General features: G+C 65.2%; 48 protein-coding genes and 1 other RNA gene (1 of these 49 running past the window's edge). 9 read left to right on the forward strand and 40 right to left on the reverse strand.

Annotated elements, in window-relative coordinates; translation table 11 throughout:
• From HMPREF1137_RS02155 to HMPREF1137_RS02165, 3 genes are all read right to left on the reverse strand, one after another.
• Positions 1 to 6,195 (reverse strand): leucine-rich repeat protein (locus HMPREF1137_RS02155; protein ID WP_007588417.1); only part of this gene is annotated, 6,195 nt, incomplete at its 3' end.
• 305 nt (positions 6,196 to 6,500) lie between these two features.
• On the reverse strand, positions 6,501 to 6,818 hold the full coding sequence (locus tag HMPREF1137_RS02160) for a heavy metal-binding domain-containing protein (protein WP_007588499.1): 318 nt from the start codon (positions 6,816 to 6,818) through the stop codon (positions 6,501 to 6,503).
• 162 nt (positions 6,819 to 6,980) lie between these two features.
• Positions 6,981 to 7,202: a hypothetical protein gene (locus HMPREF1137_RS02165; RefSeq protein WP_007588500.1), complete on the reverse strand. Its 222-nt coding sequence runs from the start codon at positions 7,200 to 7,202 to the stop codon at positions 6,981 to 6,983.
• Between the two features lie 371 nt (positions 7,203 to 7,573).
• On the opposite strand from HMPREF1137_RS02165, the gene HMPREF1137_RS02170 reads away from it, so the two are divergent.
• Positions 7,574 to 8,359 carry an alpha/beta fold hydrolase gene (locus HMPREF1137_RS02170; RefSeq protein WP_007588473.1) on the forward strand — a complete coding sequence of 262 codons (786 nt, stop codon included), beginning with the start codon at positions 7,574 to 7,576 and terminating at the stop codon, positions 8,357 to 8,359.
• Here the strand turns inward: HMPREF1137_RS02170 and HMPREF1137_RS02175 are convergent.
• The 22 genes from HMPREF1137_RS02175 to HMPREF1137_RS02275 all read right to left on the reverse strand — a co-directional run bounded on the left by HMPREF1137_RS02175 (position 8,343) and on the right by HMPREF1137_RS02275 (position 32,647).
• A complete protein-coding gene (locus HMPREF1137_RS02175) occupies positions 8,343 to 8,945 on the reverse strand; it encodes a class I SAM-dependent methyltransferase (protein WP_007588477.1) in 603 nt (200 codons plus the stop codon). The genes HMPREF1137_RS02170 and HMPREF1137_RS02175 overlap by 17 nt on opposite strands.
• 229 nt (positions 8,946 to 9,174) lie before the next feature.
• Positions 9,175 to 9,816 carry a DarT1-associated NADAR antitoxin family protein gene (locus HMPREF1137_RS02180; protein WP_034496389.1) on the reverse strand — a complete coding sequence of 214 codons (642 nt, stop codon included), beginning with the start codon at positions 9,814 to 9,816 and terminating at the stop codon, positions 9,175 to 9,177.
• Positions 9,817 to 10,517: 701 nt separating this feature from the next.
• A complete protein-coding gene (locus tag HMPREF1137_RS02185; protein ID WP_007588511.1) occupies positions 10,518 to 10,883 on the reverse strand; it encodes a hypothetical protein in 366 nt (121 codons plus the stop codon).
• Between the two features lie 123 nt (positions 10,884 to 11,006).
• Entirely contained in the window at positions 11,007 to 11,186 is a 180-nt protein-coding gene (locus HMPREF1137_RS02190) for a DUF8730 family Cys-rich protein (protein WP_007588418.1), read from the reverse strand.
• 216 nt (positions 11,187 to 11,402) lie between these two features.
• Positions 11,403 to 13,079 (reverse strand): FAD-dependent oxidoreductase, encoded by a 1,677-nt coding sequence (locus tag HMPREF1137_RS02195; protein ID WP_034496390.1) that lies wholly within the window; start codon positions 13,077 to 13,079, stop codon positions 11,403 to 11,405.
• Between the two features lie 335 nt (positions 13,080 to 13,414).
• On the reverse strand, positions 13,415 to 16,189 hold the full coding sequence (locus HMPREF1137_RS02200; protein ID WP_007588407.1) for a DNA methyltransferase: 2,775 nt from the start codon (positions 16,187 to 16,189) through the stop codon (positions 13,415 to 13,417).
• Between the two features lie 334 nt (positions 16,190 to 16,523).
• Positions 16,524 to 16,901, reverse strand: a transfer-messenger RNA (tmRNA) gene (ssrA, locus tag HMPREF1137_RS09900).
• 100 nt (positions 16,902 to 17,001) lie between these two features.
• Positions 17,002 to 19,206 carry a YhgE/Pip domain-containing protein gene (locus HMPREF1137_RS02205; protein WP_007588508.1) on the reverse strand — a complete coding sequence of 735 codons (2,205 nt, stop codon included), beginning with the start codon at positions 19,204 to 19,206 and terminating at the stop codon, positions 17,002 to 17,004.
• Positions 19,203 to 21,893 carry a YhgE/Pip domain-containing protein gene (locus HMPREF1137_RS02210; RefSeq protein ID WP_034496393.1) on the reverse strand — a complete coding sequence of 897 codons (2,691 nt, stop codon included), beginning with the start codon at positions 21,891 to 21,893 and terminating at the stop codon, positions 19,203 to 19,205. Before HMPREF1137_RS02210 ends, HMPREF1137_RS02205 begins: the two co-directional genes overlap by 4 nt.
• Before the next feature lie 18 nt (positions 21,894 to 21,911).
• Positions 21,912 to 22,439 carry an SsrA-binding protein SmpB gene (gene smpB, locus HMPREF1137_RS02215; protein ID WP_003790105.1) on the reverse strand — a complete coding sequence of 176 codons (528 nt, stop codon included), beginning with the start codon at positions 22,437 to 22,439 and terminating at the stop codon, positions 21,912 to 21,914.
• A gap of 85 nt (positions 22,440 to 22,524) precedes the next feature.
• A complete protein-coding gene (locus HMPREF1137_RS02220; protein WP_007588409.1) occupies positions 22,525 to 23,799 on the reverse strand; it encodes a peptidoglycan DD-metalloendopeptidase family protein in 1,275 nt (424 codons plus the stop codon).
• A 5-nt stretch (positions 23,800 to 23,804) separates the two neighbouring features.
• Complete coding sequence (ftsX, locus tag HMPREF1137_RS02225) at positions 23,805 to 24,719, reverse strand: permease-like cell division protein FtsX (RefSeq protein ID WP_007588502.1); 915 nt, start codon at positions 24,717 to 24,719, stop codon at positions 23,805 to 23,807.
• A gap of 5 nt (positions 24,720 to 24,724) precedes the next feature.
• The gene (ftsE, locus tag HMPREF1137_RS02230) at positions 24,725 to 25,414 is read right to left on the reverse strand and encodes a cell division ATP-binding protein FtsE (protein ID WP_007588428.1); all 690 of its coding nucleotides are present in this window, start codon (positions 25,412 to 25,414) and stop codon (positions 24,725 to 24,727) included.
• 191 nt (positions 25,415 to 25,605) lie between these two features.
• The gene (prfB, locus tag HMPREF1137_RS02235; RefSeq protein WP_003794356.1) at positions 25,606 to 26,727 is read right to left on the reverse strand and encodes a peptide chain release factor 2; all 1,122 of its coding nucleotides are present in this window, start codon (positions 26,725 to 26,727) and stop codon (positions 25,606 to 25,608) included.
• A gap of 136 nt (positions 26,728 to 26,863) precedes the next feature.
• Positions 26,864 to 28,225, reverse strand: coding sequence for an NADP-specific glutamate dehydrogenase (gdhA, locus tag HMPREF1137_RS02240; protein ID WP_007588471.1), 1,362 nt, complete (start codon positions 28,223 to 28,225; stop codon positions 26,864 to 26,866).
• A gap of 73 nt (positions 28,226 to 28,298) precedes the next feature.
• Positions 28,299 to 28,739, reverse strand: a complete 441-nt coding sequence (locus tag HMPREF1137_RS02245) for a hypothetical protein (protein ID WP_007588462.1) — start codon at positions 28,737 to 28,739, stop codon at positions 28,299 to 28,301.
• Positions 28,732 to 29,130, reverse strand: coding sequence for a hypothetical protein (locus HMPREF1137_RS02250; protein WP_007588514.1), 399 nt, complete (start codon positions 29,128 to 29,130; stop codon positions 28,732 to 28,734). The genes HMPREF1137_RS02245 and HMPREF1137_RS02250 overlap by 8 nt, the downstream gene beginning before the upstream one ends.
• Positions 29,127 to 29,516: a hypothetical protein gene (locus tag HMPREF1137_RS02255; RefSeq protein ID WP_034496397.1), complete on the reverse strand. Its 390-nt coding sequence runs from the start codon at positions 29,514 to 29,516 to the stop codon at positions 29,127 to 29,129. Before HMPREF1137_RS02255 ends, HMPREF1137_RS02250 begins: the two co-directional genes overlap by 4 nt.
• Entirely contained in the window at positions 29,488 to 29,658 is a 171-nt protein-coding gene (locus HMPREF1137_RS10360) for a hypothetical protein (protein WP_007588420.1), read from the reverse strand. The genes HMPREF1137_RS02255 and HMPREF1137_RS10360 overlap by 29 nt, the downstream gene beginning before the upstream one ends.
• An 18-nt stretch (positions 29,659 to 29,676) precedes the next feature.
• Positions 29,677 to 30,573 carry a type II secretion system F family protein gene (locus tag HMPREF1137_RS02265; protein ID WP_007588408.1) on the reverse strand — a complete coding sequence of 299 codons (897 nt, stop codon included), beginning with the start codon at positions 30,571 to 30,573 and terminating at the stop codon, positions 29,677 to 29,679.
• Positions 30,570 to 31,436: a type II secretion system F family protein gene (locus tag HMPREF1137_RS02270; RefSeq protein WP_007588406.1), complete on the reverse strand. Its 867-nt coding sequence runs from the start codon at positions 31,434 to 31,436 to the stop codon at positions 30,570 to 30,572. Before HMPREF1137_RS02270 ends, HMPREF1137_RS02265 begins: the two co-directional genes overlap by 4 nt.
• Positions 31,433 to 32,647, reverse strand: a complete 1,215-nt coding sequence (locus HMPREF1137_RS02275) for a TadA family conjugal transfer-associated ATPase (protein ID WP_007588503.1) — start codon at positions 32,645 to 32,647, stop codon at positions 31,433 to 31,435. The genes HMPREF1137_RS02270 and HMPREF1137_RS02275 overlap by 4 nt, the downstream gene beginning before the upstream one ends.
• Positions 32,648 to 32,790: 143 nt before the next feature.
• Between HMPREF1137_RS02275 and HMPREF1137_RS02280 the strand changes: the two genes are divergently transcribed.
• Entirely contained in the window at positions 32,791 to 33,972 is a 1,182-nt protein-coding gene (locus HMPREF1137_RS02280; protein WP_007588498.1) for a phosphotransferase, read from the forward strand.
• 124 nt (positions 33,973 to 34,096) lie between these two features.
• Here HMPREF1137_RS02280 and HMPREF1137_RS02285 read toward each other — a convergent pair whose 3' ends face one another.
• The 3 genes from HMPREF1137_RS02285 to rfbA are packed head-to-tail and all read right to left on the reverse strand — an operon-like array spanning position 34,097 to position 36,114.
• A complete protein-coding gene (locus tag HMPREF1137_RS02285; protein WP_007588521.1) occupies positions 34,097 to 34,489 on the reverse strand; it encodes a DUF2304 domain-containing protein in 393 nt (130 codons plus the stop codon).
• Positions 34,486 to 35,241: a glycosyltransferase family 2 protein gene (locus HMPREF1137_RS02290; RefSeq protein WP_007588447.1), complete on the reverse strand. Its 756-nt coding sequence runs from the start codon at positions 35,239 to 35,241 to the stop codon at positions 34,486 to 34,488. The genes HMPREF1137_RS02285 and HMPREF1137_RS02290 overlap by 4 nt, the downstream gene beginning before the upstream one ends.
• Entirely contained in the window at positions 35,242 to 36,114 is an 873-nt protein-coding gene (rfbA, locus tag HMPREF1137_RS02295; RefSeq protein ID WP_007588405.1) for a glucose-1-phosphate thymidylyltransferase RfbA, read from the reverse strand.
• Between the two features lie 195 nt (positions 36,115 to 36,309).
• On the opposite strand from rfbA, the gene HMPREF1137_RS02300 reads away from it, so the two are divergent.
• Positions 36,310 to 37,737, forward strand: a complete 1,428-nt coding sequence (locus tag HMPREF1137_RS02300; protein ID WP_007588411.1) for a sugar nucleotide-binding protein — start codon at positions 36,310 to 36,312, stop codon at positions 37,735 to 37,737.
• A gap of 561 nt (positions 37,738 to 38,298) precedes the next feature.
• Here the strand turns inward: HMPREF1137_RS02300 and HMPREF1137_RS02305 are convergent.
• The 6 genes from HMPREF1137_RS02305 to HMPREF1137_RS02330 all read right to left on the reverse strand — a co-directional run bounded on the left by HMPREF1137_RS02305 (position 38,299) and on the right by HMPREF1137_RS02330 (position 45,965).
• Positions 38,299 to 38,787: an HD domain-containing protein gene (locus HMPREF1137_RS02305; protein ID WP_231284000.1), complete on the reverse strand. Its 489-nt coding sequence runs from the start codon at positions 38,785 to 38,787 to the stop codon at positions 38,299 to 38,301.
• Positions 38,787 to 39,680: an NUDIX domain-containing protein gene (locus HMPREF1137_RS09740; RefSeq protein ID WP_007588439.1), complete on the reverse strand. Its 894-nt coding sequence runs from the start codon at positions 39,678 to 39,680 to the stop codon at positions 38,787 to 38,789. Before HMPREF1137_RS09740 ends, HMPREF1137_RS02305 begins: the two co-directional genes overlap by 1 nt.
• Complete coding sequence (locus HMPREF1137_RS02315; protein WP_034496400.1) at positions 39,677 to 40,957, reverse strand: CorA family divalent cation transporter; 1,281 nt, start codon at positions 40,955 to 40,957, stop codon at positions 39,677 to 39,679. Before HMPREF1137_RS02315 ends, HMPREF1137_RS09740 begins: the two co-directional genes overlap by 4 nt.
• A gap of 218 nt (positions 40,958 to 41,175) precedes the next feature.
• The gene (locus tag HMPREF1137_RS02320; protein ID WP_007588483.1) at positions 41,176 to 43,236 is read right to left on the reverse strand and encodes an N-acetylmuramoyl-L-alanine amidase; all 2,061 of its coding nucleotides are present in this window, start codon (positions 43,234 to 43,236) and stop codon (positions 41,176 to 41,178) included.
• Positions 43,237 to 43,485: 249 nt separating this feature from the next.
• The gene (locus HMPREF1137_RS02325; protein ID WP_007588504.1) at positions 43,486 to 44,667 is read right to left on the reverse strand and encodes a glycosyltransferase; all 1,182 of its coding nucleotides are present in this window, start codon (positions 44,665 to 44,667) and stop codon (positions 43,486 to 43,488) included.
• Complete coding sequence (locus HMPREF1137_RS02330) at positions 44,661 to 45,965, reverse strand: nucleotide sugar dehydrogenase (protein ID WP_007588438.1); 1,305 nt, start codon at positions 45,963 to 45,965, stop codon at positions 44,661 to 44,663. The genes HMPREF1137_RS02325 and HMPREF1137_RS02330 overlap by 7 nt, the downstream gene beginning before the upstream one ends.
• On the opposite strand from HMPREF1137_RS02330, the gene HMPREF1137_RS02335 reads away from it, so the two are divergent.
• The gene (locus tag HMPREF1137_RS02335; protein WP_034496416.1) at positions 45,958 to 47,154 is read left to right on the forward strand and encodes a glycosyltransferase; all 1,197 of its coding nucleotides are present in this window, start codon (positions 45,958 to 45,960) and stop codon (positions 47,152 to 47,154) included. The genes HMPREF1137_RS02330 and HMPREF1137_RS02335 overlap by 8 nt on opposite strands.
• Positions 47,155 to 47,175: 21 nt before the next feature.
• Here the strand turns inward: HMPREF1137_RS02335 and HMPREF1137_RS02340 are convergent, their stop codons facing one another.
• On the reverse strand, positions 47,176 to 48,459 hold the full coding sequence (locus HMPREF1137_RS02340) for a lipopolysaccharide biosynthesis protein (RefSeq protein WP_007588421.1): 1,284 nt from the start codon (positions 48,457 to 48,459) through the stop codon (positions 47,176 to 47,178).
• A 90-nt stretch (positions 48,460 to 48,549) separates the two neighbouring features.
• Between HMPREF1137_RS02340 and HMPREF1137_RS02345 the strand changes: the two genes are divergently transcribed.
• The gene (locus HMPREF1137_RS02345) at positions 48,550 to 49,653 is read left to right on the forward strand and encodes a glycosyltransferase family 4 protein (RefSeq protein ID WP_007588468.1); all 1,104 of its coding nucleotides are present in this window, start codon (positions 48,550 to 48,552) and stop codon (positions 49,651 to 49,653) included.
• 9 nt (positions 49,654 to 49,662) lie between these two features.
• Here the strand turns inward: HMPREF1137_RS02345 and HMPREF1137_RS02350 are convergent, their stop codons facing one another.
• The 3 genes from HMPREF1137_RS02350 to HMPREF1137_RS02360 are packed head-to-tail and all read right to left on the reverse strand — an operon-like array spanning position 49,663 to position 52,410.
• A complete protein-coding gene (locus HMPREF1137_RS02350; protein WP_007588512.1) occupies positions 49,663 to 50,646 on the reverse strand; it encodes a Gfo/Idh/MocA family protein in 984 nt (327 codons plus the stop codon).
• Between the two features lies 1 nt (position 50,647).
• Positions 50,648 to 51,748: a DegT/DnrJ/EryC1/StrS family aminotransferase gene (locus tag HMPREF1137_RS02355; RefSeq protein ID WP_007588484.1), complete on the reverse strand. Its 1,101-nt coding sequence runs from the start codon at positions 51,746 to 51,748 to the stop codon at positions 50,648 to 50,650.
• A complete protein-coding gene (locus HMPREF1137_RS02360) occupies positions 51,745 to 52,410 on the reverse strand; it encodes an acyltransferase (RefSeq protein WP_007588441.1) in 666 nt (221 codons plus the stop codon). The genes HMPREF1137_RS02355 and HMPREF1137_RS02360 overlap by 4 nt, the downstream gene beginning before the upstream one ends.
• A 115-nt stretch (positions 52,411 to 52,525) precedes the next feature.
• Between HMPREF1137_RS02360 and HMPREF1137_RS02365 the strand changes: the two genes are divergently transcribed.
• From HMPREF1137_RS02365 to HMPREF1137_RS02380, 4 genes are read left to right on the forward strand one after another with little or no spacing between them, the layout of a single operon-like run.
• On the forward strand, positions 52,526 to 53,206 hold the full coding sequence (locus tag HMPREF1137_RS02365; RefSeq protein WP_007588505.1) for a glycosyltransferase family 2 protein: 681 nt from the start codon (positions 52,526 to 52,528) through the stop codon (positions 53,204 to 53,206).
• Entirely contained in the window at positions 53,203 to 53,673 is a 471-nt protein-coding gene (locus HMPREF1137_RS02370; protein WP_007588453.1) for a DUF2304 domain-containing protein, read from the forward strand. The genes HMPREF1137_RS02365 and HMPREF1137_RS02370 overlap by 4 nt, the downstream gene beginning before the upstream one ends.
• Positions 53,663 to 54,985: an LCP family protein gene (locus HMPREF1137_RS02375; protein ID WP_034496407.1), complete on the forward strand. Its 1,323-nt coding sequence runs from the start codon at positions 53,663 to 53,665 to the stop codon at positions 54,983 to 54,985. Before HMPREF1137_RS02370 ends, HMPREF1137_RS02375 begins: the two co-directional genes overlap by 11 nt.
• A complete protein-coding gene (locus HMPREF1137_RS02380; protein WP_007588426.1) occupies positions 54,982 to 56,376 on the forward strand; it encodes an LCP family protein in 1,395 nt (464 codons plus the stop codon). The genes HMPREF1137_RS02375 and HMPREF1137_RS02380 overlap by 4 nt, the downstream gene beginning before the upstream one ends.
• A 97-nt stretch (positions 56,377 to 56,473) precedes the next feature.
• Here HMPREF1137_RS02380 and galE read toward each other — a convergent pair whose 3' ends face one another.
• Together galE and purE are read right to left on the reverse strand one after the other, a co-directional pair.
• Positions 56,474 to 57,469, reverse strand: coding sequence for a UDP-glucose 4-epimerase GalE (gene galE, locus HMPREF1137_RS02385; RefSeq protein WP_007588482.1), 996 nt, complete (start codon positions 57,467 to 57,469; stop codon positions 56,474 to 56,476).
• 63 nt (positions 57,470 to 57,532) lie between these two features.
• Positions 57,533 to 57,671, reverse strand: partial view of a 5-(carboxyamino)imidazole ribonucleotide mutase gene (purE, locus tag HMPREF1137_RS02390; RefSeq protein ID WP_007588455.1) — the final stretch only. 416 nt of this gene lie beyond the right edge of the window; 139 of the gene's 555 nt are visible here — the last part of the coding sequence; its start codon lies beyond the right edge, outside the window — the gene reads right to left on this strand; the stop codon is at positions 57,533 to 57,535.

A 57,671-nucleotide genomic window follows, 5' to 3' on the forward strand; every position in this document is an offset into this window, starting at 1 on the left:
AGTACGCATGTACCCATCCACACCGAACCGGTAGATCGAGTTACCGATCTGCACCGTCTGGCCAGCCGGATAGGTGCCATCCGCATAGCGGTACCACCAGCCGATAGAGTCGCTGACCCACTGGCCGTCCTGCGGGGCGGGAGCCGGATCGGGCTCAGGTGCCGGAGTGGGGTCCGGAGAAGGCTCCGGCGCGGGCGTCGGGTCCGGAGAAGGCTCGGGCGCAGGCGTCGGATCCGGGGTGGGCTCGGGCGCAGGCGTCGGGTCCGGAGCCGGAGTCGGATCCGGGGTACCCGGGAGCTTGATCATGAGGGTGCTCGTCAGGTACGAGGCGTCACGCACCTGGACGCGCAGGCTCACGTCCGCGGAGGACGGGGTCCACGGGAAAGTCACGGAGGAGGCCGCAGCACGGTCCCCACCATCCGTCACCGTCGTCCAGTCACGCACGAGCGTCTCGGTGCCATCCGCTCCGATCTGCACGGCACGCACCTGCTGCGTCCCAGCGATGCCACCGGCGACCGTTGCGGTCACGTCGACCGATGCGCCGACCTCGCCCGTGTACGTGTACGCTCCCCCAGCCTCGGCAATGCCAGCCCCCGACAGGGTCATCGACGCAGCCGTGAACGTGTGCAGGTGTGAGGCGTCGATGCCGGCCGCCTCGAGGGCGTCCTTGGCGACGTTCCACGCCGACTCGCCTTCGGCCGCGGCAACGTACACGTGGGTGTCTTCCTTCTTCTCGTCGCTCAGCTCCGGCTCGAGGTCGAGTCGGGTGAGCGTGGAGGGCAGGACGAGGACGCGCGGAACGTCCACGCCGAAGGACACGCGAGTCATGCCCTCGCCGAAGTAGGCGCTCTGGCGGCGTCCGTTCGTCGGGCGACCGTCGTACACGAAGGAGCCGTCCACACCGCCACGCACGACGATGCGACGAGGCATGGGAACCCAGCTGCCTTCCATACGGATCGAGGTCACCTTGGAGCCGTACTCGACGAGTTCCAGGGAGTTTCCGGTGACGCCGCTCGAGCGCTCGACCGACTCGGGGATCACCAGTTCGGTCAGGGCCGTGGTGCCCGCGAAGGCGTCGTCGCCGATGACCTTGAGGCCGTCGGGCAGGACGACGCGGGTGAGCGTCTTGTTGTTGGCGAATGCCGTCGCGCCGATCTCGACCGTGCCCGCGCGCACCGTGTAGTCGGTGAGCGTGTTGGCGGCCGGGGACAGCATCAGGTGCAGGCCATCATCCGCCTTGCGGTACAGGACGTTATGCTCGGCCGAGTACACCGGGTTATCAGCGGAAACGGTCAGCGTCGCGATCTTGCGGTCGTTGTACAGGGCGGTCTCGGCGAAGGAGGTGACGCCCGCTCCGATGTGGAACGAGGTCAGGGCCGTGCTCTCCGAGAATGCCTGCTCGCCGACCGTGGTCACCGAGTCCGGCAGGGTCACAGACGACTGCGCCGTGCGGCTGAACGCGAAGTCGCCGATCGTCGTGAGACGGCCGAGCTCGGGCCGGAAGCTGACCCCTTCCTTGGCGCTCGTGGACTCGAAGGCACTGCCGCCCAGGGAGATCGTGCCGCCCAGGTCGATGCGCGCGAGCTTGTCGGCGGAGCAGAAGGCGCAGGTGCCGACCGTCTCGAACTTCTCGGGCAGGGCAACGGCGGTGAGCGCGGAGAGGCGGAAGGCCTCGTCCCCAATCAAGCGCAGGCTGTCGGGCAGGGTCACGGAGGTGATGCCCGCCTTCTGGAATGCCTTGGGCGCGATCGTCGCGACTCCGTCCAGGACCGCGTACGCGCCTCCCGTGTTCTTGGCAGCCGGGTACAGGATCAGGCGCGAGTGGTCCTTGGAGTACAGGACACCGTCAACACTCTCGAAGTTCGGGTTCGCAGGATCGACCTCAACGCTGGTCAGCGCGGCGGTCTCGGCATAGCCCGAGGTCACCGAGTCGGCGGCGACGTTGGGGCCCAGCTTGATCGTCGTGAGCGCCGAGTTGTAGTCGAAGACCTCCGCGCCGATCGTCACCACGGAACGCGGCAGCTCGATGGCCTCCAGGCTCGTGTTCGCGAACGCGCGGTCGGCGATCGTGGTCAGCTGGGCCGGGTGGGCCTCGTCGTCGACGAAGGTGATCTTCTTCAGCGAGCTGTAAATGAAAGCCTCCAGGCCGATCGAGCGCACCGAAGCAGGGATCGTCACGTGCTCCACGGTGGAGCTCGCGAAGGCGCGCTCGCCGATGGAGGTCACGGTGTCGGGCAGGGTGACCTCGGTGGCCGACCCCTTGTACTTCGCGAGGACGCCGTCCTCGTTGATCTCAAAGTCGTCGGCGTCGGCGGCGCGCACCTTGACGGGGATGGACGCGGTCTTAGCCGTACCCCCCTCGGTCGTGACGGTCGCGGTCAGCGTGCCCGAACCCGCGTGATCGCCTGCGGTCAGGGTCCCCTTGCGCGTGTCCGTGTCGGCGGCAGCCGTGGCCAGGTCGGCCGGCTCCACGCTCCACGTCACCGCGCGGTCCTTCAGCGAAGGCGCCAGGTAGGCCTTCACGGGGGCGGTCTCGCCCACCTTGAGCGTCACCTGGGTGTCGGCGAGTTCGATGCCCGCCTCCTCGGAGATCGTGCGCACGCGGATCTGGGCGCTGGCCGACAGACTCGGCTGGGATGCGTCGGTCGCGGTGATCGTCGCCTCGCCGGCGGCCAGGGCGCGGACCTCGCCGTTGTCGTTCACGGTGGCCACGGCCTCGTTCGAGGACGTCCACACGAGGTCGGTGACGTTCGCGTTCGCCGGCTCGTAAGAGGGACTCAGCGCGACCGTCTCACCCGCGACGACCTCGGAGTCCTGCGGGGTCAGCGACAGGGAGGTCATCGGGATCGTGCTGAAACGGATCACCTGGCGGGCCTGGTTCTTCCCCCAGTCCCACGCGAAGAGGTAGGCGGTCGCCGGATCCGAGGAGTCCGCGCGGTCGATAAGGTCGGCCCACTTGATCTCGTAGTGCTTGGCATAGGTGCCGTCGGCCTGGCGGTTCGCGCCCACGGCCTCCTTCTCGTCGTAGTAGCGACGCGAGGTCGGGGACTCGGAGAAGGCGACGCCGGCCAGCGGCGAGTTGTCGGTGACGTCGAAGGATACGACGCGCTCGTCGCCCTCGCCGGTCACCGTCAGGTTGGAGATGACGGGCGCCTGGGTGTCCAGGGTGAAGTCCCAGGTCAGCTGCGAGTTAACGCTCGAGGGTGCGACCGAGGCCGCGTCGATCGTCAGCTTGTAGCGGCCTGCGGGCAGCTCCTTGCCGTCCTTGTCGAAGCCGTCGAAGACCGGGTTGTTGCCTTCCTGGCTTTCGATGGGCTCAACCTTGCTGGCGTGGTAGTTGAACAGGGACTTGCGGGCGCGCTCGAAGGTGTATTCGCGCACGACCTCGCCGGCCTCGTTCGTGTAGGTGTAGGTCACCTTTGGCGAGTTACGCAGCAGGCAGGTGCGTGGCAGGATGCGCGAGGGGGCCTCGGGCAGCGCGGAGCGCGACATGATGAAGTACGCGGGGTCGACCGCGCGCACGTCATCGATTTCCTGTCCGACGAGGGGATTCAGGGCACCCAGGGGCACCTCGGTCGAGGGGTTCATGAGGGTCGAGGAGCAGGCGTGAGCGGTGCTCGTCGTGCCGTCGTACCACTTGCCATCGAAGACGGCAGGCGCGCCCCAGGAGCCGTAGAAGCCCATGTAGGGGACGGTCAGGTCGGGCTGACCGTCGGCGCTCGTGAAGGTCACGGCGCCGTCAATGAACGTGCCCTTGGGAGCGTTCTCATTCGCGTACGAGGCGAAGGCATCCTGCGGGGTCACGGTAACGGTCACGGTCGCGGTGCCCTTGGCAGGCACGGTCACCGAGTCAGCGGAGTAGGTCAGGTCGATGCCCTGCCCCGCCCAGTTCTTGGAGTGCTCGGTGAAGAGGCCACCCTCGACGATCTCGGAGAGTGCCTGACCACCCAGGGTGTAGGTGCGTGCCGTGTCAGAGACGTTCGTCAGGGTCACCTGGAAGGTCCAGCCGGTCGTTCCCTCACCCAGGTCGGCCTTGGGCCGCCACGGGTTGTCCGCGCCCGCGACGCTCGGGTACACGGTCGTGGTCGTGGCGGCGAGCGCGTCCACCTGGCCCGCACCCACGCGGCGCGGCGAGTAGTAGGTGCCGTCGTTCTGGTCGATGTCGAGCAGCGGGTGGGCGGTGCCCATCATGAGGGTGGTGACGATCGCGGCCTTGTCCGCCTCCGACAGGCCGGCGAATGCCGGGTCGTCGTTCACGCGCTGGCGCACGAGCGTAGCAATGCCCGCGACCTGCGGGGTCGCCATGGACGTGCCCGACATGGACCGGTACGTGTTGCCCAGGACAGCCGCGACGATATTGCCGCCGGGGGCCGCGATCTCAGGCTTGAGCTTGAGGTCGGGAGTGACGCCCCACGACGTGAAGTCGGAGATCGAGGGGTTGGTCGAGGCGAGCTTGAGGCCCGCGTGCGGGTTGGAGATCGCGATGGAGCCGGACTCGCTGGCCTCGATGGCCTCGATAAGCGAGTCCTTCTCCTTCTTTGTGATGGTCACGGTCGGCATCGTGTGGGTGGCCTCGATGGTCGCCACGTACGGGTTTTCGACCGCCTCGGAGTCACCGATGATAAGGGCGGCGGGCTTAGAGGTCAGCTGGGTCAGGCCCTTGACCTTGGCCTCGTGGGTCATGTCCGCGCCCGTCGCACTGTCGGAGCCGCCGCGGTCTTCTAGGACGATGACCTTGGAGAGGTCGCCGGGGTGCTCGGCGACGAGCTTCTCGAGTGCGGCCGCGTCACCGATGCCCGCGTAGACGAGGGTGTAGGTGGCCTCGGGGATGTCGAGGAGGCTCGGCACGACAGCGTCCTTGAGGCCGCGCGACTTGCGGTAGACGACCTGGCGGTCCCCCACCGTCAGGTAGGGCAGGGCGTCCTGATTGTTGACCGAAGCGACGGCCAGGGTCGAGCTGTAGGACCCGGGCTCGGAGACCGTGCCGGCGTCGGGATCGGTCGCGTAGGGCTTGTTCTTGCCGCTGTAGTTGGAATACGCGCTGGAGTAGGAGTTACCCGCGGCGGCGTTGACCGTCACGCCGGCGGCGGCGAGGTTCTTGTAAACCTCCGCGTACATGGTTCCGGCCTCGGTGCCCATACCCGCGTCCTCGCCGAGGGAGAGGTTGATCGAGTCGGGCTTGATGACGACCGCGTCGTCGAGGGCCGCCAGGACAGTGTTGTCGGGGATCGATCCATCCTTGTCGGAGGCGACCTTGGCGACGATGATCTGCGCGTGGGGCGCGGTGCCCTGCAGGTCGGCCGCGTTGGCGGCGGCGATCGCGGCGACGTGGGTGCCGTGCGACAGGTCCTTGGTGGACTTGGGCAGTACGTCCGCGTCATTGTCCGCGTAGTCGAAGACGAAGGGGATCTTCTTATTGAGGTATGCGCCGGTCGTTCCGTGCGGTAGCTTGCCGACGAGGGCCTCGACATCGGACTGGCTCAGGCGCACGTCGACGCCGTCCATGGAGCCGGAGAACGCCTGGTGGGTAGCCTCGATGCCCGTGTCAATGACCTCGACGACCTGACGATCACCCTTCTGGGCAGTCTGGTTGGCGCGAGTCATCTCCAGGGAGGAGGCGTTTTGCAGGGCGGGATCCACGGCCTCGGCGCCCAGCGCACCTGCGTCGCCCTCGACGACCATCGGCTTGTGGTGGCGCTCGATGAACGCGGCCTTGACGCCCTCGGTCGCCCTGATGGCATCCAGGGACGAGGCCGGGGCCTGGATCGCGAAGCCGTCCAGCGCGTGCGTGTAGTCGCGCACGTCGGTGATGTCCGCACCGGGGACCACCGCCTCGACCGAGGTTTCGATGCGGTCCTTGACCGTCTCATGCTTGGTCGAGGACGACAGGCCAAAGATCCGCTGGTACCACGGAATGCCGACCGAGCCGTCTTCAAGCTGGACGATGATCGTCGTCGGGGTGTCGTCTGCGGGGAAGCTCTCGGGGGTGGTGGTCGGGTTCGGGGCCCCGGCCTCGTCGTCTGTCCCCGACTGCGGGGCGCCGGACTGGGCGTCGATTGACGAGGCGGGGGCGGGGGTGCCCGACTGGCTTTCCTCATGCGGGTTAGCTGCGAAAGCCGCCGGGGCGGTCACGGTGGTCATGGCGAGGGCGCCCGCGGTTAGCAGCACCAGCGCCGGGGTTGTGCGATGGGACATCTATGGCTCACTTGGTTGACAACTGGGTCACGGGCAGGCCGTAACTACGGCATTACCCAGCGTCTAGGGTAGGGTTACCTATCCTTACTGCAAAGCCCATCCAGCTTTCTTCTCGCTATGCGTCAGGGGCTTTACCCGATCACTCTTTCGGCGTAAACTTGCCTCTCTTAGTACAGCCTTAGTAACGATAGCTACACTTTATTTTCTTCGGAGGGTGCCAGCATCGACAAACCCGCCAGTGAGGCCTCGAACGGGCCTCTCCTGGCGGGGTTTTCTGTGCGTGCCGAGCGGCGCGCGGGCGACTGTCAGAGGATGACAGCTGTGCCCGTCGCGATGGCGGCAAGCATGCCATTGTCGGTTCCGGCGGTGAAGTAGTCAACCTTCACGCCGACGACCGCATTCGCACCCATGGCCTGCGCGCGTGCGCACATTTCGTTGACGGCGGTCGCGGAGGCGTTGCCGATCTCTTCCTCGTACTGGGAGGCGCGGCCGCCGAACATGTTGGACAGGCTCGCACCGAAGTCCTTAAAAAAGTTCACGCCGGCGAAGGTCTCGCCCGACACCATGCCGATGTATCGCTTGATCGGCGCACCTTCAACGGTCGGGGTCGTCACAACAAGCATCATTCACTCCTTCATAGGGGGCTAACGTGGCAACACTACCCGCGATCCCGCGCGAAGGCTAGTAGGCACTCAACAGCTGATTGGCTCAGTTGGTCCCCTCGCCCACTCCTACCCCTCCATACTCCACACAGGTTAGAACGGATGCCAGGCACCCTCTTCTTCCTAGAGATATTCTCGAAGCCAGTCAGGCATGGACGGATCATCAACAGACCACGACTCAACCTCCGTTTCGCTTTCTTCCCAATTACTCTCATCACCATCAAAGAACTTATGCCTGTTGCACTTGTATTTCGTCACCGTCCCTCCCTCCAGGCGATACTCATTCCAGAAGTAGTTCTGCTTGCCATGACCTTTCCACTCACTCGTCGTGTAGATCGTCGACATATTTTGCTTCCTTCCAAGTAGCCACACCTGCCAATATCCTTGCTATGTCAAGCAATATGGACAGACATGTATTTAGAACACTGAAAAGCAGCCTTGAATAGAATCCCAACCACAGGACCGACATGGAAAACTAGGCAACTACCTAATCAATCACTCTATTTGGGCCACATTGCACCAGAGGGCTGCACAGGTCAACAATGCCACAGAAAGATAAGTTACGCAACAACTCTCGCCGAGTCATGCAGCCAGCAGGAGGGCACTAGCTAGTAGATAGCCCCCGGGCATTTCTGAATGAACGGATGCTAACATCCGAGGGTCAGCTAGGTTCAGGGGCGCAGCGACGCGCCCGGCGACTTCTGTGGGGCGATGCCATGAAGATGCACGTCTACGAGCCCGGCGGGGAAAACTCCCCCACCGTCCTCATCATTCACCCGATGCTGTCCTCGGCCTCGAGCATGACAGCCACGCTCTGCGACCACATGGGTCCCAGCCTGCGGCTTCTCGTGCCAGACCTGTCTGCCCACGGGGACGAGGCCTCGGCCCCCTACGTATCAGCGGCTGACGAGGCGGCGGCGATCCACGAGTGGCTGGCCTCCCACGGTATACGTCGCCTGTCTCTTGGATTTGGCGCGTCGCTCGGCGGGGTCGTCCTGTTCGAGCTGCTGCGATTCTCGGACCTTGCGTTCGATCAGCTCTTTATTGAGGGGGTGAGCTTCTACTCCGGCGGTCCCGTAGCCCGAGTCGGCGGGGCCGTTCTCAGCCGGGTAATGGTCGCGAAACACCGGAAGGCCGTGCGCGACCCCGAGGCCGGAGCACTCAAGCTCGCGCGCCTCTACGGCGAGCAGGCCGCGCGCTCGATGGTCGCCAGTTTTGCCGCGATGAGCGAGGAGAGCATCCGCGCGATCGTGCGAGACTGCTCGCGCGTCAGCTTGCCGCCCCTCTCCCCTGACATTCAGCGGCGCTGCACCTTCGCCTATGGGGAGAAGGACTCCGACCTGCGGCTCGCGCGCCGCGTGATCCCGCGACTCTATCCGGAGGCCGAGCTGCGCATCTGGCCGGGCTCGGGGCACTGCGAGCACATGAGCCGCGACGCGCAAGCCTACGGGGCGATGCTGCGGAACGTCGCCCTGGGCTCGGCATCTACTGATCGTTCGTGAAGGAGGCGATCACGCAGGGAATTCGACCTCGCACGACGCGGTAGGTGACACCCGTGCAGCCCATACGCTCAAAGAACGCCCGGTAGGACACCGGGTCGAAGTGCTCCTGGAAGTGCACGCCAAATCGGGAGATCACACTCAGGAACATGGTGTGCGCCCGCTTCTTGGGAATCACGTAGGTGGGCACGATGATCGTGCCACCCGGGCGCACGACCCGCTTGAGCTCCTTGAGCGCGTCGCGCGGTTCAGGCAGCAAGTGGATGACGTTGCCCGCCACGACGGCGTCGAACGAGTCGTCCGCGTAGCGCAAGTCGGTGATATCCGCCTGCGCGACGGTGACGTTCGAGTGTTTCGCAAGCTTCTTGCGTGCCTGCTTGAGCATCCCCTCGGAATAGTCGGTCGCGACCACACGCGCGCATGCGGGGGCGATGGCAGCGCTAATCGCGCCCGTTCCGCACGCACATTCGAGCACGGTGTCACCGGGGCGAATCAACCTGGCAACGGCACCGCCCGTCCCGTCGTACACCCTCCTGTTGAGCGCGTTGACGGCGAGGTCGTAGAGCGGGGCAACTCGATCCCAGAACAATGCTGAACACCTCCGTATTCCCATGCATCGCACGACGCCGACGCTGCTTCGCGCTGCTGGACATGATACGCCTGCGTGGGAGATGCCGGGGCGGAAAGGGGTTCTGTGCACAGGAACAGAACCCTATCCGCATGTTCGTAACCTATCCGCGTAGGCGATTGCGGCACCCCGATCCCAGATGAGATTATTCTTCCACCGTCGAACAAAGTGACAGGGCAACAAAAACCTATTAATACCCGAGTTCCAGAAACGCTTGAGGCGATTGCAAGGCATCTGTCAGCAGCCCCGCCCGAGCAAGACCCACCACTTTGGCCACAGACCTTGCCTGACAGTTGATCGCCCGCTCCGGATTATGCTCAATATCGGTGAATGCATCGAACGTCATAACCTGCTCAACGATTTTTTCATCACGACAGAGCGCAGACACATACAACCAGTCGTAAAAGTACGTCTTCGGCTCTAACGGGAATTCATCTGCAAAATACTTGAATCCAACAAGCTCTCCACTATTCCTCAATCGCCGATCTGTTTTTGCCGCACGACTCGAGGCGTTGAGAAGATCAACAAACGGACCCCCATGCCGAAAGACTTTTGAAGCCTGGAAAGCACATTCAACACTGTAACTTCCACGCTCCGGACTCTCAATCATCAAATTAAACGCGCTTAACTGAACTCCAATGTCCCTTTTACTCCTGGACGACACCTCCAGAACGCGCGACGAAGGAAACCTATCCACATACGCCGCATGCAAACTTGCAACCGAACGCTGCTTCTGCTGAATAGAAGATCCGGGAAAATACTCAAAATCCAGAGATAGTTCCGAAACATACGGTTTGTCAGACTCAGGTACAAAGACAGGCCTACGAGCCATAACGAGACCCTTTCTCGCTCAACACAGCATCCCAACGATCAAGGAAAGCAAAAAGACTCAAACTCGTTAGAATTTTCACTTCCATTAACCACAAATACTTTCACACTTATTCAGACTGCGCAAGCTTGCACACTCATGTTGCAAATGTATCCCTCACAAACGAGTCGCTTCGTTCCTCTGTGAGCTCATCCTGCTATCAGTCCCTCTTATTGTTCTCTCGCGCGTTCGCGATAGGTCGGCGCTCTGAGTCCGAGGTGCGCGCAGACCGGAGCAATGGCGGCGCTGATCGCGCCGGTGACGCACGCACATTCGAAGACGCGGTCGTCAGGGCGGATGATGCGCGCGACCGCCTCACCCACACCGTCGTAGGCGGCTCAGTTGAACGTGTTGTCGAAGAAGTCGTAGAGCGGTGCGCCCCGATCCCAGAACATGTCAGCACGTCCGTGCGTCGGTACGTTGCGCGAGCCTTGTGCCGCCGCGAGAACGGGAATGCTACGCCCGAAAAGGCGGCACCGGGGTGACACGGGGTTCTGCGCACGGGGACAGATCCGCGCGGGCACATGCGGATAGGTTATGCGGATACGGATAGGTTATTCGCTTGCGGATAGGTTAATAAGCTATCCGCATCGTCATAACCTATCCGCATGTTCGTAACCTATCCGCATAGTCGCGTCCAACTCACGAATCGGCCTGTTGCGCACCTACATCCGCCGCGAGGAACGCGCATGGATGAAGGCACCGACGCAATGGGCCCCGAATCCAAGGATGCTGTAGCCCACCCCGTAGATGAGGGCACTGTCGTTGAGGAACAGGTACATCGGCGCCAGGAAACACACGAAGGGCGCGAGCAACCACAGGAGGCTGAAGCCATCCTTCACGCCGTCCCACGCGCCGAAGGCCATCGCGAGGATCGGCAGGATCGCGAGCAGGATCAGGAACACGAGGCTCTTCACGATCTCCATCGAGTCCGAGACGCGCGAGAGACTAAACCACGCCGCCGGCACCAGCAGGTAGATGCCGAACAGCACGGCGATACGAATCCACGTTGATTTTGTCGTCCACCTCATGACTCAATAATACCCGCGTCACATGAAGAAAAAAGCTCCTTGACACATCATCTGTGTGGGCCTCAAAAGGGGTGCGAACAACCCGGCGTCGCAGTGCTCGCGACGCCGGCAGCGGGGTATAGGCTACCTGCAGAAGCTGCCGAAGAAGCCGCTCTTCTTCTCAGCGTTGGCATACTCCTCGTCAGTATGGTCCTTATCGCACCACTGATCCGGGGGCACCTGTTCTTTCACCGAGTCAATGTGCTTGCCGCAGCCCTTCCAGGTGGTCTTTCCGCATACCTCGCAGGTGGTGGGTCGACACATGATTGCCTCCTTTGTTGTTGCGCCGCGAATTCGTCAGCGGATCCGCGTCATGGTGTTGCGAGCTTCCGCCCTCCTCAGGCCGGTTGCGCCGTCGCATGAGGCCAATCGGAGGAACGAACGCTCAGAATTGTTGATCGCCATGTTCTCGGTATTGACAAGAAATTCTACTGCTTCGAACTGTGACGCGGGATCGTTTCGGGACCGAAATCCTCCGGTTTATCCCTCCTCCTTCACCAGCACAGAATCGGCCTTCTCTCCGAGCCACGCCCGTAGCGTCTGAATGCCGCCCGACAGCATGGTCACGTTGAAGCCCGCGTGGCGCACGATGCGGTAGCCGATCCAGGAGCGCACGCCCGCGGCGCACATGACGACGAAGGGCTGGTCGCCGACGCTCTCGTCGACCCAAGCCTGAACCTCATCGAGGCGGTCGCGCAGCTGGGTGTGGGGAATGTTGAGGGAGTTCGGTATGTGCCCGGCCGCGTACTCCCCCACGGTGCGCACGTCGAGGACCGGCATGTCCTCGGTGAGGGCCTCGGGGCCGGTGAGGACGAGCTCGCCGGTCAGCACATTGTGGGCGACCATGCCGGTCTGGTTGACGGGGTCCTTGGCCTGGCCATAGGGCGGCGCGTAGGCGAGGTCCAGATCGATGAGGTCCGTCGCCTTCAGGCCGGCCCGCATGGCGGTGGCAATGACGTCGATGCGGCGGTCCACGCCGTCGGCACCCACGGCTTGCGCGCCCAGAATCTGCCCGCTGATACCCACGTGCATGAGGATGTGCACGGGCTGGGCGCCGGGGAAATAGCCGGCGTGCTGGTTGGCGTGCGTGTGCACCGTGAAGTACTCCGCGCCCGAGGCGTCGAGGGCCTGGCGGTTAGCGCCGGTCATGGCGGCGGTGAGGCTCCCGATCCGAACGATCGCGGTGCCCTGGGGGCTCGGGATTGGGCGCGCGGCGGCCTCGCCGCGTTCGGCGTCGGCGATCGCGTCGGCGACGAGGCGTCCCCCGCGGTTCGCGGGTCCAGCCAGGGCGACGGGGCGGTCGTGGATGCGGCCGACCGTGCCATCACCGACCGCGTAGACGTCATCGGCGCTGGTGCACCCATGCTCGTCGACGAGGATGTAGCCGCGGCTGGTCTCGATGCCCGCGGCCTCGGCGAAGGCGGTGTCGGGGCGAACGCCAGTCGACAGGACGATGACGTCGGCGGTCAGAACGGTACCGTCGGACAGCGTCACGGAGTCGTGGTCGTCGCCGTGGGTGATGGACTGGGCGGCGACGCCTGCATGGACGCACACGCCGAGGGCGCGCAGCTCGCGGGTGACCAGCGTGGCCATCTCGACTTCGAGGGACGGCAGGACGTGCTCGGCACACTCGACGAGGTGGGTCTCGAAGCCTCGCTGTGCGAGGGCTTCGGTGGCCTCGATGCCGATGAACCCGGCGCCGAGGACGACGGCGCGCGTGCCCGAGGCCTCGCGCAGGGCGAGGGCGTCGTCGACCGTGCGCAGGGTGTGCACACGCGGGGAGTCGAGGCCGTCAATCGGGGGCCGGCTCGCGAGGGCTCCCGGGGAGAGGATCAGGTGGTCGTAGGTGAGCGCGTAGGCCTCGCCGGTCTCCGTGTTGGTGACCTGGACGGTGTGCGCACCGGGCTCAATCGCCGTGACCTCGGAGTTGATGCGCACGTCGAGGTTGAGCGCCGCCTTGAGGGTTTGCGGGGTGTGGAGGAGGAGCTTGGCGGGGTCTTCGATCTCGCCGCCGACGTAGTACGGGAGCCCGCAGTTCGCGAAGGACACGTACTTACTGCGCTCCAGCACGATGATCTCGGCGCCCTCGTCGCGCCTGCGCAGGCGCGCGGCCGCGCTCATGCCTCCGGCGACTCCTCCGACGACTACAACTCGCATGTGCGGCTCACTTTCTGGCTCGAGGACGGGTCTTCTTCGACTGTTTCGATGATACCCGTCAGAGAAGCTGAAAACACGAGTTGCCACGGGGTTACCAACGCTTCGATAAGCTGCAAAGCCGGAGTTCAAACAAAGCACGAGCTGATCAACAACATCCGCATCGGGACTTTAGAACCCTGACACAACCGATGATGCTTACAAACCAATAGGCTCACTTTCACCCAGTCCTGCAAATAGGGTGTCGATAACCAAAACGCAAGAAATCTTCATCAGCTCAGGCGAAACGATCAACCCCACCATCGTCACGAAAGCTCAAGCAATAACGTAACCGACGCCTACTCATCCGCAGTAGCTGCCTCGTAAAGTTTGAACAAGTGAGCAATGATCTTATCCTCATCCCCAGCAAAATCCACACCGTATGCCCTTTCAACTGCAGCGTCCAAAGCCATATGGGCAGCCAACAAATCATCCGGCATATGATCTCGCTTATAAAGGTCACCAATCCGTTGAGCGCGATGGCGTGCACGCACATCCAAAATCTCCTGAGCACAGGCTCCAATCTCCCCGCGAGATGGTTGGGACACAGTCGGCCAAATGAACGTGTTGTACACAAGGTCTTTCGCGTACCGATAGTCGCTCTTAAACCGTCCCGCAACCATGCGAACCCACACATTATGAAACTGCGACGAGAGCACACCGAAGTGATAGACGGATGCAGAAGGAACGAGATAGGCCAGATCGGAAGCAATAACGTCATTACCGACGAATCCAATTGGAATATAAGACCGCTTTTCTGACGAGAGACGAGGTATCAAAAGATAGTCGCCATCGCCCACTGGTTGCGCAATTTGCGCAAACAACATCGGGGTCTCTGCAAACTTGCGAGTAGACGGAGCCTTACTAGCAAGACGCTCTTCGCGCACACGATTAATACGCTCAACCACCAAAGGACATTGCGCAATCTCATCTTCATTTGCATCAAGCAGCCAAAGACAATACCGCTCTTTACGATTAAGAAACTCATCCGCACCCCAATATGGTCGAATCCACTGTTCACACAACGAATTCTCAGCAACAAACCGCTCTCTATCCTCTGCAGACAGCGTGAATCCCTTGGCTCTAGGCATTGAGCCGAAACGAATGGGCGGGACATCACTTAAAGGGCTGGAAACCTCTGTTACATAAACATCAGCAGAAGGCATTAAGTAGCCATTTATACGCTCACAATGAACAACATCACCGCGAGAAGTACACAGCCACCTTACCTTGTTAACAAAACGCCTATCAACAAATCCAATAATCACAACATGAACACGCGCCTGGGCCGACGCCTCATTACCCCACACAAACGTTTTATAAGCATACTCAATCTCACAGCCGAGACTTTCCTTAAAGTATCGCCAAAAGACACCAACAGCAAGCCCTTGACAAATCGAGTTCGTTGAAACGAAACAACACCGAATAGGATACCCCTTCACATACTCAGCGCTCTTCACATACCATGCAGTAACATAATCAAGCTCCCCGACCCCCTTGAGACCACGAAAGACCTCTTTCATCTCTTTCTTTTGATCGACAGTCATAAACATACCCCCATAGAAAGGAGGATTGCCCATAACAAAGCTACAAAGGCTTGCAGGTAAGACATTATTCCAGTCAAGCTTCAACGCATTACCTTCAACAATGCGAGCAGACTCATTCAACGGAAAATCATCATCTCCAACCTCATAGAACATGAGGTTCTCACCATTGGCTTTGAGACGACTGATCCATAGCGCCGATTCGGCAACCTTGACAGCGAAATCGTTGATTTCAATTCCATAGAATTGATTTAGACTAACGCGACGCCCCCCACTTTCATCCTCACTAAATCCCAATTCCGTCTGCCCTTGACGCAACTCATTCAGAACAGAGTCCTCAAGCTTTCGCAAGCAGATGTATGTCTCAGTAAGAAAATTTCCACTACCACACGCGGGGTCAAAAAATTTAAGACCGCAGAGCTTCGCATGGAACCGAGCGAGAGCATTCTTCTTCTTACGAGGAGTCGTCCCTTCCTCATCTCGGATGCGAGCAAACTCCGCCTTGAGTCCATCAAGAAACAGCGGATCAATTACCTTATGAATATTCTCTGGTGACGTATAGTGCATTCCAGCAGAACGCCGCGTTTCCGGATTCAACGTGCTCTCAAAAATACCACCGAAGATCGTCGGTGAAATTTGAGACCAGTTCACCGGACGAGCGACCTTTTCCAATAGGAACTGCTTGGCCTCGTCCGTAAAGTTTGGAATTTCAGTATCTTCTCTAAACAATCCACCGTTGACATACGGAAATATCTTCACATCCGCATCATAGGGATCCCGCTTCTTAAGGTCCGTATCCAAGGCAACGAACAGTCTCCGCAGTGCCACACGGAATTGACTTGCGGGAACATCCTTAAGGTAGTTATAGAAGGAATCTTTTTCAAACAAGTCAGCATCTTCGCAGTAGAGGCAGAAGACGAGACGTACACACAACACATTCAATGCATGCATTGACTCTTCACTATCAGGGTCGATATACCCTTCGCGCATCATGTCATAGAGCTCTCCAATGAGCTCACCAGCCTTAATTGAAACTTGCTTTTCTTTTTCAAGGCGACTATTGCCCGGGTCCGTTATAAAACCCATGTACTCGGGATGTTCAGCAAGCTCATCCAGCGTGAACTCAAAAGCATTATCCTCTAGCTGGCTCTTACTCCACTTGTCTCGGTCGTAGACACGGAAGATGCCAAAGTTGCAAGTAACGACGAAGCGAGGCTGTTTCGGCCTAGGAAGTTCCTCGACATAGTCCAGCGCCTGCATGAGAGGCGTTTTCTTCTTCTTTTGCCTAACCTCATAGTCGTCGAGACTGACTCCAAAAGACTTCTGCTCGATGAGCACATCTGCGTCCGGAATCCACACATCTGCAAACCCGCCAGAGGGGAGGTGATATTCAAATAACACATCATCAACATGCGGATATCCGATGGCGCGAAGAGCCTGCAGCCAGAACTGCTGCGTTTCACCTTTTTCATAGCCCCTGCCGTGCCAGCGCTCAGCGAACTCACGTAGTTCCTTCTTACTGTAAGCCACAGCCATATCCTTCCAGGTTTCCGCTTGTATTCAGGCCAGCTGAGCCCTTCAGGCTCAAGCCGTTTAACGTTCAGCTGCCGAGCACGCGTTTCTTCTTTGAAGTAACCAACACAGTCTTATCGGTCGTCATCACGTTCTCTCCTAACCATAGCCCTTCGACACAAGGTTGTGGTGTATCCACACCACCCACTTCGACTTAGGGAGCTATTGACACATACGTGGCACCGGGCTAGTAGTACAGAGCATAAAGAAGGGACATACCTCGGTGTGTGTCACGCACGCGTGTCACGCACCAAAGCATGTCCCGATTTACCGCAGAATCATGCGGTTTTTGTTGTGGAGATGGGGGGAATCGAACCCCCGTCCAATGGCCGGCCCCGAATTCTTCTCCGAGCGCAGTCTACGGTTTTATTTCTCAGCCCCCAGCATTGCGTAGACACACCGCTGGATAGGCTCAGTTGATTAAGTGTCGGAGGCGCCCCACCAACATGGGCGACTCCCAGTGGCTCCCTAGACGACGCCAGACACCGGGCCGGAAGCAACTCCCGGGCTGACGGACTAAAGGTTCAGGCTGCGATATCAGGCAGCGAGAACGTAGTCGGTGCGATTCTGTTCGGCACCTATTGGTTTGCACGCATCGTTAACGAGTTGAGCGTACATTCTCGGCTCGCTTCACTTCGATCGACGACCACTGTCGAAACCGATCATCCCCTCTTGAGTTTTCAACTCCCCGACGCCCAGCGTTACCGCAGACCGTCGGACACATCAGTTTACGCCCGCAGCCCACGCCCGTCAAGGGAAAAACCGACGCCTCAGAGCAGCTTCGTGGACTCCAGCTTTTCCACCATGCGGCGGTTCTTGCGCACCAGCAGCGGGCGCAGCGCCAGCCCCAGGAACGCGGCGAACAGGATGAAGGAGGCGAGGAACCACATGGCGTCCGCGTACTCGTGCCCCGCATACCCCGCGATCGACGCGCGCAGGGCCGTGATTGCGTGCGTGGCCGGCAGGAACGGCGAAATCGACGAGAAGAAGGACGGCAGGATCGCCAGCGGGAACGCTCCCCCGGCGCCCGAAATCTGCAGGACCAGGAGCAGCACGCCCAGGGCCTTACCCGCGTTCCCGAACGTCGCAATGAGCGTGTACAGCAGGAAAGAGAACACGACGGCCGTCAGCCACAGGGTGCCCATGAACTGCAGCGGGTAAGCGTGCTGGACCTTCAAGAAGTACAGGTCGCCGAGCCCCACCAGGGTCGCCTGGGCGAGCGCGATCGTCCCGAAGATCAGGTAGCGCCCCAGGTAGCCGGCCGTCAGGCCGACGGGCTTGGCAGTGAGCCTCGCGCGCAGCGGGTCACCCTCGGGTAGGCCGTCGGCAACGTTGGAGTCCGTGACGTCCGAGCGCAGCGACACGACCATCAGGATAGAGCCAACCCACAGCGCCAAGATCGTGTACAGCGGTGCCATCTGGGAGCCGAAGTTCGCGACCGGGTAGACGGGAGTCTTCTCCACGCCGACGGGGGCCGCGATGGCTGCAGCCAGGGCCTCGGGATTATTCCCGATGATCGTTCCCAGCGTCGTCAGGTCACCACTGGCAAGCGCCTCACTGATTGAGGAGTGCAGGGAGTCGAGCTTACCCGCAGCCTCGCGCAGGCTCGCGGCCGCGCCGGTCAGGTTATCGCGCAGCTGGGTCAGGCCCTCGCGGGCGCTCCCGCTGCCGTTCGAGGCCGTGGAGGTCGCGCCCTCCAGGGACGTGCGCGCGGCGCTCAGGGACGACTGGGCCGAGGCCAGGGTGGAGGCCAGCGATTCAAGCTGGGGTCGCAGGTTATTCTCGTAGTCGGAGGACAGCCCGTCGACCGCGGAGCGCGCCTGGGCGATCAGGCCGTTCACGCTCGCGCGCCCAGCTTCGGCATACGCGACCTTGGAGTCCAGCTCGGAGGCGGCGGCGCGCAGCCCATTCGCAACCTCGGTCAGCCGGTCGGAGGCCGCCTGCAGGCGGTCCAGCGAGGACTGGGAGACGGGCGAGCCCGGCAGCGCCGCGAGCGTCGACTTGATCGACCCGAAGCTGGCGGCCTGCGTGTCCAGCACGGAGGCCTGGGAACGCAGCGTTGAGGCCGCGTCCGATGCGCTCGTCGAGCCGTTCGCGTACACGCTCTCGACGGCACTCGACAGGGAGGACAGCGAGGACTTGGACGAGGAGATCGCGTCGGACACCGAGGAGACCGCCGCCGACGCAGCAGATCCGAGGCCGCTGGCCCCCGCCTGAGCACTCGAGACCGCGGACTGCGCGGAGCCCTTCGCGCTCCCCAGCCCGTCCACGAGCGTGGCCGTCGAGTCGATGAGCGTCACCGAGGAACCCACGAGCGACGCGTACGCGTCCGCGCTATCCGCCGCCGTGCGCAGGCGCGAGGCGACCGTCTGCACGCGATTATCGAGCGCCGTCACCGTATTGACGGCTGTGGGCGACGACAGCGCACTCCCGACCGACGTTGCCGTATCGAGGGCGACCTCGGAGAGCGTCTGCACGAAGATCTGGTTCACCTGGGCACTCACGGCCTCGGCGCCCTGCCCGGCGATCTTCGGCGAGATGCCGTTCTTCTTCTCGTTGACGTAGTAGGTCATCGGCGCGGAGGATGCTCCCCCGTCGAAGAAGGTGAGCATCTCGCGCGAAAAGTCCGACGGAATGACGATGGCCGCGTAGTACTCGCCCGAGCGCGTCCCCTCGATGGCCGCGTCCTCGGAGTCGATGACCCAGTCGAAGTTGTCGTTCTTACGCAGCGCGGAGACCACGGAATCGCCGATGTTGATGCGCAGCGGCACAAGGTCCGACTTGTAGCCCGCGTCCGTGTTCGCGATCGCGATGCGCAGGCTCTTCGTGTTGCCGAACGGGTCCCACGACGCCGCCACGTTGAACCATGTGAACAGCGACGGAATGACAACCAGTCCGAAGACAACGACGCTCGCGATCAGAGAGCGATGCGCGCGGCGCAGGTCGGCGCGGTAGATAGCCCAGATGGTCCTCACTGCTGCTCTCCCTTCGCCGCCTCCGACGCGTCGCCCGCGCCGTCCTCATCGACGAGGCCGGGGTCGGCCTCGTCCGCGTCCTCTCCCCCGCGCTCACCCACGGTTGAGGCGATCGCCGACGAGATCGACGCGCCCACGGCGGCCGCGCCAAGCGCGAGACGCGATCGCGCGCCCTGCACACGGCGGGTGAGCAGGGAACGCACGTCCTGCTCGTCCATGGCGCCGAGGAGCTGCTGACGCGCCAAGGCCTCGCGCAGGTACTCCAGGCCGATCAGGAAGGTAATCACGAGGAGAACCCACACGATCCAGGCGCCCAGCACGATCGGCACCTCCGCGACGTTCGCGACCGACAGGACGGCGAGCGCCACCGGCACGATAACCCCAAGAATGATCGCCACGCGGCGGATCCGCGGGTAACGACGCTCGAAACGCGCGGCACGGCCGCTCACCGAGCGCTGGAAGCCGTCGTGGTCGGCCAGGGCCGCCACGATCTGCGTCAGGCGATAGCGGTTCGAAGGAACGCGCGTGGCCTCGGCCAGGAAGAGCCCGGAGGACGCCAGGTCTCGCGTGATCATCGCGTTCAAGTTCACCAAGAACGGGCGCAGCGCGAGGCCGATCACAAAGGCGACCAGCGCCTCGGCGCCGAGAACTGCCAGGCACGACAGGAACGTGTGCCCGTAGAATCCCCCGACGACTTCACGCAGCGCATTAATGCCATAGGTGAAGGGGAACAGCGGGTGCAGGAAGCGGAAGAAGGACGGCAGCATCTCGATCGGATACAGGCCGGCAGACCCGGGAATCTGCATGACCATGATGATGACGCACAGGCCCTTGCCGATGTGCTGGAAGCACGTGGAGAGCATGTAGACGATCGACACAAACACCAGCGAGATGATCATCGCCGTCCCCACGAACGCGGGACGCGACACCGTCTGCACGCCGATAATCAGGTCGCCGATCGACACAACGAGCCCCTGAATGAGCCCGAAGAAGGCGAGAAGCATCCACCGGCCCATGTACTTGGCGACAGAGGACGTGGGGCCGATGCCCTCCTCATCCACATCGAGCTTGAGGAGGAGGACGAGCGAGAACGCGCCAATCCACAGGGCCAGGTTCGTGAACAGCGGGGCCATCGCCGAACCGTAGGCGGCCACGGGGTACACGGCCTTCGTCTCGATCTGCGTCGGCGAGGCCATGAAGGAGGCGATCGATTCGGCGTTGACCCCGAGGGAGTCCGCGAGGTCGCGCAGCGTGTTCGAGGAGGACAGCGACGAAATGTCCGTCGCCACCGAGTCGAGGTCGGTCTTGATCGCGGCGACGTTCGTCGCGCTCGTCTGGGTCGCAGTCTTCGCCCCGTCCAAGAGGGAATCGAGCTGGTCGAGCAGGCCCGACACCTGCTCACGCTGACTGCGCAGCGTGTCCAGCGAGCCACGCATCGACGAGGACGCGCTCGAGAAGTCATCGAGCGCCGAGGAAATCGCAGGCAGCTGGGCAGACACGCCACTGCGGGCGTTCGTCACCGAGGCCGACACAGCCGCGGATGCGTCGGAAGCTGACGTCAGCGCGTTCGAAATCGAGGTGGACGTGGCCGACAGGTCGGAGTTGAGGGTCGTCAGGCTGCCCAGGGCCGTCGACAGCGCCGCGTTCTGGTTCGTCAGGTCGGTCAGCGCAGTGCCCGCCGCGGGCAGGTTCCCGATCCCCAGGGCGTCCAGCTCCGCGAGCACCTCACCCACCGAGTCATTGATCGACGTTCCCTCGGTGAGCAGGCCACCCACGCGCCCGGAGGCGCCCTGCACAGCGCCGTCGAGGGTTCCCGCATTCGTGGACACGCCCGCCAGGGCGCTCGCCGCGTTCGAGGACAGGCCGTCGAGGGCCCCACCCATCTGGCTCGAGAAGGACGCCAGCGACGTGCGCGAGTCGCTCACCAGCTGGTCCGCCTGGTCCAGGGACGTCGACAGCTCCGAGACCGCAGAGTCCAGCTCGCTGAGGGTCGTGCGAGCCGAGGCCACCGAGGCCTTCGCCGCGTCGATCTTGCCCCCCATGCCCTCCAGGGTCTGCGAGGCGCTTCCGAGCTTGGCCGAGGCCTCGGACACCGATGTAGAAACCTCCGAACGCTTCTGGTCAGCGTTGTTCGCGATGCTCACCCCGGCCTCGGACGCCTTCTCCGACAGCACCTTCGCCACCGTCGAGACGAACGCGGAGTTGATCTGGCGGTCCAGAGCCGTCGCGCCCGCCCCCGTGATCTTGGGGGCCACCGCGTTGTTCTTCTCGTTGACGTAATACTGGATATTCGGCTTGACGTACGTGCCATCAACGATGCCCGTCAGGTCGCGCGAAAACGACGCCGGGATAATGAAGGCCGCGTAGGAGTCGCCGCGTTCCACCTCGGCGCGCGCCTCGTCGGCGCTCACGAAGTGCCAGCCCAGCTGATCGTTCTGCTTGAGCTGGGTCTCGAGCATCGCACCGACGTTCACGGTGCCGATCTGATCCTTGGTCGCGCCCTCGTCCTCGTTCGCGACGGCGACGCGAATGTGGGAGGTCTGCGAGTACGGATCCCAGAATCCGACGATGTTGAACCACGCGTAGAGCGCGGGCACGAACGCCATACCGATGATGACAATCCATGCGGCCGGAACACGCACCAGCCTCAGAAGATCACGACGAAAAATCCTGACAGAACCTCGCACAGGGTCGCCTTCTTTCCCCTATCGGCGGGCCTGCTTCACGTAGCGACGCATTGCACGTTCGGCCTCGCGCTGGTCCTGCTTTTCACGCAGTGCCTGACGCTTATCCCATTCCTGCTTGCCCTTGGCCAGAGCGATTTCAACCTTGACGCGGCCACCGATGAAGTACAGCTCCAGGGGCACGATCGTGTAGCCCTTCGCGGCCACGCGGTCCTGCATGCGGTCGATTTCCGCGCGGTGGAGCAGCAGCTTGCGCTTGCGCGTGGGCGCGTGGTTCGTCCACGAGCCCTGCGAGTACAGGGGGATGTTGGCGCCGTAGAGCCAGGCCTCTCCCCCGTTGATCTCGACCCAGGCGTCCACGAGGGACGCGCGGCCCATGCGCAGCGCCTTCACCTCGGTGCCCATGAGGGCCAGACCGGCCTCCCAGGTGTCCTCGATCGTGTAGTCGTGGCGCGCCTTCTTATTACGGGCGATCGTCTTCTTCGCGTCGGAGGCAGCCTTGGCGCGCTGCCCCTCCGTGGGCTTGGGCTTCTTCCATTCCTTGGGCATGCTGCCTCCTTTCAGACTCGGTTTCCGCGCTCATGCGGAAAGACCCCCGCAGCGAAATCGCTACGAGGGTCCATCCTAACGCGGATTACAAATAATCCATCGGTTCAACATAGCTTCCGTTCTGAAGAACACCAAAATGCAGGTGGCAGCCGGTCGCGTAGCCGGTCGAGCCGACCTCGCCCAGGGCGTCGCCCGCGTTCACGTACTGGCCGGGGGACACGTACTGGGCCTGCATGTGCAGGTATTCGGTGATGACGGAGTTGCCGCCGACGAGGCCGTGGTTGATATCCACGTAGTTGCCTGCCGACACGTCGGCGGACACGGCGTTCACGTAGCCCGAGGCCACGGCGCGGATGATCGTGCCACAGTCCGCGGCCATGTCGGTGCCCGAGTGGCCCTTCATGACGCCCAGCACCGGGTGGTAGCGCATGCCGAAGGGGGAGGTCACGACGATCGGGATGTCGAGGGGGTTACGGAAGCCCGAGGCCGACACGTAGGAGGCACCCGACGCGCGGTTGGCAGCGTCGATGGCCGCCAGCTCCGCGCTGCGCGCCTGGTAATCGGCTTCCGCCTGACTCAGCGAGGCCTCGACCTTGCCCTTCTGGGCGTCCCATTCGGCCTGCTTGGCCTGAGCCTGTTCCTTGAGGCTGTTGAGCTCCGTGAGCTTGGCGTCGGCCTCGTTCTTCGCGACCTTCGCCTCGGCTTCGGCCTGCGCGGCCTTCTCCTCGAGGTCGGCGATGCGGTCGGTGATCGCGTTCTGGCGTGTGGCCTGCGTGCGCTGGGACGAGGACACGTCCAGCGCCGCCGTCATCGTCTGGCTCTCCGTGCGCAGCGCCATGTCGGCCGCGGCCGCACGGTCGGTGATCGACTCCGTGCCGCCCGCCGTCAGGGCCACGGCGACCGGGTCGACGTTTCCCTCGCGGTACTTGCGACGCACGAGGTCGGCGATCGCGCGCTGCGCGTCGTCGGCCTGCGTGGTCGCCTGGGTGAGCGACTGATCGATACGGTTCTGCTCGCCCTGTGCGGCGCTCAGCTCACCGAGGATCGTCGCGTGCTCGCGCGACTTCGCGTCGTAGGTCGCGGTCGCGGTCTCGTAGGCGGCCTGGGCCACCGGGATCTGCCCGTTGAGGGCCTGCAGGTCGATGAAGACCTGAGCCAACGACGCGTCGATGCCCTCAAGCTGCGACTGCAGGGCGTTGACCGTTGCTTCGGCCTCGGCGGCGGCATTCGCAGCAGCGTCGCGCTCGTCGTCGGCGCGAGCGGGCAGCGCCTGGCTCATCGCCGCGAAGGACGCGACCGCCAGGGCCAGCGCGCCGAGGCGCAGCGCGCGACGGCCGGGACGATGCGGGAAACGGGACATGAGACTTACGCCTTCGTGTACTTCGCGAGCGAGAACGCCGACGCAATAACCGCCAGCGCGACCGCCGCCAGGACGAGGATCGGCGTCATGATCGCCACCTCGCCCATGCCGATAAAGTTCGTCCAGCGGAAGGACGGGGCCATCCAGCCCTGAACGACGAAGTGAACGCCCGCGAACAGTGAAGCGATCGCGAAGCCAGCACCCACCAGCGCGGCCAGCGCACCCTCAATCATGAAGGGAGCCTGGATAAACAGGTTCGAGGCACCCACGTAACGCATGATCTGGGTTTCCTGCTCACGGCTCATCGCGCTCAGGCGGATCGTCGTCGAAATCAGCAGGATCGCCGCGACGACCATGATCGCGCCGAGACCCAGGGCAGCCGTGCGGGCGGCACCCAGCACGCGGAACAGGGGTTCGACGACCTCACGCTGGTCGCGCACCTCGGACACACCCGCGGTCCCGGAGAACTCCTCCTTGACCACCGAGTACTGCTCGGGGTTAACCAGCTTGATGCGGAACGCGAACTGCAGCATGTCCGGCGTGGTCCACTGCGTCAGCGCATCGTTGCCGTTGAGACGCTTGAAGTTCTCGTAGGCTTCTTCCTTCGTCTCCTCGTAGACGTTGGCCACGTACGGGGTCATCTCGGCGGACGCCAGCTTCTGGCGCACCGCATCGATCTGCGCGTCACTCGCCTCGGTCGCGTTGCAGTTCGCGGCCGCGTCGTTGATCGCGCACATGTAGATCGTGACCTCGATCTTGTCGTACCACTCCGACTTCATCTTGGACACCTGCATCTGAGTCAGGCCCGCGATGCCCACGAAGAGGAGGGACACGAAGGTCACGAGGATGACGGCGACGCTCATCGCGCGGTTACGCGACAGGCCCTTGCCGACCTCGGACAGAATAAAACGAAGCTTCACTGGTCTTACCTCCCGGCCCCGTAGACGCCGCGGTTCTGGTCGCGGATGACGTCGCCGGCCTCAAGCTCGATGACTCGCTTACGCATCTGGTTGACGATGTCCGCGTCGTGGGTAGCCATGACGACGGTCGTTCCCGTGCGGTTGATTCGGTCCAGGAGGCGCATGATGCCCAGCGACGTCTCCGGATCCAGGTTGCCGGTGGGCTCGTCCGCGAGCAGCAGCTCGGGACGGTTCACCATGGCGCGCGCGATCGCGACGCGCTGCTCCTCACCACCGGACAGCTCGTGCGGCAGGCGCGATTCCTTGCCGGACAGGCCCACCAGCTCGAGGGCGTCCGGAACGGACGTCTCGATCGCGTGGCGAGGCTTGCCGATGACCTGCATGGCCAGCGCGACGTTCTCGTACACGGTCTTGGAGGGCAGCAGTCGGAAGTCCTGGAAGACCGTGCCGATCTGACGGCGCAGCTTCGGAACCGCCCACGTGGACAGCTTGGACACGTCCTTGCCGAGCACCCACACCTTGCCGCTGGTCGCCTTCATTTCGCGCATGACGAGCTGTAGGAACGTGGACTTGCCGGAACCCGACTTGCCGACGAGGAACACGAATTCTTCGCGTTCCACCTCCAGCGAGACGTGATCCAGCGCGGGCTGGGCACCTGGCGTGTACACCATGGTGACATCATCAAAACGAATCATGGGACCGTCCGATCGGGGTCAATAGTCCCTGTCAGATTAGGTAACGATCGGGTCACGACCCGGCTGCGACACGCGGAAAACAGGCGGTGTGGCGCTCAGCCCTCCGCCCGGGCGGGCATGGACATGCGCGCGGCCCCGGCCTCGTTCATGAATCGACGAGGCCAGGGCCGGGTAGTGCGTATGGGCGTCGCTCAGTCCTGAGCGGCCTTCTGCTCGTTCTTGCGCCAGCGAATACCGGCGTTGATGAAGCCGTCGATGTCGCCATCGAAGACGGACTGGGGGTTGCCGGACTCGTACTCGGTGCGCAGGTCCTTGACCATCTGATACGGCTGGAGCACGTAGGAGCGCATCTGATCGCCCCACGACGCCTTGACGTCGCCGGCGAGCTCCTTCTTCTTCGCCTGCTCTTCCTCGTGACGCAGCACGAGGAGGCGGGACTGCAGGACTCGCAGGGCGGCCGCACGGTTCTGGATCTGGGACTTCTCATCCTGCATGGACACGACGATGCCCGTGGGGATGTGGGTCATGCGCACGGCCGAGTCGGTCGTATTCACGGACTGACCGCCGGGGCCCGAGGAACGGAAGACGTCCACCTTCAGCTCGGACTCGGGAATCTCGATGTGGTCCGTGGTCTCGATCAGGGGGATGACCTCGACGGCCGCGAAAGACGTCTGGCGGCGGCCCTGGTTATCGAAGGGGCTGATGCGCACGAGGCGGTGGGTGCCGGCCTCGACGCTCAGCGTGCCGTAGGCGTAGGGCGCCTGAACCTCGAAGGTCGCCGACTTCAGGCCAGCCTCTTCCGCGTAGGAGGTGTCCATGACCTTCGTCGGGTAGCCGTGACGCTCCGCCCAGCGCAGGTACATGCGCAGAAGGATCTCGGCGAAGTCAGCGGCGTCCACGCCGCCCGCGCCGCTTCGGATCGTGATGACGGCGTTGCGCTCGTCATACTCGCCGTCCAGCAGCGTGCGGATCTCCAGGTCGCCCAGGTCCTTGCGGAGCTTCTCCAGATCGGCTTCGGCCTCGGCGAGGATGTCAGCGCCCTCATCCGGGTCCTCGGCGGCCATGTCCACCATGGCCTCCAGGTCGTCGATGCGCTCGCTCATCTGCGTAATGCGATCCAGCTCGCTCTGGCGGTGGCTGAGTGCGCTCGTCACGGCCTGGGCGGCGCTCGGGTCGTCCCACAGGTCGGGCGCGGCCGCCTTCTCGTTCAGCTCGGCGATCTGCTCGCGCAGCTTGTCCGGCTGCACGACCGCGATGATGTTCTCCATCGTGGTGCGCAGGGACGGGATCTCTTCAGAAAATTCAATGGCCACGCACCCAGGGTAGCGGATTGAACGCCCAACCAGGAACGCTAATGGGCGACGGTGGCGGGCCTTACTCCCCCACCGACCTCAGACACGACGGTGCCCCGACGCCACACAGGACGCCGGGGCACCGAAAGAGAGCGGATCAGATGAGACCCATCGCGATCATCGCGTCGGCCACCTTGCGGAAGCCCGCCAGGTTCGCACCCGCCACGTAGTCGCCCGCGACGCCGTATTCCTCGGCGGTGGCGACGGTGGTCGCATGGATGTCGACCATGATCTGGTGAAGCTTCGCGTCGGTCTCCTCGAAGGCCCACTGGGTGCGGCCGGAGTTCTGCTGCATCTCGAGGCCGGAGGTGGCCACGCCACCCGCGTTGGAGGCCTTGCCGGGGGCGTAGGCAACGCCGGCAGCCTGCAGGGCTTCGATCGCCTCGGGGGTCGTGGGCATGTTCGCGCCCTCGGCGACCAGCTGGACGCCGTTCTTGATGAGGGTCTCGACGCCGGACAGGGGCAGCTCATTCTGGGTCGCACAGGGCAGGGCGACGTCACAGGGGACGTCCCAGATAGAGCCGTCGGCCACGAAGACGGCGCCGGGGCGCTCGGCCGCGTAGTCGGAGACGCGTCCACGACGCACCTCCTTGACGTCCTTGAGCAGCGCGACGTCGATGCCGGCCTCGTCCACGACGTAGCCGGAGGAGTCGGACACGGCGACGACGGTCGCGCCCAGCTGCTGGGCCTTCTCGGTCGCGTAGATCGCGACGTTACCCGAGCCGGAGACGACGACGCGCTTGCCGTCGAAGCTGGTGCCCTTCGCGGCGAGCATTTCGGCCGCGAAGTAGACGAGGCCGTAGCCGGTGGCCTCGGTGCGCACATAGGAGCCGCCCCACGACAGGCCCTTGCCGGTCAGGACGCCCGCGTCGAAGCGGTTCTTGAGGCGCTTGTACTGGCCGAACATGTAGCCGATCTCGCGGCCGCCCACGCCGATGTCGCCGGCGGGCACGTCGGTGTCGGGGCCGATGTGGCGGGAGAGCTCAGTCATGAAGGACTGGCAAAAACGCATGACCTCGGCGTCGGACTTGCCCTTGGGGTCGAAGTCCGCGCCGCCCTTGCCGCCACCCATGGGCAGGCCGGTGAGGGCGTTCTTGAAGATCTGCTCGAAGCCGAGGAACTTGATGATCGACAGGTTGACGGAGGGGTGGAAGCGCAGGCCGCCCTTGTAGGGGCCGAGGGCGGAGTTGTACTCGACGCGGAAGCCGCGGTTCACGTGGATGTTGCCCTTGTCGTCGGCCCACGGGACGCGGAACTGGATCTGGCGCTCGGGCTCGACGATGCGGTCGATGATGGCCAGGTCGGCGTATTCGGGGTGACGCTCGGCGAGGGGGGCGATGGTCAGGAGGACCTCGTAGACGGCCTGGTGGAACTCGGCCTGGGCGGGGTCACGGCGCTGGACGGATTCAAAAACGGAGGCCAGCGCGGGGGAAAGACGAGATGTATCAAAGCTGCTCATGGCCTAAAGTTTACGTTTCGTTTACCCGACCTTCCCTCACCGTCCCACAATGTGACCGTCGCGCACACCACCTTTAGCCCGTCGGCTGAGCATCGCGCAGGCGCGCACTCGACGTCCTTTCGAGCTCAGGGACTGCGCTTGCACGCAAGAACGGCGGCAGCAGCGAGATGGTTGGACGAGCACGTACCGCGACCTCCACCTCGGCGCCGCGCACGCTCACCCCGGTCAGGACCACCCCTTCCCCCACCTTGCACGTGGAGTCCGACAACGCGACCAGCGCGTCCTCAACCCGAGAGCCAGCCGAGGCCTCGTCCACCCCCATCGGATTCCCTGTGTCGAAGAAGTCATCAGACGAGGATGAGCCAACAGCAACACTGGAGAGGGCATCGGCACAGGACACAAGCCTGCGGTCCTGCATCGCCACCTCGGTGAGCGCGATGGACACGAAGAGAAACACGCACACGAATGCGCACCCGGCGCACATGAGAATACCGACGCGCCCTTCATCATCCATCGGCCACCACCTCCCGCACAGGGACGCGCGCACTCGACGAGACGCCAATACCGGCACTCCCCATCCATGCAGGCATGAACGGAAGGGGCACACGCACCCCGACCTGAACCTCGACGACTCCGCCGCCCGCCTCGCACCCCTCGCACCTGGCGGTCACGTCCGCCTGGGCATCAATCCCAAAGTCCTCGACGATCATGGCCACGGCATGGGACGCGTCGGACTCGCGCGCGGAATCTTCTGCGAGGATACGCGCGGCTTCACGAGCCCCCGCATCCACTGCCATCGCACCGGCGCTCACCTGGCCAACCGCGAGCACGATGTACAGGACCGGGATGACAAGGACGACCAGGATGCCCAAGAATTCGACGCTGGCGTCCCCACGCTCACTCACGGCCCCTCCACGAGGGCTCGCCCGTGCACGGTGAGCCAGCGCGGCCCAAAGCCACCCACGAGGGGCAGACGAGTACGCACCGTGACGACGAGGATGTCAACACCTGCGTCGCTCTCCCGATCCACGGCGATCTCGCGGTCCTTGGCGGCACCCACGAGCGAGTCGAGGAGTTCGCCCGTGCGCGCGGCGGCCTCCTCCTCGTCACCACCCAGCAGACCACCACGACGCGCCCCCTCGGACGCGGCGCTCACGCTCATCGTGCGCACGTGCGAGGCAAAGGCGATCTGGGCGAGCAGGAGGATCACGAGGACGACAAGTCCTTGAACGAGGACCGTCGAGACGACCTCGGATCCCTCCTCAGATGCCCGAAATCGAGTCCATCGCACGGTTAAAGATCTCCACGAGCCGTTCGGAGGCAACGCCCCAGATAAGGACGACGAGCGCTGCCGTCATCAGCGTGATCAGCACCCATCCGGGCACATCACCGCGCTCCCCAAGGGGTTCTTTCCTCAGGAACAGTTTCTTCATGACAGGTTCCTTTCTGTGTCAGGGGGTGAAGTCCAGGGCAATGAGCCCCGGGTAGAGGGCGAACATGACGGTGACGGGCAGGATGAGGAAAACGACGGGCACGAGCATGGCGATCTCTCGTCTCCCACCCTCTTCCATGAGGGCCGCCAGGGAGCGCTCGCGCTGATCGCGTGCCTGATCGTGCAGGACCGAGGCCAGGGGCGAGCCTCGCTCAATCGCAGTCGTGAGCGTGCGACTTAGGCGCGTCAGGGCTGGCGATTCAGTACGATCAACGAGGTCGGCGAGCGCTCGCACGGAGGGCGTGCCGTTGCGGATATGACCGGCGGTCAGCGACAGCTCCACCCCGAGGGGACCTCCCGCACAGCCGGCGACTCGCTCGATAGCGGCTGGAATGGACTCCCCCGCCGCGACCGCGAGCGCCAGCAACTCCGCACAGTCGGGAACGGCGACATCGATGGCGCGCTGCCTGGCGTGGGCCCGGAAGGTGAGGAAACGGTCCATGCCAGCCACCCCCAGCAGTGAGCCGATGAGAGCGCAGGCGCACAGGGGGAGGATCGAAGCCCGCAGAGAGGAAGCCGGACGCGCAGTCAGGACGAGGCACGCGAGGACGAGGCCGGCGATTCCAGCGAGCGCCTGGCGCAGACGAAAGACAGAGACCTCCGGCGCCATACCCGCCAGTGCGAGGCGGCGCGCGACGGATTCTGTCGTAGATCCCAGGGATTCGAGGGCAGCCGCGCTCATGCGGCGAGCCCAGGTGGTCAGGGGCGAGGCTGCTTCCTCGCTGACGCGCCCCTGTGCGACGCGCGCAGCGAAGGAGGGCCGACGCGCACACCACGCCGCACACACAAAGGCGATTCCTCCCGCGGCCAGGATTCCTACCGTCACGTCGAGGACACGGATGATCCAGGGGCTCACGATGCACCTCCCAGGTTGCGTGGATCGGTGCTGAGCCGGCTCAACACTCTCATTGCCAGGTAGGCGATCACGCAGATACCGGCACCCGCGCACAGGACGGCGATGCCGCCCGGGGAGTTCCACACGCTGGCGCTCGCACCCCCACCCGACAGAAGGAGGAGTACGACCCAGGGCGCCGCGATTCCCAGGCGAGCGGCTCCCACGGTCCAGGATTGGCGAGCCTCGAGTTCGCCGCGCACCCGCGCGTCCTCGCGCAGGAGTGAGGCGAGATCTTGGAGAAGACGCGTGAGGTCAGCACCGCCCACAGAACGCGCGATGCGTAGCGCCTCGATAATGCGGTCGGCGACGGGATCCCCGACCTCTTCCTTCATGCGATCCAGCGCGGGAGCGAAACGCCCGTTGGCGCTGTAATCGCGGGAGAAGGCCTCGAAGGCGAAGCGTACGGGGATGGGCCCTTCGTCGGCGAGGTCGCACAGGACCTGGGGTAGCGAAGTGCCCGCGCGTACGCCGGAAACCATCGCGTCGATAACTTCGGGCCAAGCGGCGCGCACGGTCTTGGCGTGCGCGCGCACCCGAGAAACCACCCAGGCGTAGGGCAGACAGGCCGCTCCGGCCGACACGATGAGGGCGACCGGCCAGGCGCCGGTCACGGCGAGAATCACCACCGCCACGACCGCTCCGATAGCGATGCTCAGCGTCACGAGGCGCGCCGCCGTCAGCCCCGGCACACGAGCGCGCGCAACATCGTCGCGCACGCGCTTCCACGGACCCCACGGCTTCCACGACGGCGCGGGTGTGAACCACGGGGATAGAGCGAGGACGAGTCCGATCCCGAACACGAGTCCACAGACGATAGCGATCACAGCGTCCCCCACTCCAGGAGGGAAGCAAGGTCGAAGCCGGCCGCCGCGAATCGATCATGCAGGTCGAGACCTCCGCTCCCACGCTCGCAGCGGGTGCCGTCGTACGTGAAGAGCGTAGCCGTCTCGATCCGATGCCCCTCGACACGCCCGGGCACCGCGAGAATCTCGGCGACATAGCGGCGCCCATCCGCGCCGCGTTCGACGTGACACACGAGGTCAATAGACGAGGCCAGGGTGGGTGTGACGAATGCGGTCGTCACGTTTTCACCGGCAAGCAGCGGCAGGATCGAGAGCTTGTCGAGGGCCTCCCGCGCCGAGTTGGCATGCACGGTTGCCATACCCGGCACACCCGCGTTGAGGGCAACGAGCAGGTCGAGGGCTTCGGGGCCGCGAACCTCGCCGACGATCAGATATTCGGGACGCATGCGCAGCGATTCGCGCACGAGGTCACGCAGGGTAATCTCTCCCGTTCCCTCTGCCCCGGCCGGGCGCGTCTGCATCGCAACGTGATCCCAATTCGTCAGGCCCAGCTCGAAGACCTCCTCGCAGGAGATAACCCGACGCGAACGCGGCAGCTCACCCGCGAGGGCACGCAGCAGCGTCGTCTTACCGGCCTGGGTACCGCCGGACACGAGCACGGAGAGGCCACAGCTGACGGAAGCCGCCAGGAAGTCACGCATCGGCGGGGCGATCATCTCCACCGCGACCAGGTCCTCCAGTGTGCGCGCCCTCTGGATGTGCTTACGAATGTTGACGCTCCACGACGAGCCCGTCACCGGCGGAATGACGACGTGGAGGCGCTCTCCACCGGCGAGCATCGCATCCACAAACGGACTCGACAGGTCGAGTCGGCGGCCCGAATGGTGCAGCATTCTCTCCACGAGAGCACGAACGTCCTCGTCAGTGAGGATGAGGCTGGTCAGCTCGGCCACGCCCGATCGAGCAACGAACACTCGTGAGGCGGCGTTGATCCAGATTTCCTCGACCGACGGATCGTCCATGAGTGCTTGGAGCGGGCCGAGGCCGCAGATGTCGTCCATGAGGTCTGCTTCGACCTGCTCGCGGGCCGACGGCAACAGGTCGGGCGCATAGCGATCGATGGCGCGATGAATCAGGGCGCGCACCGCCCGAGGGTCACGAGCCGCATCGATGCCGCTCGCGGCCAAGCCCTCGCGTACACGCGCCGCGAGGGAACGCGTCATGGCTTCCATCGCTGTGCCTCCTCGCTACAGACCGAGCCAATGTGTCGAAAGTAACAGAGTTTTTCGGCAAGGAGCAAACCCACACCCACCCAATCTCACCCGCCTCCGCGCGGGGAGGCGCACCTGGGCCCAGGCCGCGATACGTTAAGGCAATGACCTCCGCGAAGAGCCCCCTCGAACTGGCAGCCCTGGCCACCGCCGCCGTCCCCGGCATGCGTGTCACCGCCCTGCGCCCACCCTCCTACAGCGACGAGCTCTCCACCGTGACCGGCATCGAAGACGCCGCCGGCAACCGCTGGATCGTCACCTGCCCCCACGAGGAGGTCTCCGGCCCCGCCCTCGAAGCAACCTCGGGCATTCTCGACCGCCTCGGGCAGGCCCACGACCACGACTACATCCCCTTTGACGTGCCGCGCCTGGCCGGACAGACCAAGCTTGAACGCGGCGGGAGCGTCTACGTTCACCGCGATCCGGGAGGCTCCGCCCCTACGGACGAGGACCTCGACACCGATCCCCTATTGCCCGCGTCCCTCGGACGCGCACTCGCAGCCCTGCACAACCTCCCCGAGACCGTTTTCTCCTCAATCGGCCTGCCCACCTACACGGCCATCGAATGCCGCGACCGCAACCTCGCCCTCCTCGACGAGGCCGCCCGCGAGGTCGCCATCCCCGCCGCCCTGTGGAGCCGCTGGGAGGCTGCCCTCGAAGACGTCTCACTGTGGCGATTCCCCTCCGCACCCGTCCACGGAGATATCCAGGAACGCTGCCTGTCGGTCAAGCGCGGCTCACTCCTTGCCATCGGCGGGTGGACCAGCGCGCACGTGGGCGACCCCGCCCTCGACATCGCCTGGATCCAGGCCAGCGCCTCAGACGCGTTCCTCGAACGATTCCGCGAGACCTACGGGCACGAGCGCCGCGCCACCGACCTGCACGTCTTCACGCGCGCCCAGCTCATGAGCGAAATCGCCCTGGTCCGCTGGCTCGTCCACGGCCTCCACGCCGAAGACTCCTCCATCATCGACGAGGCCCGCACAATGCTCGACGACCTCGCCAAGGACCTGGACGGCGAGCCGTTGCTGCCCTCACACGCCTCCGCGATGGGGGCTCGTATCTCCCTGACCCCCGTCGAATCCCCCTCCGCCTCGCCGATCAACGCCACGAAACCGACGCCAAGCGCCGCGGACGAGAGCGACGAGGAGACCACCGGCGAAGACACCGTCCCCGTGTCGCGCCCCGCCTCCGCCCTCAAACGCAAGCTCGCCGAGGGCGAGGTCGACCCCGCAGCCCCGACCGAGCGCCTCAGCCTCGGCCCGGACGGCACGCTGCTGCGCTGACAGTCCCGCACCACCCGAGGACCACCCACCAGGGGCGCTCCCACATGACGAACCGGGGCCCGTCAGGTCTACACCCGACGGGCCCCGGCCTCGTTCAATCGACTGCGAGCACGGAGTGAGCGCATCAGCGGGACTGATCATCCCCCTGGCGCGACGCCTCAAGAGCCTCGACGCGACTCTGCAGATCCTCCAGCTGGAGGCGCAGGATCGCCGCCTCCTCAGTCAGGCGTCGACGATCCTCATCCGAACGCGACAGATCCACGGAAAAACGCAGCGACAGCAACAGCAGCACCACGCCGGCCACGAAGAACCCGAGGTTCAGCGGGACGGCAACGCCCAGCTGGATCGCACTCCACTTCAGGATCGGCGGGAAGATGGACAGCAGCGCCGTGAAGAAGGCGATGCAGTACCACCACAGGCCGTAGCGTTCCTTCAGGCCCGAGTTACGCATCTTGACGAACACCATCACCAGGATGATGATCGCGAACACCAGTCCAAGCACATACGTGGGGCTCATGCGTCCTCCTCCGGCACCTGGGCGACCTTCTCACCGGGGCGCGACAGAGAGACCGCCAGGGCCATCGTCGCGCGCACCAGGAAGAGCGCCGATTTGATCGGATTGTGAGAGGGCTCGCCGCCAGCACGCGGGTGCATCTGCACACCGACCTCACGCACGACCAGGTGCGAGCGCGCCGCGATGACGAGCGCACCGATCGTGTCACCCAGATACTCGGCCGGGTAGTTATGCGCGAACAGCGAGAGCGCACGGGGACCGTACAGCTTGAAACCACTGGTCGTATCGCTCAAATGAGTCTCACACACGCGCGAGAGGATGAACGAGAAAAGGTTCATCGCCCACTTGCGCGGGCCTCGCGCGTGGTAGTTGCCCTTACCCGCGAAACGCGAGCCGATGACGACGTCCGCGTGCTCGCTCGAGGCCGTCTCAATGAGCGTCTCGATCTCGCGCGGATCGTGCTGACCGTCCGCGTCGAGCTGACACGCATACTCGTAGCCCATACGCCGCGCGTACTGGAAGCCAGCACGCATCGCACCACCGACCCCCAGGTTGAGCGGCAGGTCAAGGACGGCCACGCCCGCAGCGCGCGCGATATCGGCTGTCGCGTCCGTCGACCCGTCGGAGACCACGAGGATGTCCGCGAAGGAAGGCTTTTCAACCTTCACCATCTCGAGGACATCACCGAGCACCTCCTCCTCGTTCCACGCGGGGATAACGATGAGCAGGCGGGACTGAGCACTGGGACGGCTCACTCAGCGACCCTCTCGCTCAAGCAGCTCGAGCAGGTAGGCGCCGTAGCCGGACTTGACCAGGGGCTCGGCACGCTGGCGCAGGCCCTCGTCGTCAATGAAGCCCATACGCCATGCGACCTCTTCGGGGGCGCCGATCTTCATGCCCTGGCGGGCCTCGACCGTGCGCACGAAAGCGGTGGCGTCAGCGAGAGAGTCGAACGTGCCTGTATCGAGCCACGCGGTGCCGCGCGGCAGGACCTCAACCTTGAGCTTGCCAGCCTCGAGGTAGGAGCGGTTCACGTCGGTAATCTCGTACTCGCCGCGCGCGCTCGGCTTGAGGTTGCGGGCGATCTCGACCACGTCGTTGTCGTAGAAGTACAGGCCGGGCACCGCGTAGTTCGACTTGGGGTGCTCGGGCTTTTCCTCGATGGACAGCGCGTTGAACTCCTCGTCGAATTCCACGACGCCGTACTCACGCGGGTTGGACACGTGGTAGGCGAAGACGGCACCGCCGTCGGGATCGACGTGGCGGCGCAGCTGGGCACCCATGCCGGGGCCGTAGAAGATGTTGTCACCCAAGACCAGGGCAGCGCTGTCGTCGCCCACGTGATCGGCGCCGAGCACGAAGGCCTGCGCGAGGCCGTTGGGCTCGTGCTGGACAGCGTAGGAGATGTTGACGCCGAGCTGGCTGCCATCGCCGAGCAGGCGGTGGAACGACGGAGCGTCGTGGGGGGTCGTGATGACGAGGACCTCAGAAATGCCCGCCAGCATGAGGGTAGACAGCGGGTAGTAGATCATCGGCTTGTCGTAGACGGGGACGAGCTGCTTCGATGTCCCCAGCGTAATCGGGTTGAGACGGGTGCCCGAGCCGCCCGCCAGGATGATGCCTTTCATGTTGCCTCCGCTTCCCGGCGCGTCCTCGTGTGGGTCGCGCGTCGTTGACAATTATCCCTATACAACAGTATTTTTCCACAACTTTGCCCCTCCGCGCGCCCATGGGGCGGCGCACACCGCCGCGGGGGTGCAGATCGGATAGTATTTACATGGAATGTTGCGTCCGCACAAAAACCACGCACGTAAGGAAGAACCATGGCGCCCACCGCTAAGCCCCTGGGGATTACGACCACGCCGATCCCCGGCTTTTTGCGCATTGATCTGACTGTTCACGGCGATAACCGAGGCTGGTTCAAGGAGAATTGGCAGCGCGAGAAGATGGTCGCGCTGGGCCTGCCGGATTTCCAGCCCGTGCAGAACAACATCTCGTTCAACGACGAGGTTGGGGTGACGCGAGGCATTCACGCGGAGCCGTGGGACAAGTTCGTGTCGGTCGCGACCGGCCGCGTGTTTGGCGCGTGGGTGGACCTGCGAGAGGGACCCTCCTTCGGCACCGTCTACACGACGATCATCGATCCGGGCGTCGCGGTGTTCGTCCCCAAGGGCGTGGGCAACTCCTACCAGACCCTGGAGCCGAACACGGCCTACACGTACCTGGTCAACGACCACTGGTCGCCGGATGCGCGCTACACCTTCCTGAACCTGGCTGACGAGACGGCCGCCGTGGATTGGCCGATCCCGCTCGAGCGCGCCATCCTGTCCGACAAGGACAAGGCTCACCCGCGCATGGCGGACGTGACCCCCTTCCCTGCCCCGGCTCCCGTGGGTCGCCGCGCGCTCGTGACCGGCGCGAACGGCCAGCTGGGCCGCGAGCTCATGCGCGCGCTGCCCGAGGCCGGCTTCACGGTGACGGGCGTGGACCTGCCCGAGGTGTCGATTTCCGACGCCGAGCAGGTGGCCGCTATGCCGTGGGACGACATCGACGTGGTGATCAACGCGGCCGCGTGGACGAACGTGGACGGCGCTGAGACGCCCGAGGGTCGCCGCGCGACCTGGCAGGCAAACTCGACAGGACCGGCGCTCCTGGCGCGCGAGGCCACGGCTCACGGCGCGACGATGGTTCACATCTCGACGGAGTACGTCTTCGATGGCACGCAGGACGTGCACCTCGAGGACGAGGCCCCTTCTCCCCTGGGCGCGTACGGCCAGTCGAAGGCGGGCGGCGACGCCGCTGTGGCCTCGACGCCGAAGCACTACATCGTGCGCACCTCCTGGGTTGTGGGCGATGGCAAGAACTTCTTGAAGACCATGGCGTCCCTGGCGGATCAGGGCACCTCCCCCTCGGTCGTGTCCGACCAGGTGGGTCGCCTGACCTTCACCTCCGACCTGGCTAAGGGCATTATTCACCTGCTGACCAGCGACGCCCCCTTCGGCACCTACAACCTGTCGGGCGAGGGACCGATCATGAGTTGGGCGCAGATCGCCAAGCGCGTATTCGAGCTGTGCGGCCGTAATCCGGAAGACGTCACCGAGGTGACGACGGATGAGTACTTCGCGGGCCGCGAGGTGGCTCCACGCCCCCTGTCCTCCGTCCTGGACCTGACGAAGATCAAGGACGCGGGCTTCACCCCCGAGGATTCCTCGCAGCGCATCGACTCCTACGTCGCTTCTCTGCGCGGCTGACCTCTACGCGTACGAGACAGGCCCCGGGCACCGACAGGTGCTCGGGGCCGTTGCTCTGTCCGCGTTCACTGCGTACGCGGTTCGCCTGTTCTCACCATTGACGCTGCCCCGAACGCGTCTGCACGCCGACCGTCGCACGGCCGGGCGTACGAACGCGGATAGGTTACGAGGATACGGATAGGTTAGAAGCATGCGGATAGGTTAGTAACCTATCCGCATCTGAATAACCTATCCGCATGCGCACAACCTATCCGCGTACGAGCGGTCGGGGGTAGCTGTAGACGCTCAAGCACCGGAGCGCAGTATCACCGGAGCATGCGCTACGCATCCCTACCAATTCCGCATGCAATTCCCCGGCAGCTCTTTCAACTTTTGAAACCGCAACGTTGATATTCCAACGTTTTCTTGACACTAGAAAACAGACCTCATGGAAATTGCATGCGAGATGAAAGGGTGAGGCAAGCCAGCGATGACCGCACGTTCCCACCCGAGAGGCCCCAGCCTCGTCGAAAGCGATGAAAGCCCCTGAGATACCTGGAGAAGCTAGCCCCCTTGAGAGGCCTACACGAGCTGGCTGAGGATCTCCTGCGAACCGTCGATCTCCCGCACCTGCGCGACGAGCACGTCTGCAAGCTTCTTCGCCGCCACGTACTGCGTTGATTCAACGCCGTAGCGACTCGCGATGTCCGTCAGGCGCGCAGGGATGGTCGTGGCGCTGCCGTCCCTCGACGTCAACATGTCCGCCAGGTTAAGCACCAGGAGCTCATCCGACTGGTAGTTGCTGTCGGGATCGCCGTGATGGAAGATCTCCGCCCAGTACGTGAACCCCAGGGAGCGCAGCAGCGCACCTCCGAGTTCCTCGTGCTCGGACTGTTCCTGAGCGAATTGATAGCCGACATCATGCAGGTAGCCCATCACGAACATCTCGCGGCACTTGTCGTCCGACCAGCCAAACAGGGTCCGCCCCAGCTCGGAGGCCTTCATCCCCACGCCGCGGCAGTGGCGCAGCCGGTTCTCATCCATGCCGATTGCCGGCGTCGAGTCGTTCATCATGCGATCCTTTGCGTACCGTCGGCCAGATACCGCAGGAGATCCTCGAGCCTGCGACGCTGAGAGTCCGCGAGGCTCAGATCGAGGAGCTTCTCCTTCGGCACCCATCGGAAACCCGTGGATTCAGAGTCGAGGGACACCTCGTGGCCCTCAGACACCCCGTGAAAAACGACGGTGAACTCCTGGCGCACTTCCCCGTCGGAGTATGCGATGCGCACGTCCGGGTCCGTGTAGGTGCCGACAATCCCGGTCACCCGCACGTCGAGGCCGGTCTCCTCCTTGAGCTCGCGGACCGCGCACTCGGCGAGGCTTTCGCCGAGTTCGAGGGTGCCGCCCGGGAGCGTCCAATTCCCACTGTCCCGTCGCTGGAGCATGAGGATGTGCCCCTCGCGCTCGATGGCGACCGCTGCGGCGGGGACGATCGAGTTGGCAGCCGGCGCATCGGGAGCGTGCGAGTAGTCCACGCGCGTCGTCCTCAGGGCCGAGGCCAGCCAGGCCTCGACATCCGGGCCAGGGGTGACGACGTTCTTGTCATTCGTGGAGGGAACCTTGATGAAGAGGATCTGCGTCCCCCGCTTCGAGCGCTGCGCGTATGTCGTCCCGGGTTCGATGACGTAGAAGTCGCCCGAACGGAACTCGTGCTCCTCGCCGGTGTCCGTGTCCAGGTACTGTGTCCACCCGGACAGCATGTACTGGTACTCGGTGGCCTGCGTATGAAAGTGCGGCTGCTCGCTCGCATCGTCGGAATAGGACGTGATCCCGATTTCCAGATCGCTCGTGTCGTAGTGTGCGACCGCCTGGGGCCGAGAGAGGTTGCCCGCCAGGTACTGGCGCGACACGTGCTCCAGCGCCTGCCGGATCTCGCCTGACGTGATGGTGGAGAACATCGTCATCGCCTCCTTGGGGCCTTGTGTCGACTCTTCCTCAGCTGACGCCTCAAGACAACGAGAACGCCGATCGCGACGACCACGCTCGCCAGGCACAGGGCGAGCACGAACCAGAGCGAGGGAAGAGTTTCGCCCTGGTTGAGGCCAATGATGGACATCGAGAAGAAAGAGATGATGAGCGTCGGGACGAAAAAGACTGCGGACGCGAAGGTGAGGAACGTGTTCGTTCGCTGCGCGGCCTCGGCGTTTTCCTGGTTCGCGACGGCCTGGACGGACTGAGCGGTGTTCGCGAGCAGGCCGGACGCCCGCTCGAGCAGCCGTCGGTATTCTTCGATCGTCGCCTTGAGTTCGGCGACCTTGCGCGTCGCAAGGCCCTGCAGGGCCTCGTTCCCGGTCACGAGTTCGTTGACCTTGGAACGGCGTTCGAGGTTCCTGGACACGAGGAACGCCGTGGTCACGAACTGCGAGAGTACGCCGATTTCTCGCTGCGCCCGCCCGAGGCGCTGCGTGGCTTCCTCCGAATCGTCGCTGATCATGATCTGGAAGGGCTCGTTCTCCCAGAATTCGAACTCAATCCGCCAGTTCTCGAGGTTGTATTGCTCGTACTTGATGGGGATCGAGAATGCCTCAACGATGTTGCCCACGTCCGACAGCTCGGTGAAGTATGCCTGTCCGCGGTTCAGCCAGATGCCGTTGTGTGGCCAGCGAAGGTTGTCGAGCTGGTCTGGCGAGACCGGCTGATAGATCGAGACGGTGCCGTTGCCCATGTCGAAAATCCGGCACCAGCGATGAAGGGCGCGAAGCGGCTCGGAGGTATCACCGGATCGGGCCGGCAGGTTCTGGGTCAGCAGATCGACGTACCTAATCCTCGTGTCGTCATCGATCTGCAGGGGCACGTTCGTTTTGTTCGCCGACACCCGCTGGATCATCTCCGGCATGGAAGCCATCAGCGCGTGAGCGACGGTCGGCGCCATGAGCTTGTCGAGGAGCGAGGAGATTTCGCCGTCGTGCGCGCCATCGAGCGACACCTCGAGCTCGTACCTGTCGATGTCGTTCCACGGATTCTCGCGATGGGGATCTGCGCCGATGGGGCAGTACCGGTAGCTCTCACCATCGTCCAGCGGGGGCAGAACGATCGGATTCTCGAATTCCATGGCCCGGCGGTGCCATCCGGACAGGATGACTGCCTGCGTCCCGTCTGTGTACTGGCACTTCAGCAGGAAGCTCGCGTCCGCGTCCCAGAGCTGAGGATCAGACGCGTACGTCTTGCTGTAGGAGCTCATCGCCCGGGCACCTCCATTCGAAGTCGTTGACACGTAGTTGTCCGCAGCTCAGGCGGTCCACAGCACGAGGCCGTGGGAACACACTGCTCTTTGAGATTGTAGTCGGTCACGCAGATGCCGCACCGGAGGGCACCATATGTGCGCGCCGCAGATAAACGAGGCCGGGGCCAGCCACGCTGAATCGCGCAGCCGGCCCCGGCCTCGTCACGGAAGAACTCTCAGAAGTACGCCTTCATCATGGACACCAGGTCGTAGCCGTAGTTCTTGGCTGCGGCCCAGCCGGTGCGGTTGGGGTTCTCCTGAATGCCCAGGTACTCGACCACGGGGGCCGCGCCCTTGCGCACGTAGGTGAAGCGCGGGTCGACGACCGCGTTCGCGAGCGACGCCGTGGTCGCCGAGGAGTCCGCGTAGGCGCGCAGGTGCTGGACCTGGGCGCGGATGCCGGTGCGAACGTCCGGGAAGGAGGCGCCCTTCGCGCCGCCGCCGACCGCGCCAATGCCGGAGAAGTTGTACTGGCTGACGGTCACGTCGCCGCCGAATCGCAGCCAGCCCGTCTCCTTCATCGCCTGGACGAAGACCAGCTCGGGGGACACGCCCTCGGCCACGGCCTCGTCGTAGACGATGGACGCGAAGTCGCGGATCGTCGGCGCACCGCCAGCGGCCAGGGCGCTCGGGTAGCTGTAGCCGGCCTGATCCCAGGCATCTTCCATCGCGTCGATAATCTCCGCGCGCGAGGCAGTGGGGGCACTCATGATGAGGCGCTGACCGGAGGCGTTCGTGACGGAGGCGCTGCGCGAGGCGCTGCGGGAGGCCGCCGGAGCCTCGCTGCCGTCCGCGTAGCCCAGCCACGCGCCGGAGGAAGCAAAGTTCGATGCGCGGCCCTCAACGGTGACCGTACCCGTCGCCATGGCGCCCGAGTTCGGGTCCAGCCAGTACCAGGCACCGTCCAGGAGCCAGCCGGTGCTCATCGCGCCGGAGGAGTTCAGGTGGTACCAGGTGTCGCCCACCTTGGTCCATCCGGTCATCATGGCGCCCTCACCATCCAGGTAGTACCACTTGCCGGCGTCGAGGAGCCAGCCGGTGACCATCTGGCCGCTGGATCGCATGTAGTACCAGCGGTTGTCATCCTCAGTCAGCTGCCAGCCGGTGAGCATGCGCGCGTCCTCCTCGAAGAGGTACCAGGCGCCATCGACGTTGGTCCAGCCAATCGCGGCCGCACCGTTGGCGCGCAGCCAGTACCAGTCGTTGCCATCCTTGAGCCAGCCGGTAACCATGACGCCGTCGGCGTTCATGTAGTACCAGGAGCCGGCGACCTTCACCCAGCCGGTGGCCATGTCGCCGGCGGGACGCAGGTAGTACCACTTGCCGTCTTCCTTCTTCCAGCCCGTCACCATGGCGGTGGAGTCATCGAAGAAGTAGCGGCGACCGTTGATGGTGGACCATCCGCGGATCGTCTGCTTGTTAGAGCCAGCCCAGTACCAGCGACCGCCGGCAGAGAACCAGCCGGTCTTGGCCGCGCCGTTGGAGATGAAGCTCCAGGAGTCGCCCGTGGCACGCCAGGTGCCCTTGCTCAGGCCGTACGCCTGGGCGATGCCGGTCGCGTCGGCGATACCGAGGGAACGCACGAAGTTCTCATCGCGCAGGAGGGCTGCGTCGGATGCAGAGGTCACGAAGGCATGCTCGACGATGACGCCGGTCATGTTCTCTTCGCGAGCCTGGCGGATGATGGCGTAGTAGTCGCCGGTCGAGCCATCCGGGTAGTCGTAGTAGGGGTTGTCACGCGTCTTGATGCCGCGATCAGCCAGCCCGAGGCCGGTCAGCTGCTTCTGGATGGCGTTGGACAGGGTGCGGCCCTGCGTGTGGGTGCCGTAGTTGTACGAGGAAGAGTTCGCGTACCAGACCTCCGCGCCCTTCGCGATGGGCGCGCCCGAGTTGAAGTGGATGGAGACGAGGGCGTCCGCATCCGCGGCTGCGGCCATCTCGACGCGGCTCGACAGGTCGGTGCTGATGTTTTCCGAGGGACGGGTGTCCGTCGTGCGGGTCATAACGACGCGGACGCCGTCGTAGCTTTCCAGTTCTTCCTTCAGGGCCAGCGAGACCGCGAGGGTCAGGTCCTTCTCACGCAGGCCGTTTGCGACCGCGCCGGGGTCGGAGCCGCCGTGCCCGGGGTCGATGGCGATCGTGATGCCTGCTGCGTGCGCGGGCGGCACGAGGGCCGCTGCGGCTGCGCCGAGGGCCAGGGTGAGCCCGGCGACGATGGTCCTCCACGAGGAGCGCATAGTGATCCTTCAAGTTGCTGATGTGACAGTCGTGATTGTAGGTGCTTATGTTGTAACTGTAAACATGAGAATAGTTACACGCATGAACCGACATGAACTGAAGTCATAGCTTTTTGCATGTGAGACGAGGCCGGAGCCTCCTCCACCAATGCGTAAGCACATCGGGACGCACCGACGCGCCATCGACAGCACTCATGGCCAGGAATAACGCCACTCAGCCGCGTCAACCCGAGGGAGAAAACCGAAGGCCTACGCGAGCGCCGACCGAACCACCGCGGCCGCAGCGCGCGATGAGGCCTCGACTGACCGATACGCGCTCACCCAGGCGCGCGCCCCCTCAGCACCCACCCAGGCGGCAGTGCCCGACGCGAGACCAACCATGGCCTCGGCGACCTCATCAGCGTCGAGGTTGCACGCGACTCCGAGTTCCCCCTCCGCGATGTCACGGGCGGCCTGGCCCGGACCCGCGTAGATGACGGGAGTGCCCTGCGCGAGGGAGGCGAGGATCTTCGTCGGGTAGGCGTAGTCGTACCCGCCCGGTCGCAGCGAGGCGAGCGTCGCGGCGGCTCGTGCCATCCACCGGTCCGCTTCCTCGGCGCTGACGGCGGGGATCATGTCGACGCCGGCCACGCCTCGGCAGTGCTCGGCGAGGGCATCCCATCCGCTCCCCTGCCCCACGAACACGAGGCGCGCGTCCCCGAGCCGCGCTCGCGCGCGCTCGAAGGCATCGACGAAGACCTCGGGGGCCAGCCACTGGGCGACCGTTCCCGCGTAGACGAAGACGGGGCCGTCGCAGGTGGGGAATCCTTCGGGAGCGCCGGTGGCCACCGCGTCTGGCACGCGTACCCCGTTGGGAACGACCGTGACGTCCCGAGCCCCCAGGTCACGGGCGCGGCAAGCGACCCCGTCGGAAACGGCGATGACGCGGCGGGCACCGCGCAGCGCAAAAGACTCCAGCCCCGCGACCGTGCGCACGACGAGGCCGGGCACGCCCGCGAGCGCGGCGGCATCCGAGACAATGTCGGCGCAGTAGTAGACGTAGGGGACACGGCGCACCGCGCATGCAATGCGTACGGCGGCGCCGGTCGTCGGTGGGGGCTCGGAGACGACTACACCCGGGCGCGGACCGGTGAGCAGCCGGGCGACGAGGGGAACATCGAAGGACATGTAGGACACGTATCCGCGAACCGCTCCCGTGCGGTCGCGCAGGACGGGGGCGCGGCGAACCTCGACGAGGTCTGCCCCGTCCCCCGGATCGGCGCCACTTCCGGCGGATTGACGGGCGTCGCGGGCGACGGAGGGAGCCAGGCGCGAGGTGAGGACTCGGACCCTGTCTCCGCCTGCGGCGAGCGCGCGGGCAAGTGCCCCGAGGCGCAGCGCGGCGGCCGTCGGCTCGGGTGTAAAGGTGCGGGTTGCGAGAGTGACTAGCATTCGGGAGTGCTTCCCCCGCCGATGGTGATGCGCGGTGTTCCAGCCCACGCCTCGGGTGAGGTGATGGCGCGGCCATCGACGAGGAGGCGCACGCCGGGCAGGTCAGCGGGCACCAGGTCCCGGTAGGCGACGTGGTCGGCTTGGACGATGGCGACGTCCACCGGCTCTCCGAGGTGGTAGGCGTCCCACCCAAAGGCTGACAGCTCATCGTCGGAATAGAGCGGATCGTGCACGCTCACCTGCGCCCCGGCCTCGCGCAGCGCACAGGTGACGCCGAAGACGCCGGAGAAGGCGGTTTCCTTCACCCCGCCGCGGTAGGCGGCGCCCAGGACCGCGACGTGCAGGCCCTCCAGGGACCCCAGCAGGGCGGCGGCACGCGAGACCGCGTAGGCGGGCATGGCGGCGTTCGCGGCACGCGCGGCGGACACGACGGTCGCGTCCGGGTCCCCGGCCAGGTAGAGGCGCGGATAGACAGGGATGCAGTGGCCGCCGACCGCGATGCCGGGCCGGTGAATGTGGGAGTAGGGCTGGGAGTTGCAGGCCTCGATGACGCGAGCGACGTCGATGCCGACCGCGTCCGCGTAGCGCGCGAACTGGTTGGCCAAGCCGATATTGACGTCCCGGTACGTAGTCTCGGCAAGCTTGGCCATTTCAGCGGCCTCGGCCCTGCCCATGGACCACACGCCGTTGGGGCGCGGCAGGTCGTCGCGCTCATCGAAGGAGAGGACGGCCTCGTAGAAGGAAACGCCGCGCGCCTCGCCGGCTTCGCTGAGGCCCCCCACGAGCTTGGGGTAGCGTGCTAGGTCGGCGAAAACCCGGCCGGTGAGGACGCGCTCGGGCGAGAACACGACGTCGAAGTCGCGGCCCTCAACCAGGCCGGAGACTTCCTCGATGAGGGGCTTGTAGCGTCCGCGCGTCGTGCCCACGGGCAGGGTGGTCTCGTAGGAGACGAGGGTGCCGGGCGTCAGGTGCTCGGCCATGGAGCGGGTGGCGGCGTCCATGATGCGGAAGTCGGGGCGGCTCTCGTCATCGACGACGAGGGGCACGACCATGACGACCGCGTCGGAGCCGGGGATCGCCTCGGCGTACTCGGTGGTGGCACGCAGGGCGCCGGAGGAGGCAAGCGGGGGCAGGTACTCGGCCAGGTGCGCCTCGCCCGGGAAGGGTTCAACCCCCTCGTTAATGAGGGCGACCACGCTGGGGTTCACATCCACGCCAACGACGGTGTGCCCGCCGCGCGCGTAGTGCACCGCCAGCGGCAAACCGATCTTGCCCATGCCGACGACCGCGATGCGCATGTGGCTCCCCTTTCCGTCTCCGGCCTCGTTGTTCCCCTCCAGTGTAGTGCCCCGCCCCACCTACAATGGGGGCGTGGATCGCGCGCTCAATCTCCTGCTCTACCCGTCGAACCTGGCCTCGCCCGGTCGCCTGGTGAAGATTGCGCGTTCACTGTCCCCGCTTTTCTCGCGCACCCACGTCGTCGGCATCGATCAGGGCGAGCTCCCCGCGGACGAGGCCGTGGCCCCCACCGTGCGCCTCACGCGGATTCGGGGAGCCTCCCTGGGTGCGCCCCTGGGTGGTCCGAGGGTCGTCGTGGCGTGGGGCGCCCGCGTGTACCGGCGGTTCGCGAGGCAGCGCGTCGCGGCCGTCTCCGCGCAGAACCTGTTCTTGCTTCCCCTCGCGCACGCGTTGGCGCGGCGCACGGGCGCGGTATTTGCGTACAACGCGCACGAGCTGGAGACGGAGACGGTTGGGTCGGCAGGCCTGCGCCAGCGCCTCCAGCGCGTCATTGAGCGCCGCTATATCCGGCGTGCGGACGTGGTGTCCGTGGTCAATGAGTCGATCGCGCAGTGGTACCGCGAGGCCTACCCGGGCGTGGATCCCGTCGTCGTGACAAATGCCCCGACGGGCGCGGACGGGGTCATCGACCTGCGCGCGCAGCTGGGGATCCCCGAGGGCGCTCTCCTGTACCTGCATTCGGGCTACCTGGCGCCCGGGCGCAATATTCCCCTGATTCTGCGCGCGTTTGAGCAGGTGACAAGCGCACACGTGGTTTTCGTCGGAGCGGGCGCGCTTCTTCCCGAGGTCGAGCGGGCCGCAGCGCAGCACACGAACATCCACCGCCTGCCGCCCGTGGAGCCGGATCAGGTGCTGGCTATGACGCGCGGCGCTGACGTCGCGCTGTGCCTCATCGAGTCGGGGTGCCTGTCGCACCGCATGTCCACGCCCAACAAGATGATGGAGGCCTTCGCGGCCGGGGTGCCCGCGCTGTGTTCTCCCCTGTCCGAGGCCCGCCGATACCTGGGCGATCAGGCCGACACGTGGGTGCTGGAGGATCCGGAGCGCGACCTCATCGGGGCCCTGGAGTCCATCACGCGCGAGGACATCGGGGCTTTCACCGCGCCCACGATCCCCACCTGGGAGGAGGGTGCCGCGCGCCTGCGCGAGGCCTACGAGCGGGCCCTCGCCGCGCGAGCCCGCCCATAAAACACAGGTTTCACAAGGGTTTCACGAGGCCTGAGGCCGCTGCCCGTCCCCGCGGTCGTAGGCGCGCGCCGTCAGGAACGCCATCGCCAGCATGCCCACCAGCAGCGCAGCCATGAGGACGCCCAGCACGGCAACCGTGGTCTCCACTCCGTAGGGGCTGGACGCGAGCCAGATCAGCGGCGCCGCACAGTACACGCACGCGAAGGCCAGCATGCGCCGCTGGTGGTAGGTCGCAACGAAGACATTCGACAGCGGTGAGGTCGCGACCGTCAGGGCTAGCCACGGGGCCAGGGAGCGCGCAAAGTATCCGGCAGCCTCCCAGCGCACCCCGAACACGAGGGGGAAGAGTGCCGGGCTCACCCACGCGAGCATCGCGAACACGGGGATCGAGCATCCCAAGGCGATGCCACCAACACGCACGACGACTCGGGTCATCTCCCCGGGAGGGGTGTCCGACAGGCGCGGCAGGTACACCTGCGACAGCGCCCCCGCGATGAGGGCGACCGGGGCCTGCAGGGCCAGCCACGCCATGTTGAATTGGCCGAGCGCAGCCACGGAATACGCAGCGATGAGCATCGGGATCGCGCTCGTGCGCAGCGCGTCGACGACGACGTTGGGCACGCCCACGAGCGCCATCTTGCGGTAGCGCGAGGCCACCTCGCGCAGGGTCGGATCGGTGTCCTGACGCTCACGGGCGTCGCGGGCGCGCCACGACAGGTAGGCGACGGCGATACCCTGGCCCGCGATCGTCGCCCCAATCGCTGCACCCAGGCCGCCACCAGCCACAAAACCGCACACCAGCTGCAGGACCGCGATCCCCAGGGCACGCACGACGGAGGAACGCGCGATCGCCTGGAAGCGGCGGTGGCGGGTCAGCCAGTAGGAGCACACCTGCCCCTGCGCCAGGAACAGGACGGAGACGCCAACGGCGAGCATCCACCCCGCAAGCGCGTTTCCGTAGCGTTCGGACACCCACGGCCATGCGGCGGCGGCAATCAGGGTGGCCAGAGCGGAGGCGACGAGCACGCAGCGCGAGGCGAGGCGAGCCAGGGACCGGGCTGAGGCCTCGTCCCCCGGGGCGGGCAGGACGATGCTGAGGTCGAAGCGGGCACCCGCGACGGCAGCGCCGAGCGTTGCAGCGGACGTGAAGATGCCCAGATACCCCAGGTCCGTGTCCGTGTAGAGGCGGGCGACGCCGATCTGGGCGACGAAGGCGATGACCTGGGCGAGGAGGGTGCCGCCAAGGAGGGTGAGCACCTGCGCGAGGACGCCCGAGCGGGCGGGGCGGGCAGGGGCGTTCATCATGGACTCATTTAATCACCTGGGGCGCGCGGCTTGCCCCTAGGATGGTGGCATGCCCGCTCACCGATCCACGCCCACCCTCGGGTGGAACTCATGAGGGTCGCCCTGACGAAGGGAACCCTGCTGGTTCCCCCGACCTACTTCGCGCTCTCGCACGCCCTCGCGATGCCGGAGCTCGATTGGCGGGCTTTCACGCTCGCGGCGCGCATCACCGATCCGTCCATCACGATCCCCATCGACGAGGCCGCGCCCCGCGCGCTCGGAGGATCCCTCCCGCTTCGCGTGGCCGCGCAGGCACGAGGCCTGGGCCAGATGCGCCGCGCGATCGCCGCCTGGAATCCGGACGTCATTCACCAGCATCAGGCGACCTGGTCCCTGCCGGCTGTGGGGGCCGCACGCGACACGGGCGCACCCCTCGTGGTGACGCTGCACGGCGGGGACGCCTACCCGAGGCTCGGGCGCGGCGCGGGTGCCGCGTGGAACGCACGCAACCGGACGGCGGCCTTCGAGGGCGCGAGTCGGCTGCTGGCCGTCTCCCGGTACCTGGCGGACGTCGCGCTGGGTGCGGGCGTCGATCCGGCGCGGCTGAGCGTCCACTATCAGGGTGTCGACACGCACTGGTGGACACCCGCCCCGAACGCAGCAGAATCGCGCGAGGAGCCCGTCGTCCTGTTCGTGGGCGCGCTCAGCCGTCTGAAGGGGGTGGACGACCTGGCACGGGCGTCCGCCACCCTCGTGGGGCGCCGCCCGCATCGCCTCGTGCTCGTTGGAGACGGGCAACTGGAGGCGGGTCTGCGCGAACGCGCTCCTGCCCACGTGACGTTCGCGGGACGGCTGGATCGCGAGCGGGTGCGCGACTGGATTCGCCGCGCCCACGTCCTCGTGCTGCCCACGAAGCCGACGCAGGGGCGGCAGGAGGCCGCGGGACTCGTCCTCCTCGAGGCGCAGGCGTGCGGCGTTCCCACCATCGCCTATTCCACGGGAGGCACGCCGGAGATGATCGCGCCCGAGGCCTCGCTGCTCACACAGGAGCGCTCGCCGGACGCTCTCGCCCGCTCCATCGACGAGGCCTTGGCCTGGTCGGAGGACGAGCGCGCGGACCGCGGGGCACAGTGCCGCGCGTGGGTGGACAAGGAACGCTCGCTGCGGGCGTCAACCGAACAACTGCGCGCCATCTACGCCGATGTAACGCGGTAGGGCCGCACTCTACAGGTCGACAGAACGTCCCGTGGCGGCCGAGTCAAGGATCGCCTCGACGACGCGCAGGTTATCCAGGGCCTCGTCCATGGTGACGTGTTCGCTTCCCACGCCGAGGATCGCGTCGCGGAAGCGCTCGTGCTCGAGCGCCAGGGGTTCGCGCTTGGTGAGCGCGTAGCGCACGACTTGGCCCTCACTCACCCCGCGGAAGGCGGCGATGGCGTCCCACTGCAGGGGCGCGTGGCCGTTCTCGTAGAAGGTCAGGTCCCCCATCGCGGTGTCGGCGACGAGCGCGCCCCGCTCCCCCGTCACGATCGTCGTGCGGTCCTTGTAAGGGGTCAGCCAGTTGACGAGATGGTTGACGAGGATGCCGCCTGCAAGTACGCCCGAGGCCACCATCATGTCCTCGTGCTCTCGCCCCGAGCGCGCGGACGTGCGCGCGTAGATGCTCTCGTAGGGGGCACCGGCAACCCACGCGGCCAGGTCCACGTCGTGCGTGGCCAGGTCCTTCACCACGCCGACGTCGCTAATGCGTGCGGGGAAGGGCGACTGGCGACGCGTCGCAATCTGCTCGATCTCGCCGAGCTGACCCTCCGCGATCCGCCTGCGCATGTCGATGAGCGCCGGGTTGCAGCGCTCGACGTAGCCGACGGTGCCGACGAGTCCCGCGGCCGCGAAGGCGTCGCGGATACGGCGGCCCGCCTCCACGCTCGTGGCGAGGGGCTTTTCGACGAGGGTGTGCACCCCGGCCTCTGCCAGCGCCAGGGCTGCCGCCTCGTGGTGGGCGGTGGGAGCGGCGATGATCGCCGCGTCGATGCCGGCTTCGATGAGCTCCTCGACACCGCCCAGGACGGGCAGGTTGCCGGCTACACCGAAGCGGTCGCCGCCCGGGTCAGCCAGCGCGACGAGCTCCACGCCCTGCGTGGCACGAGCGTTGCGCACGTGGTGTCGGCCCATCGAGCCGATGCCGAGGATTCCGAGGCGAATACTCATGTCAGGCCCCCGCTTCCGCGAGCGCATTCACGGCCTCGGCGATGCGTTCCAGCTCGGCGGGCGTCAGGGACGGGTAGATCGGCAGGGAGAGAACCTGGTCGGCGGCCTCGCGCGTGGCTGGCAGCTCCAGGTCGGGGGCGAAGCGGGCGAGGGACGGCAGCTCGTGGTTCGGGATCGGGTAGTAGACGCCCGAGCCGACGCCGTATTCCTCGCGCAGGGCGGCGGCAAAGCCGTCGCGGTCTTCGGCCACGCGGATCGTGTACTGGTGATACACGTGGGTAGCGCCGGGCGCGACGTGCGGGACGGTGACGCCTCGCAGGTGGGCGTCCAGGAAGGCGGCGTTGTCCTGACGCGCGCGCGTCCACGCGCCAACCTTGGTGAGCTGCACGCGTCCGATGGCCGCGTGGATGTCGGTCATGCGGTTGTTGAGGCCCACGATTTCGTTGGCGTAGCGCGTCTCCATGCCCTGGTTGCGCGCGAGTTTCACGCCGCGGATGATCTCGGGGTCGCTCGAGGTGACCATGCCCCCCTCGCCGCTGGTCATGTTTTTCGTCGGGTAGAAGGAGAAGGCCGCGAAGATTCCGAAGGAGCCGACCGCGCGCCCGTGCAGGCTCGCACCGTGGGCCTGGGCGGCGTCCTCAAAGACCATGAGTCCGCGGGAATCTGCAATCGCCTGGAGGGCGTCCATGGGGGCGGGGTGGCCGTAGAGGTGAACGGGCATGATGGCCCGAGTGCGCGGCGTGATCGCGGCCTCGACGGCGGCAGGCGACAGGGTAAACGTGAGCGGGTCGATGTCGGCGAACACAGGGGTAGCGCCCGTGATGGCGACCGAGTTGGCGGTGGCCGCGAAGGTGAAGGAGGGGACGATGACCTCATCGCCCGGACCGATCCCAGCGGCGAGTAGGCCCAGGTGCAGGGCCGAGGTTCCCGAGTTGACCGCGACGGCCCATGTCCCGGGCACCAGGGCGGCGCAGAACTCCTCCTCGAAGGCGGCAACCTGGGGGCCCTGGGCGATCATGCCCGTGCGCATGACGGCTGCGACCGCATCGATCTCTTCCTCGCCGATGAGCGGGCGTGCGGGTGGGATGAACGGCTGCGTCACTGTTGGTCCTCACGGGTCTGGTCGGGCGCATCGGGGGCATTCGAGGACGAGGCCCGGGTGTCCTCGGGCAACAGGGCACCGTCTCGCTCGACGTAGCGGCGCCCCGAGGCCGGACACACCCACGCGCGTTCCGAGGCCTCGCTGGCTGTGTCATCGGCGGCCACGAGGGGTACCCCGGCCTCGCCGACCCACCCAACGCGGCGCGCGGGGACGCCGAGGACGAGCGCGTAGGGGGCCACGTCTCGGGTAACCACGGCACCCGCGCCGACCGATGCCCACGCGCCGATGCGCACGGGCGCCACGCAGACGGCGCGCGCGCCGATGGCGGCGCCGCGCTCGACGGTGACGCCGACGCGTTCCCAGTCACTCGCGCTCTTCAGAGTGCCGTCGGCGTTGATCGCGCGGGGGCAGTGGTCGTTCGTGAAGACGGCCGCGGGGCCGACAAAGACGCCATCCGCCAGGGATGCGGGTTCATAGATGAGGGCGTAGTTCTGGATCTTGCAGCGCCCGCCAACTCTCACGCCTTCTCCGATGTAGGCGCCGCGTCCGACGATCGTCTCCTCGCCAATGCGGGCTTCCTCGCGTACCTGAGCAAGGTGCCACACGCGGGCGCTGGGCGCGACAATCGCGCTGGGCGCCACGTCGGCGCTGGGCTCGATCACGGTGTCTCCCTCTCATTGTCGCTCACGCGTGCGGGTGCGCATCGGGGTGCTCGCCACCCTCTCAGATACCCAACACTATAGGCGCGCGCCCATCCCGATGTGCGACACTAATCGAATGCAGATGCGCTCCGACACGTGGGTGATCATCCCCGCGTTTAACGAGGCGCCCGTGATCGGGGGCGTCGTCGCGGGCGTTCGCGCCCTTTTCCCGCGTGTGCTCGTCGTCGATGACGCGTCGACCGATAACACTGCTGCTCTCGCCCGCGCTGCGGGCGCCTTTACTGCTTCCCATCCCGTCAACCTCGGCCAGGGCGCGGCGTTGCAGACCGGCTTTGAGGCGGCCCTCGCGCGCGGTGCCCGCTACGTCGTCACCTTCGACGCCGACGGGCAGCACGAACCGGCCGATGCGGCAGCGATGGTGGATCGAGCGCGCGAGGAGGATCTCGCGTTCGTCCTTGGGTCTCGTTTCCTCGACGGTGCGCGTGCCCCCGTCGGCGCGGTCAAGCGTGCGATACTGCGCCTGGGAGCGTTGGCCGCCCGCGCGCGCACGGGCATGGCTCTCACGGACACGCACAACGGCCTGCGTGTCCTCCGCGCCGACGCTCTCGCCTACGTTCACCTCACCCACGCGCGCATGGCGCACGCCTCGCAGATCGTCTCTCAGCTCGCGGACTCCAGCCTGCCCGGTGCCGAGCACCCCGTGACTATTTCCTACACGGACTACTCGCGTGCCAAGGGTCAACCCCTGCTCAACTCCGTCAACATCGTCGTCGATCTGGCGTTGGGGGGACGATGAGCGCCTACCTCGCCATTCGCGTCCTCCTGCTCATCGCCCTCGCGATCACCGCGTGGTGGCTGGTGCGCCCAGTATCCTCGGCCTCGTCGCTGGCTCTGCGCCGCATCGGCATTGGCATCCTCGTGGTGGCGGCCATCGTGGCGATCCTCGTCCCCTCGCTGGCGAACACCGTTGCGCGCGCCATCGGCGTAGAGCGAGGGGTCAACCTGATTGTCTACGGCCTGGTCGTGGCTTTCATCGCGCAGATGGTGACCGGATATCGGCGCGAGGCAAGAGCCGAGGCACGCATGGCGACCTTGGCCCGTTCGCTTGCCCTCGCGCACGTCCTTCCGCCCGATGCTCAGGTGGATAACAACGGGGCTATGACCGGCTCAGACAGCGATACGCACGGAGTGGAACGCGCCGCTAACGGCCCTGATTCCCCGACAAACTCACCAGATAACGATATGGTTACAAATGATGAGTAACGTGAATCTGCGACCGATCCAGCACTCGGCCGTCAACTACGGACGCTTCGGCCTCCTGCGCGGCGCACTCGCCGTGCTCCTGGCCGGCGTGCTCTTCGTGGTGTCATCGGCGGGGTTCGTGTACGCCAGTTTGAGCAGCCAGTTCGCCAACCGCGTCGTCAACATCGACGCCTACGCGAGCGACGAACAGAACAAGGCAACACCGGACTCCTTTGAAGGACGCGCCGTCAACATCCTCGTGGTCGGCACCGACTCGCGTAACGGCGCGAGCGGCGAGCTCGGCGCGGGCGACGCAGATGACGTTCCCGGCCTGCGCAACGACTCGACGATGGTGATTCACGTCAGCGCAGACCGCTCGCGCGTGCAGATCGTCTCCATCCCCCGCGACACCCTCGTGGACATCCCGGCGTGTAAGCACCGCGACGGGACCACCAGCGAACCGACCACCGACGACATGTTCAACAACGCGATGGTCTACGGCGCGAACGGCGGCGACGACCCGGAGGACATTGCCCCCGGCATCGCGTGCGTGCGTTCGACCGTCGAAAAGCTCTCCGGCATGTCCATCGACGCCTTCATGGTCGTTGATTTCGCTGGCTTTATTAACATGATCGACGCCCTGGGCGGCGTCTGGTTCAACATCCCCGAGCGCATCGACGACGACTCCGCCCAGCTCTACATCGATGAGGGCTGCTGGAAGCTGTCGGGCACGCACGCACTGGCCTACATGCGCTCGCGTAAGGGCCAGGGCGACGGCTCCGACATTTCCCGTATCGGCCGCCAGCAGCAGCTGATTTCCGCGATGCTGCGCGAGCTCCAGAACAAGAACTACGTGACGGATCCCGGCTCGCTCATCAACTTCTTGCAGGCCGCGATTTCCGCCGTGAATGTCTCCAATAATCTGGGTGATGCCAGCTCGGACGCGTCCCTTCTCATCAACGTGCTACAAAAGGTCGACCGCACCAACATTCAGTTCGTGACGATGCCGGTCGAGGAACCCTCCTGGGATCCGAACCGCCGCATCCCCTCTGAGCCGATGGCCCGCAACGTGTGGAGCGCCCTGAAGAACGATCAGGCCCTGCCCGTGGGCACAACCTACACTGACGGCAACGGTGCACAGCTCGTGGTCCCCGACCCGACGGCAACGACAGCCCCTTCGACGTCCGCTCCGACGCAGGCTCCGACGACCGATCCCGGTTCGGATGCAACCTCCACAGATAACACCGAGCAGTCCGCCTCCGTCGCGAATAACGCGGCCAACGAGGAAGCTGCCAAGCAGACAGCCGCTACCTGCCCGCCGAAGAACCAATGAGCACTCCTCCCTCGTTTACGCCCGACCCGAAGCGGCGCCGCCCCGGATCCGACGACGCCCACGTCGTCGGTGAGCAGCTGCGCGGTGGCGCCCCCACTCCCCCGCCCGAGGCCCTGGCACCGCAGATGTGGAGGATCTCCGACGACGAGGTCGACGCCTCGCGTCCGCTGATGCCGCGCACGCTGGACCAGCCGCAGCGCGAGTCTCAGTCGATTTTCCCGCGTCGCACTCAGGCTCAGCAGCCGCCATCCTTCCAGCCGGCCTCGGCGTCGAACCCACCGTCGTACGCGCCGGGGTCTGGTTCCTCCTCAGGCTCGAACACCTATGCTCCGTCCGGGAACGGGCCTCGTCAGGTGACGATCAATCGCTCCCAGAGCGCACCCGCCGCGGCCCCCGCCCCCGCCGCGGTACCCGTCGCTCCCACCGCTCCGGTTGCCAAGCCGCGGCGTAAGAAGCGCCGCCACCCAATCCTGAAGACCCTGTGCCTCATTCTGGTTATCATCCTCGCGTGGGGCGGCTTCCTCATATGGGACGCCAACACCAACATGGGCCGCGTGAGCGCCCTGTCGGGGGCTACCGACACCGCGGGAACGACGTACCTGCTGGCCGGGTCTGACTCGCGCGCCGACGGTGCCGTCAAGGATGGCTTCGATGAGTCCGAACGCGCCGACTCGATCATGCTCGTCAACGTTGCCCCGAACGGGCAGGCGGTTGCGCTCTCGATTCCCCGCGACACCTACGCAGAGATCCCGGGAGTCGGCTGGGACAAGATCAACGCTTCCTACGCCTACGGCGGCCCGCAGCTGCTCGTGGAGACCGTGGAAAAGCTGACGGGCCTGACCGTCGATCACTTCGTCCAGATCGGTATGGGCGCCGTGCCCGACATGGTGGACGCCGTCGGCGGCGTCGAGCTGTGCTACGACAACGACGCGGACGACCAGTATTCCGGTCTGAAGTGGACCGCTGGATGCCACACGGTGGATGGCACGACCGCCCTGCAGTTCTCGCGCATGCGCTATCAGGATCCCGAGGGCGATATCGGCCGCACCAAGCGCCAGCGTCAGGTGATTTCGAAGGTTATTTCTTCGGCGGCTTCGCCCTCGACCCTCGTTAATCCCGCGAAGACCCTCCGCGTGGAGCGCGCCGGCTCCCATTCCTTCACGGTCGACGAGGACTCCTCGGTCCTCACGGTTGCCTCGCTCGTGTGGGCGCTGCGCAGCGCGTCGTCGAATCAGATGATGGGTGTTCCCCCGATCGAGTCGCTGAACTTCACGACGAACGCGGGCGCCTCGGCGGTACTCCTGCGTGACACGACTGCGGACGACTTTTTCGCCAAGCTCCGTGCGGGCACCCTCACGACGTCGGACCTCAACCAGGTCGACGGACTGTAGGACCGCCCCACACGGTCGCGTACCGACAACGGTAAGACCCCCGGCTTCGTCCCTCACAGGGAACGAGGCCGGGGGGCTCTCAGCTCTACAGGCACCCTCAGGAGCCGGGAACGGTGATCGGGCGGGGACCCGCCTGCCAGCCTTCCCACGCGGAGGTCAGGATCTCATCAACCCCGTTGTTGGCCTTCCAGCCCAGGTCGACGCCGATGGAGAGCGGGTCGCCAATGAGCTTGGGCGGATCGCCGGCGCGGCGATCGAGCTCCTCAACGGGGAACTCCCATCCCATGACGCGGCGCAGGCCGTCGACGATCTCTCGGACGGAGGTGCCCAGGCCGGTGCCCACGTTGTAGGTGTGGTGGTCGGGCTGACGCCCCTCGGCGAGTACATCGAGGGCCGCGATGTGCGCCTCGGCGAGGTCCAAGACGTGGATGTAGTCGCGGATGCAGGTGCCGTCGGGGGTGTCGTAGTCGGTACCGAAGATCTTGGCACTCTCGCCGCGCTCAACGCGGTCCAGCACCATCGGGATCAGGTTCATGACGGCGTCGTCAGCCAGGTCGGGCCATCCGGCGCCAGCCACATTGAAGTAGCGCAGGCCGATCCACTTCAGGTCCCAGGCTCGCTCGCAGTCGGCCATCAGCCACTCGCCGATCAGCTTGGTCTCACCGTAGGGGTTGATGGGGTGCCCGGCCATATCCTCCGTGACCACGGGGGCCTCGGGCGTGCCGTAAACGGCTGCCGAGGAGGAGAAGATCATCTGGTCGACGCCGGCGTCCTCCATCGCGAGGAGGACGTTAGCCATGCCGCCGATGTTCTGCTGGTAGTACCAGGCGGGGCGGGCGACCGACTCGCCGACCTGCTTGCGCGCGGAGAAGTGGATGACGGCCGTGACGTCCTCGTCCACCATGAGGGTGGACAGCGCCGAGCGGGCTTCATCCAGGGTCACGTCGAGCTTCACGAGCTTGGCGTCGCCGATGCGCGATGCTTTGCCACTCGACAGGTCGTCGACGACGACGACGCGATCCCCACGCTGACGCAGGAGGCGGACAACGTGTGCGCCGATGTAGCCGGCGCCGCCACAAACGAGAATGCTCATAGCTTCAGGATACGCTGTACAAGGCCCCTGCGGCTACCCACGCGGGACTTGTGTTCGCGTCGCTCAGCGAGCCTCGGAGACGCGCTGCGCGAGGGCCGCCCCCTTTGCGCTGGCCACGTCGCGTAGGTCCTTCTGGAAGGTTCGCATCGAGGCACGCAACGATTCAGCACGCTCTCCTTCGCCGGCTCCAAGGATGCGCGCG

The organism is Actinomyces sp. ICM39 (assembly GCF_000282935.1).
GTDB classification, from domain to species: Bacteria; Actinomycetota; Actinomycetes; order Actinomycetales; family Actinomycetaceae; genus Pauljensenia; species Pauljensenia odontolytica_B.

What these genes read in the sequence shown, in the direction of transcription:
- HMPREF1137_RS02320 (WP_007588483.1), bottom strand. Translation starts at nt 43,236, where the DNA reads ATGCGCTCCTCGTGGAGGACCATCGTCGCCGGGCTCACCCTGGCCCTC.
- HMPREF1137_RS10360 (WP_007588420.1), bottom strand. Translation starts at nt 29,658, where the DNA reads ATGAAGAAACTGTTCCTGAGGAAAGAACCCCTTGGGGAGCGCGGTGAT.
- rfbA (WP_007588405.1), bottom strand. Translation starts at nt 36,114, where the DNA reads ATGAAAGGCATCATCCTGGCGGGCGGCTCGGGCACCCGTCTCAACCCG.
- HMPREF1137_RS02285 (WP_007588521.1), bottom strand. Translation starts at nt 34,489, where the DNA reads ATGAGCCCCACGTATGTGCTTGGACTGGTGTTCGCGATCATCATCCTG.
- HMPREF1137_RS02345 (WP_007588468.1), top strand. Translation starts at nt 48,550, where the DNA reads ATGAGGGTCGCCCTGACGAAGGGAACCCTGCTGGTTCCCCCGACCTAC.
- HMPREF1137_RS02325 (WP_007588504.1), bottom strand. Translation starts at nt 44,667, where the DNA reads ATGCTAGTCACTCTCGCAACCCGCACCTTTACACCCGAGCCGACGGCC.
- HMPREF1137_RS02370 (WP_007588453.1), top strand. Translation starts at nt 53,203, where the DNA reads ATGAGCGCCTACCTCGCCATTCGCGTCCTCCTGCTCATCGCCCTCGCG.
- HMPREF1137_RS02305 (WP_231284000.1), bottom strand. Translation starts at nt 38,787, where the DNA reads ATGAACGACTCGACGCCGGCAATCGGCATGGATGAGAACCGGCTGCGC.
- HMPREF1137_RS02365 (WP_007588505.1), top strand. Translation starts at nt 52,526, where the DNA reads ATGCAGATGCGCTCCGACACGTGGGTGATCATCCCCGCGTTTAACGAG.
- HMPREF1137_RS02195 (WP_034496390.1), bottom strand. Translation starts at nt 13,079, where the DNA reads ATGCGAGTTGTAGTCGTCGGAGGAGTCGCCGGAGGCATGAGCGCGGCC.
- gdhA (WP_007588471.1), bottom strand. Translation starts at nt 28,225, where the DNA reads ATGAGCAGCTTTGATACATCTCGTCTTTCCCCCGCGCTGGCCTCCGTT.
- HMPREF1137_RS02190 (WP_007588418.1), bottom strand. Translation starts at nt 11,186, where the DNA reads ATGTGTCGACCCACCACCTGCGAGGTATGCGGAAAGACCACCTGGAAG.
- HMPREF1137_RS02335 (WP_034496416.1), top strand. Translation starts at nt 45,958, where the DNA reads ATGCGCATGTGGCTCCCCTTTCCGTCTCCGGCCTCGTTGTTCCCCTCC.
- HMPREF1137_RS02300 (WP_007588411.1), top strand. Translation starts at nt 36,310, where the DNA reads ATGGCGCCCACCGCTAAGCCCCTGGGGATTACGACCACGCCGATCCCC.
- HMPREF1137_RS02180 (WP_034496389.1), bottom strand. Translation starts at nt 9,816, where the DNA reads ATGGCTCGTAGGCCTGTCTTTGTACCTGAGTCTGACAAACCGTATGTT.
- HMPREF1137_RS02160 (WP_007588499.1), bottom strand. Translation starts at nt 6,818, where the DNA reads ATGCTTGTTGTGACGACCCCGACCGTTGAAGGTGCGCCGATCAAGCGA.
- HMPREF1137_RS02280 (WP_007588498.1), top strand. Translation starts at nt 32,791, where the DNA reads ATGACCTCCGCGAAGAGCCCCCTCGAACTGGCAGCCCTGGCCACCGCC.
- HMPREF1137_RS02340 (WP_007588421.1), bottom strand. Translation starts at nt 48,459, where the DNA reads ATGATGAACGCCCCTGCCCGCCCCGCCCGCTCGGGCGTCCTCGCGCAG.
- HMPREF1137_RS02245 (WP_007588462.1), bottom strand. Translation starts at nt 28,739, where the DNA reads ATGGATGATGAAGGGCGCGTCGGTATTCTCATGTGCGCCGGGTGCGCA.
- HMPREF1137_RS02220 (WP_007588409.1), bottom strand. Translation starts at nt 23,799, where the DNA reads ATGTCCCGTTTCCCGCATCGTCCCGGCCGTCGCGCGCTGCGCCTCGGC.
- HMPREF1137_RS02350 (WP_007588512.1), bottom strand. Translation starts at nt 50,646, where the DNA reads ATGAGTATTCGCCTCGGAATCCTCGGCATCGGCTCGATGGGCCGACAC.
- ftsE (WP_007588428.1), bottom strand. Translation starts at nt 25,414, where the DNA reads ATGATTCGTTTTGATGATGTCACCATGGTGTACACGCCAGGTGCCCAG.
- smpB (WP_003790105.1), bottom strand. Translation starts at nt 22,439, where the DNA reads ATGCCCAAGGAATGGAAGAAGCCCAAGCCCACGGAGGGGCAGCGCGCC.
- HMPREF1137_RS02315 (WP_034496400.1), bottom strand. Translation starts at nt 40,957, where the DNA reads ATGAGCTCCTACAGCAAGACGTACGCGTCTGATCCTCAGCTCTGGGAC.
- HMPREF1137_RS02170 (WP_007588473.1), top strand. Translation starts at nt 7,574, where the DNA reads ATGAAGATGCACGTCTACGAGCCCGGCGGGGAAAACTCCCCCACCGTC.
- HMPREF1137_RS02185 (WP_007588511.1), bottom strand. Translation starts at nt 10,883, where the DNA reads ATGAGGTGGACGACAAAATCAACGTGGATTCGTATCGCCGTGCTGTTC.
- HMPREF1137_RS02375 (WP_034496407.1), top strand. Translation starts at nt 53,663, where the DNA reads ATGATGAGTAACGTGAATCTGCGACCGATCCAGCACTCGGCCGTCAAC.
- HMPREF1137_RS09740 (WP_007588439.1), bottom strand. Translation starts at nt 39,680, where the DNA reads ATGACGATGTTCTCCACCATCACGTCAGGCGAGATCCGGCAGGCGCTG.
- HMPREF1137_RS02330 (WP_007588438.1), bottom strand. Translation starts at nt 45,965, where the DNA reads ATGCGCATCGCGGTCGTCGGCATGGGCAAGATCGGTTTGCCGCTGGCG.
- HMPREF1137_RS02380 (WP_007588426.1), top strand. Translation starts at nt 54,982, where the DNA reads ATGAGCACTCCTCCCTCGTTTACGCCCGACCCGAAGCGGCGCCGCCCC.
- HMPREF1137_RS02275 (WP_007588503.1), bottom strand. Translation starts at nt 32,647, where the DNA reads ATGGAAGCCATGACGCGTTCCCTCGCGGCGCGTGTACGCGAGGGCTTG.
- HMPREF1137_RS02165 (WP_007588500.1), bottom strand. Translation starts at nt 7,202, where the DNA reads ATGTCGACGATCTACACGACGAGTGAGTGGAAAGGTCATGGCAAGCAG.
- galE (WP_007588482.1), bottom strand. Translation starts at nt 57,469, where the DNA reads ATGAGCATTCTCGTTTGTGGCGGCGCCGGCTACATCGGCGCACACGTT.